General features: G+C 38.2%; 56 protein-coding genes (2 of these 56 running past the window's edge). 16 read left to right on the top strand and 40 right to left on the bottom strand.

Going from position 1 to position 57,671, the window contains the following annotated elements:
* The 3 genes from ABD000_RS08895 to ABD000_RS08885 form a co-directional block, all read right to left on the bottom strand.
* Positions 1 to 539, bottom strand: partial view of a GEVED domain-containing protein gene (locus tag ABD000_RS08895; protein ID WP_343766181.1) — the start only. The gene continues 2,362 nt to the left of window position 1, outside the view; the window shows 539 of its 2,901 coding nt (coding positions 1-539); it begins with the start codon at positions 537 to 539; its stop codon lies off the left edge, out of view.
* 123 nt (positions 540 to 662) lie between these two features.
* Positions 663 to 1,037 (bottom strand): hypothetical protein, encoded by a 375-nt coding sequence (locus ABD000_RS08890; RefSeq protein ID WP_343766178.1) that lies wholly within the window; start codon positions 1,035 to 1,037, stop codon positions 663 to 665.
* Positions 1,038 to 1,113: 76 nt separating this feature from the next.
* Positions 1,114 to 4,521: a hypothetical protein gene (locus ABD000_RS08885; protein ID WP_343766176.1), complete on the bottom strand. Its 3,408-nt coding sequence runs from the start codon at positions 4,519 to 4,521 to the stop codon at positions 1,114 to 1,116.
* 272 nt (positions 4,522 to 4,793) lie between these two features.
* Here ABD000_RS08885 and ABD000_RS08880 point away from each other — a divergent pair, with 272 nt between their 5' ends.
* Entirely contained in the window at positions 4,794 to 5,558 is a 765-nt protein-coding gene (locus tag ABD000_RS08880; RefSeq protein WP_343766174.1) for an exodeoxyribonuclease III, read from the top strand.
* Positions 5,559 to 5,565: 7 nt separating this feature from the next.
* Positions 5,566 to 6,594 (top strand): OmpA family protein, encoded by a 1,029-nt coding sequence (locus ABD000_RS08875; protein WP_343766171.1) that lies wholly within the window; start codon positions 5,566 to 5,568, stop codon positions 6,592 to 6,594.
* Positions 6,595 to 6,657: 63 nt separating this feature from the next.
* Here the strand turns inward: ABD000_RS08875 and ABD000_RS08870 are convergent, their stop codons facing one another.
* Complete coding sequence (locus tag ABD000_RS08870) at positions 6,658 to 8,886, bottom strand: TonB-dependent receptor (RefSeq protein WP_343767301.1); 2,229 nt, start codon at positions 8,884 to 8,886, stop codon at positions 6,658 to 6,660.
* A 233-nt stretch (positions 8,887 to 9,119) separates the two neighbouring features.
* Between ABD000_RS08870 and ABD000_RS08865 the strand changes: the two genes are divergently transcribed.
* On the top strand, positions 9,120 to 9,269 hold the full coding sequence (locus ABD000_RS08865) for a hypothetical protein (RefSeq protein WP_343766168.1): 150 nt from the start codon (positions 9,120 to 9,122) through the stop codon (positions 9,267 to 9,269).
* A gap of 5 nt (positions 9,270 to 9,274) precedes the next feature.
* On the opposite strand, the gene arfB is transcribed toward ABD000_RS08865, so the two are convergent.
* The 9 genes from arfB to ABD000_RS08820 are packed head-to-tail and all read right to left on the bottom strand — an operon-like array spanning position 9,275 to position 14,608.
* Positions 9,275 to 9,679, bottom strand: coding sequence for an alternative ribosome rescue aminoacyl-tRNA hydrolase ArfB (gene arfB, locus ABD000_RS08860; protein WP_343766165.1), 405 nt, complete (start codon positions 9,677 to 9,679; stop codon positions 9,275 to 9,277).
* On the bottom strand, positions 9,669 to 11,225 hold the full coding sequence (locus ABD000_RS08855; RefSeq protein WP_343766162.1) for a DUF4301 family protein: 1,557 nt from the start codon (positions 11,223 to 11,225) through the stop codon (positions 9,669 to 9,671). Before ABD000_RS08855 ends, arfB begins: the two co-directional genes overlap by 11 nt.
* Positions 11,222 to 11,797, bottom strand: coding sequence for an AAA family ATPase (locus ABD000_RS08850; protein WP_343766159.1), 576 nt, complete (start codon positions 11,795 to 11,797; stop codon positions 11,222 to 11,224). The genes ABD000_RS08855 and ABD000_RS08850 overlap by 4 nt, the downstream gene beginning before the upstream one ends.
* Positions 11,758 to 12,381, bottom strand: a complete 624-nt coding sequence (pnuC, locus tag ABD000_RS08845) for a nicotinamide riboside transporter PnuC (protein ID WP_343766156.1) — start codon at positions 12,379 to 12,381, stop codon at positions 11,758 to 11,760. Before pnuC ends, ABD000_RS08850 begins: the two co-directional genes overlap by 40 nt.
* Positions 12,374 to 12,634: a hypothetical protein gene (locus tag ABD000_RS08840; protein ID WP_343766153.1), complete on the bottom strand. Its 261-nt coding sequence runs from the start codon at positions 12,632 to 12,634 to the stop codon at positions 12,374 to 12,376. Before ABD000_RS08840 ends, pnuC begins: the two co-directional genes overlap by 8 nt.
* Before the next feature lie 23 nt (positions 12,635 to 12,657).
* Positions 12,658 to 12,858: a DUF4177 domain-containing protein gene (locus ABD000_RS08835; RefSeq protein ID WP_343766150.1), complete on the bottom strand. Its 201-nt coding sequence runs from the start codon at positions 12,856 to 12,858 to the stop codon at positions 12,658 to 12,660.
* Positions 12,845 to 13,600, bottom strand: coding sequence for a phosphoglycerol geranylgeranyltransferase (locus tag ABD000_RS08830; protein WP_343766147.1), 756 nt, complete (start codon positions 13,598 to 13,600; stop codon positions 12,845 to 12,847). The genes ABD000_RS08835 and ABD000_RS08830 overlap by 14 nt, the downstream gene beginning before the upstream one ends.
* The gene (locus ABD000_RS08825; RefSeq protein ID WP_343766144.1) at positions 13,600 to 13,965 is read right to left on the bottom strand and encodes a cupin domain-containing protein; all 366 of its coding nucleotides are present in this window, start codon (positions 13,963 to 13,965) and stop codon (positions 13,600 to 13,602) included. Before ABD000_RS08825 ends, ABD000_RS08830 begins: the two co-directional genes overlap by 1 nt.
* The gene (locus tag ABD000_RS08820; RefSeq protein WP_343766141.1) at positions 13,955 to 14,608 is read right to left on the bottom strand and encodes a 4'-phosphopantetheinyl transferase family protein; all 654 of its coding nucleotides are present in this window, start codon (positions 14,606 to 14,608) and stop codon (positions 13,955 to 13,957) included. Before ABD000_RS08820 ends, ABD000_RS08825 begins: the two co-directional genes overlap by 11 nt.
* A 62-nt stretch (positions 14,609 to 14,670) precedes the next feature.
* Between ABD000_RS08820 and ahcY the strand changes: the two genes are divergently transcribed.
* Positions 14,671 to 15,987, top strand: a complete 1,317-nt coding sequence (gene ahcY, locus ABD000_RS08815) for an adenosylhomocysteinase (RefSeq protein WP_343766139.1) — start codon at positions 14,671 to 14,673, stop codon at positions 15,985 to 15,987.
* A 156-nt stretch (positions 15,988 to 16,143) separates the two neighbouring features.
* Here the strand turns inward: ahcY and ABD000_RS08810 are convergent, their stop codons facing one another.
* The 4 genes from ABD000_RS08810 to ABD000_RS08795 form a co-directional block, all read right to left on the bottom strand.
* Positions 16,144 to 16,725, bottom strand: a complete 582-nt coding sequence (locus tag ABD000_RS08810) for a DUF3332 domain-containing protein (RefSeq protein WP_343766136.1) — start codon at positions 16,723 to 16,725, stop codon at positions 16,144 to 16,146.
* Between the two features lie 203 nt (positions 16,726 to 16,928).
* Positions 16,929 to 17,189: a 50S ribosomal protein L27 gene (rpmA, locus tag ABD000_RS08805; RefSeq protein ID WP_343766134.1), complete on the bottom strand. Its 261-nt coding sequence runs from the start codon at positions 17,187 to 17,189 to the stop codon at positions 16,929 to 16,931.
* Between the two features lie 128 nt (positions 17,190 to 17,317).
* On the bottom strand, positions 17,318 to 18,037 hold the full coding sequence (gene rplU / locus ABD000_RS08800; RefSeq protein WP_343766131.1) for a 50S ribosomal protein L21: 720 nt from the start codon (positions 18,035 to 18,037) through the stop codon (positions 17,318 to 17,320).
* Between the two features lie 84 nt (positions 18,038 to 18,121).
* Complete coding sequence (locus ABD000_RS08795; protein WP_343766129.1) at positions 18,122 to 18,586, bottom strand: DUF4199 domain-containing protein; 465 nt, start codon at positions 18,584 to 18,586, stop codon at positions 18,122 to 18,124.
* A 152-nt stretch (positions 18,587 to 18,738) separates the two neighbouring features.
* Here ABD000_RS08795 and ABD000_RS08790 point away from each other — a divergent pair, with 152 nt between their 5' ends.
* The gene (locus ABD000_RS08790) at positions 18,739 to 20,064 is read left to right on the top strand and encodes a M16 family metallopeptidase (protein ID WP_343766127.1); all 1,326 of its coding nucleotides are present in this window, start codon (positions 18,739 to 18,741) and stop codon (positions 20,062 to 20,064) included.
* Between the two features lie 79 nt (positions 20,065 to 20,143).
* The gene (locus ABD000_RS08785) at positions 20,144 to 22,204 is read left to right on the top strand and encodes a M16 family metallopeptidase (protein WP_343766125.1); all 2,061 of its coding nucleotides are present in this window, start codon (positions 20,144 to 20,146) and stop codon (positions 22,202 to 22,204) included.
* A gap of 120 nt (positions 22,205 to 22,324) precedes the next feature.
* On the opposite strand, the gene ABD000_RS08780 is transcribed toward ABD000_RS08785, so the two are convergent.
* Genes ABD000_RS08780 through mutY form a run of 8 tightly spaced genes read right to left on the bottom strand, consistent with a single transcriptional unit; the run spans position 22,325 to position 28,701 of the window.
* Positions 22,325 to 23,224 carry a DMT family transporter gene (locus ABD000_RS08780; protein WP_343766123.1) on the bottom strand — a complete coding sequence of 300 codons (900 nt, stop codon included), beginning with the start codon at positions 23,222 to 23,224 and terminating at the stop codon, positions 22,325 to 22,327.
* A 47-nt stretch (positions 23,225 to 23,271) separates the two neighbouring features.
* Positions 23,272 to 23,850 carry a gliding motility lipoprotein GldD gene (gene gldD, locus ABD000_RS08775; RefSeq protein WP_343766121.1) on the bottom strand — a complete coding sequence of 193 codons (579 nt, stop codon included), beginning with the start codon at positions 23,848 to 23,850 and terminating at the stop codon, positions 23,272 to 23,274.
* Positions 23,847 to 25,157, bottom strand: coding sequence for a gliding motility-associated protein GldE (locus ABD000_RS08770; protein ID WP_425545357.1), 1,311 nt, complete (start codon positions 25,155 to 25,157; stop codon positions 23,847 to 23,849). Before ABD000_RS08770 ends, gldD begins: the two co-directional genes overlap by 4 nt.
* A 25-nt stretch (positions 25,158 to 25,182) precedes the next feature.
* Positions 25,183 to 25,641 carry a single-stranded DNA-binding protein gene (locus ABD000_RS08765; RefSeq protein WP_343766117.1) on the bottom strand — a complete coding sequence of 153 codons (459 nt, stop codon included), beginning with the start codon at positions 25,639 to 25,641 and terminating at the stop codon, positions 25,183 to 25,185.
* 45 nt (positions 25,642 to 25,686) lie between these two features.
* Positions 25,687 to 26,475: a class I SAM-dependent methyltransferase gene (locus ABD000_RS08760; RefSeq protein WP_343766115.1), complete on the bottom strand. Its 789-nt coding sequence runs from the start codon at positions 26,473 to 26,475 to the stop codon at positions 25,687 to 25,689.
* Positions 26,475 to 27,215 (bottom strand): 23S rRNA pseudouridine(2604) synthase RluF, encoded by a 741-nt coding sequence (gene rluF / locus ABD000_RS08755; RefSeq protein ID WP_343766112.1) that lies wholly within the window; start codon positions 27,213 to 27,215, stop codon positions 26,475 to 26,477. Before rluF ends, ABD000_RS08760 begins: the two co-directional genes overlap by 1 nt.
* Positions 27,215 to 27,598, bottom strand: a complete 384-nt coding sequence (locus ABD000_RS08750) for a hypothetical protein (RefSeq protein ID WP_343766110.1) — start codon at positions 27,596 to 27,598, stop codon at positions 27,215 to 27,217. The genes rluF and ABD000_RS08750 overlap by 1 nt, the downstream gene beginning before the upstream one ends.
* Before the next feature lie 41 nt (positions 27,599 to 27,639).
* Positions 27,640 to 28,701, bottom strand: a complete 1,062-nt coding sequence (gene mutY / locus ABD000_RS08745) for an A/G-specific adenine glycosylase (protein ID WP_343766108.1) — start codon at positions 28,699 to 28,701, stop codon at positions 27,640 to 27,642.
* A gap of 124 nt (positions 28,702 to 28,825) precedes the next feature.
* Here mutY and ABD000_RS08740 point away from each other — a divergent pair, with 124 nt between their 5' ends.
* The 3 genes from ABD000_RS08740 to ABD000_RS08730 all read left to right on the top strand — a co-directional run bounded on the left by ABD000_RS08740 (position 28,826) and on the right by ABD000_RS08730 (position 31,498).
* A complete protein-coding gene (locus ABD000_RS08740; protein WP_343766106.1) occupies positions 28,826 to 29,116 on the top strand; it encodes an HU family DNA-binding protein in 291 nt (96 codons plus the stop codon).
* A gap of 283 nt (positions 29,117 to 29,399) precedes the next feature.
* A complete protein-coding gene (locus ABD000_RS08735) occupies positions 29,400 to 30,938 on the top strand; it encodes an Rne/Rng family ribonuclease (RefSeq protein ID WP_343766104.1) in 1,539 nt (512 codons plus the stop codon).
* An 80-nt stretch (positions 30,939 to 31,018) separates the two neighbouring features.
* Entirely contained in the window at positions 31,019 to 31,498 is a 480-nt protein-coding gene (locus ABD000_RS08730) for a regulatory protein RecX (RefSeq protein WP_343767299.1), read from the top strand.
* Positions 31,499 to 31,654: 156 nt separating this feature from the next.
* On the opposite strand, the gene bioB is transcribed toward ABD000_RS08730, so the two are convergent.
* Positions 31,655 to 32,737 carry a biotin synthase BioB gene (gene bioB, locus ABD000_RS08725; protein WP_343766101.1) on the bottom strand — a complete coding sequence of 361 codons (1,083 nt, stop codon included), beginning with the start codon at positions 32,735 to 32,737 and terminating at the stop codon, positions 31,655 to 31,657.
* Positions 32,738 to 32,894: 157 nt separating this feature from the next.
* Entirely contained in the window at positions 32,895 to 34,049 is a 1,155-nt protein-coding gene (locus ABD000_RS08720; RefSeq protein WP_343766099.1) for a beta-ketoacyl synthase N-terminal-like domain-containing protein, read from the bottom strand.
* Between the two features lie 222 nt (positions 34,050 to 34,271).
* On the opposite strand from ABD000_RS08720, the gene ABD000_RS08715 reads away from it, so the two are divergent.
* Complete coding sequence (locus tag ABD000_RS08715; RefSeq protein ID WP_343766097.1) at positions 34,272 to 34,697, top strand: cytochrome c oxidase assembly factor Coa1 family protein; 426 nt, start codon at positions 34,272 to 34,274, stop codon at positions 34,695 to 34,697.
* Here the strand turns inward: ABD000_RS08715 and bioA are convergent.
* Genes bioA through ABD000_RS08700 form a run of 3 tightly spaced genes read right to left on the bottom strand, consistent with a single transcriptional unit; the run spans position 34,657 to position 37,858 of the window.
* Positions 34,657 to 35,958: an adenosylmethionine--8-amino-7-oxononanoate transaminase gene (gene bioA, locus ABD000_RS08710; RefSeq protein WP_343766095.1), complete on the bottom strand. Its 1,302-nt coding sequence runs from the start codon at positions 35,956 to 35,958 to the stop codon at positions 34,657 to 34,659. The two genes, ABD000_RS08715 and bioA, sit on opposite strands and share 41 nt — an antisense overlap.
* Positions 35,955 to 36,587 carry a dethiobiotin synthase gene (gene bioD / locus ABD000_RS08705; protein ID WP_343766093.1) on the bottom strand — a complete coding sequence of 211 codons (633 nt, stop codon included), beginning with the start codon at positions 36,585 to 36,587 and terminating at the stop codon, positions 35,955 to 35,957. Before bioD ends, bioA begins: the two co-directional genes overlap by 4 nt.
* Positions 36,584 to 37,858 (bottom strand): aminotransferase class I/II-fold pyridoxal phosphate-dependent enzyme, encoded by a 1,275-nt coding sequence (locus tag ABD000_RS08700; RefSeq protein WP_343766091.1) that lies wholly within the window; start codon positions 37,856 to 37,858, stop codon positions 36,584 to 36,586. Before ABD000_RS08700 ends, bioD begins: the two co-directional genes overlap by 4 nt.
* 114 nt (positions 37,859 to 37,972) lie before the next feature.
* Between ABD000_RS08700 and nhaA the strand changes: the two genes are divergently transcribed.
* The gene (gene nhaA / locus ABD000_RS08695) at positions 37,973 to 39,325 is read left to right on the top strand and encodes a Na+/H+ antiporter NhaA (RefSeq protein ID WP_343766089.1); all 1,353 of its coding nucleotides are present in this window, start codon (positions 37,973 to 37,975) and stop codon (positions 39,323 to 39,325) included.
* Positions 39,326 to 39,498: 173 nt separating this feature from the next.
* Here nhaA and ABD000_RS08690 read toward each other — a convergent pair whose 3' ends face one another.
* From ABD000_RS08690 to ABD000_RS08660, 7 genes are all read right to left on the bottom strand, one after another.
* A complete protein-coding gene (locus tag ABD000_RS08690) occupies positions 39,499 to 39,774 on the bottom strand; it encodes a F0F1 ATP synthase subunit delta/epsilon (RefSeq protein WP_343766087.1) in 276 nt (91 codons plus the stop codon).
* A 75-nt stretch (positions 39,775 to 39,849) separates the two neighbouring features.
* Positions 39,850 to 41,361 carry a F0F1 ATP synthase subunit beta gene (gene atpD, locus ABD000_RS08685; RefSeq protein WP_343766083.1) on the bottom strand — a complete coding sequence of 504 codons (1,512 nt, stop codon included), beginning with the start codon at positions 41,359 to 41,361 and terminating at the stop codon, positions 39,850 to 39,852.
* Positions 41,362 to 41,593: 232 nt separating this feature from the next.
* A complete protein-coding gene (locus ABD000_RS08680; protein ID WP_343766079.1) occupies positions 41,594 to 43,120 on the bottom strand; it encodes a G-D-S-L family lipolytic protein in 1,527 nt (508 codons plus the stop codon).
* Position 43,121: 1 nt separating this feature from the next.
* Positions 43,122 to 45,869: a TonB-dependent receptor gene (locus ABD000_RS08675; protein WP_343766076.1), complete on the bottom strand. Its 2,748-nt coding sequence runs from the start codon at positions 45,867 to 45,869 to the stop codon at positions 43,122 to 43,124.
* A gap of 71 nt (positions 45,870 to 45,940) precedes the next feature.
* Positions 45,941 to 47,788 (bottom strand): glutamine--fructose-6-phosphate transaminase (isomerizing), encoded by a 1,848-nt coding sequence (gene glmS / locus ABD000_RS08670; RefSeq protein ID WP_343766073.1) that lies wholly within the window; start codon positions 47,786 to 47,788, stop codon positions 45,941 to 45,943.
* Between the two features lie 6 nt (positions 47,789 to 47,794).
* Positions 47,795 to 49,492: a BamH family beta-barrel-assembly machinery protein gene (gene bamH, locus ABD000_RS08665; RefSeq protein WP_343766071.1), complete on the bottom strand. Its 1,698-nt coding sequence runs from the start codon at positions 49,490 to 49,492 to the stop codon at positions 47,795 to 47,797.
* A gap of 4 nt (positions 49,493 to 49,496) precedes the next feature.
* A complete protein-coding gene (locus tag ABD000_RS08660) occupies positions 49,497 to 50,318 on the bottom strand; it encodes a glycogen/starch synthase (RefSeq protein ID WP_343766067.1) in 822 nt (273 codons plus the stop codon).
* A gap of 104 nt (positions 50,319 to 50,422) precedes the next feature.
* On the opposite strand from ABD000_RS08660, the gene panC reads away from it, so the two are divergent.
* Genes panC through radA form a run of 5 tightly spaced genes read left to right on the top strand, consistent with a single transcriptional unit; the run spans position 50,423 to position 55,172 of the window.
* The gene (gene panC / locus ABD000_RS08655; RefSeq protein ID WP_343766064.1) at positions 50,423 to 51,274 is read left to right on the top strand and encodes a pantoate--beta-alanine ligase; all 852 of its coding nucleotides are present in this window, start codon (positions 50,423 to 50,425) and stop codon (positions 51,272 to 51,274) included.
* Positions 51,275 to 51,283: 9 nt separating this feature from the next.
* Positions 51,284 to 51,634, top strand: coding sequence for an aspartate 1-decarboxylase (gene panD, locus ABD000_RS08650; protein WP_343766061.1), 351 nt, complete (start codon positions 51,284 to 51,286; stop codon positions 51,632 to 51,634).
* 1 nt (position 51,635) lies between these two features.
* Complete coding sequence (locus tag ABD000_RS08645; protein WP_343766059.1) at positions 51,636 to 52,607, top strand: lysylphosphatidylglycerol synthase transmembrane domain-containing protein; 972 nt, start codon at positions 51,636 to 51,638, stop codon at positions 52,605 to 52,607.
* 29 nt (positions 52,608 to 52,636) lie between these two features.
* Positions 52,637 to 53,779, top strand: coding sequence for an alpha/beta hydrolase (locus tag ABD000_RS08640; protein WP_343766057.1), 1,143 nt, complete (start codon positions 52,637 to 52,639; stop codon positions 53,777 to 53,779).
* A gap of 31 nt (positions 53,780 to 53,810) precedes the next feature.
* Entirely contained in the window at positions 53,811 to 55,172 is a 1,362-nt protein-coding gene (gene radA, locus ABD000_RS08635; protein ID WP_343766055.1) for a DNA repair protein RadA, read from the top strand.
* Here the strand turns inward: radA and ABD000_RS08630 are convergent.
* The 3 genes from ABD000_RS08630 to ABD000_RS08620 all read right to left on the bottom strand — a co-directional run.
* Positions 55,169 to 56,203: an aldo/keto reductase gene (locus tag ABD000_RS08630; RefSeq protein ID WP_343766052.1), complete on the bottom strand. Its 1,035-nt coding sequence runs from the start codon at positions 56,201 to 56,203 to the stop codon at positions 55,169 to 55,171. The genes radA and ABD000_RS08630 overlap by 4 nt on opposite strands.
* Positions 56,204 to 56,344: 141 nt before the next feature.
* Positions 56,345 to 57,313 carry an early set domain-containing protein gene (locus ABD000_RS08625; RefSeq protein ID WP_343766050.1) on the bottom strand — a complete coding sequence of 323 codons (969 nt, stop codon included), beginning with the start codon at positions 57,311 to 57,313 and terminating at the stop codon, positions 56,345 to 56,347.
* Positions 57,306 to 57,671: the final stretch of an aspartyl protease family protein gene (locus ABD000_RS08620; protein ID WP_343766048.1), read on the bottom strand. 618 nt of this gene lie beyond the right edge of the window; only the last 366 of its 984 coding nucleotides appear in the window; its start codon lies off the right edge, out of view; the stop codon is at positions 57,306 to 57,308. The genes ABD000_RS08625 and ABD000_RS08620 overlap by 8 nt, the downstream gene beginning before the upstream one ends.

Below are 57,671 nucleotides of genomic sequence, written 5' to 3'. Positions count from 1 at the left end.
ATTTGAGCACCACCTCCTAAGAAAGAAAGTACCCAGCGATCAGCAGCATTATCATACGATACCGTTAAATCACAACATCCTCCATTAGGAAAGATAGAAGGATTAGGTGCAAAAGGCCCCGCCAGATTATTTCCTTCTTTGTCATAAATCACGTAGCCCGTATTAAATACCACAAACACGTGGTTTGGTCCAACTGCTAAAGATGGATCGGTTGGTTGTGAGTTAGAAAATGCAGCGTCCCATACTAAATCTGGTGCTTTTGTTGGTATCTTACCGGCTAATCGATGAGGATTGGCAGCTAATACATCGCCTACAGAACCTTTACCGGGAACAACATTGGGGAAGCGGGTTGATCTGCCATCCTCCATCTGAACAGGTTTTGTTCGTGCCGGTGTATGTTCTGCCATTCGAGAGGCAATCGATGGAACGTAGGTAGGTTTATCTAACTTACCTATGTACTCCACCTTTTTAGCTCCATCCTGTGCATACGTCATAAGGCCTACAAGGAGAAAGCATAATAGTAGAAATCGTGTTTTCATAATTCTAATAGTTTTACATTTTGGTTAAAAAATTCTAAAAAAGTTTTTAAAAATACACCGTATATTTCTAATTACCATATTTTTAACATTTATTCTTTAGGTATTGTTAATCCAGCGTATTCATTAACGTTTCTCAATATCGATGATATTTATTGGTCTCGCCATATTACAGCGATTTGCCATACGTAGGTTTTGATGCTTAATCCAGATGTTCATGGAGTCTTTAGGGAGAAACCTGCGGTAATCTGCTACCAGGTTGATAGGATCTAAAAGTTGTCCGTCCAGTGCTATAATGTAAGCACAACCCTCGGCTTCTTGTTTATCTGTATTGACCCTCAATACAGCTTCTTGATAGCCCTGTTCTATCATTAATTTATTTTTTTCATTCATCATAGTGGATTCATTGCCAGCATTAGACGGTGTAGGTTCTTTAGTGCTTTTACAACTGCCTAACATCACAATTAACGCCATGCCTGATAGTAAAGAGGTATATTTCATGAGAATTTAATTGATTTATGAAATGAATATACTATAAATTCATACAACTCGTGGAGATACGAGAGATTGATTTACCTTAAAAATAGGCTCTTAGCTGTACATTCCCGGTATGAACGGTATCAAAACCTTCACTTTTTCTGCCAAAATAAGATAGATTAAGATCTAAGTAGGTGGTTAATTTTTTTTGAACAATAAGATTCCACGTATAATTTGTATCAGGTTGCAAACCATCCAACATTTGATATCCTACCGGCGAAAAAGGACTTCCCTCAAATTCATTGAGAATATAATTAAATTCACCGGTTAAGGCATATTTCTCTTTATTAGCAAAATTAAACGTTGCTCCTAATTGCTGTTGGGTTAAGGCTTCAAATTCTGCACGTTGATTATCTTCTTCTTTATACCTATATGTGAAGTTAAGACGTGTATTGGGTGAGAAAAAATAGGAGAGCGTAGGACTTAAGTCGAACCCGTCGAGTTCGAAATTTCGATTGACGAAGTTTTCAGCAAAACTAGTTTTTTCGGTTAGATTGCCTCTTAGATCAATTAACCAACTTGTGGCAAATTTATGGTTAAAGGTAAATTGATGACTCTGCAAGGTGCTTTCTTGCAATCCTGTACTTAACAAATTGGTAGCTTCATTGGAGATATAACTGTATGAAGTCGTATAATTTTGTTTTCCACGATTAAAAAACAGCGTATTGCGCACATTCTGATTGACCGATAACCGATCTTCTTCTAATTCTTTGAACGGATTAAGATTGAAATTATTTGCCGTGCGTATTCCACGTTGGTCAATTAAATACGAGAATTGATTGTAAAAATGTGACAATAGCTTTTTTAGTTTATTTTCTTCTTCAATCCAGTTTTGAAAATTAAGGGTCACTAACGCACTAAATTTATTTTGGTGACTTTTTAAAAATACCTGATTTGGCAGGAGTACTCGCACATAGGTAGCTTCATCTTGAAAATTTGCTAATTCAAATTCTTCTAATTGCTGTATCCCATCATTATTATAATCATTCCAGGTGTATTGACCCTGTGTTGGATCAACTTCAATATACGTAAAGTCCTGCCGGGGAACCTGCCCGCTGCTGGTCTCGTAAACTGTTGTGAGATTAATTATTTTATTCGCTAAAAGCTGATTATACAGCATTCGCGCATTAAGAGAAAGGTCATCATCAAGTGTATCACTGGCATACTTCAAATCCCTAAAATTTAGCTGAGCAGAAAGGGATGATTTTTTATTTTTGATTAGTTGTGTGTTCAAAAAGTAGTTATTGGAGATATTAACCCGTTCTAATCTTCCATCCCGTAAACTGTCATTAGTTCTATAGCGATACCCAAGTTCTATAAAACGATTTGTACTGTCACCGATTCCTGCCAGTAATTGGTATTCATCAAAGCGCTGGCTTATTCCCGTGAGGCTATCAATGGATCGATCTGTAAGCTGATTATTTTCTAATTCATATCCTGCCTGGAACCAGGCGTTTTTTAACGAGTATTGCGCTTGTGTGTTCGTTCTCAAGAAATCTGTTGAGAGAGAATCTGAGGTTGAAACGAGATAACTCGAATTTGTCGTTACTCTTAAACTATCCAGCTTTAAATTTCCCAGTAATAAGTGTCGGTTTCCTGTAAAATTTTGGCTAAACTCCAGGCGTTGATAATCGTAAATAACATTTCCCTTCTCAGGATGGGCAGCGCTTAAACCCGAAGTAACATAATGCTGATTTCCCAGTGGATTGCTCAAATTCCAGTCTCTTGTAAATTCAACATTGAACAATCGCTCAATGCTTCTAAATCGATCTTCAATAAAGACATAATCAGCTTTTGCATTTACAGACCATAAATCAAGACTGTCAATTATGTTTTGGCGTATGCCGAATTTTAGCGCCGCACCCTGATTGTCATTATCGTCTATAGCTGAAAATAAGTTGAGATCGTTTCTACTCCCTGCTAATTCAAAATTGATTCCGGTTTTTTCTGTTGGGGTGTAACTCCCATTTATTACAGCTAACTGTAAACGGGTGGGAGCGGCCAACTGAATAATAGGTTCATAGTTTCCCTGTCGTACTCCGCCAACAGGAGCTACATATTGAAAGCTTCGGTTCACTGCATTTTCATCAATCAGGATGTAATTCCCCAATCCCTGACCAACTAAGCTAAAACGAACGTTGAATAATTCATCTTCGGGATCATTGGACAGGATAAAAATTTCTTCTCCATTGATGATCGTCTTCCGATACAAAACATTGTCTTCACTAAACTCTGTGGGTACAGCACTTTGTGCAACCATTTGTTGCATATCATCTCCCGCAGTTTGTAAGACATCCACTTGTTCTTCAGTAAGATCTTGTTGTAAAGGTTGATTTTTAGCATCATTTTCAGAATATACAAATCCTCCAATATTCCATTTTTTATTGGTTAATCGTCCTCCACCTGTTGCAATGACGCGCGTATAATTACGATCTGTGAATTGATACTCAACCACAATACGCATTTCACTGGTGATTTGATAAGTACTGTTGAATATAATTTCACCGGCGTTGTAGTCAATGATGTAGTCATTGCGTTCCCCGCGTTCTAATAAGATCCCATTTATAAAAACCCGTTCACTACCAGATACGATTAAGGTAAATAACTCTCCATTTGGTCCTGTGAGTTTGTAGGGGCCCTGGTTTCCCTCCAAGCCGGTAAATTCACTTCGTGTAAAGACTCCCCTTACTAATGCTCCCGCACCGTACATGTTCACACTACTATTTTTAACTGGGATATTTGCAGCCATGGAAAGCCCCTGAATTTTCTTTGTAAAGGACCCAAAATAGGACTGATCCTGGATCAAATCCACATCCCCAGCTCTTATGTTCCAGTTCTCACTAAATAACTCGATAAAGATTTGATCAAATTCATCCAAACTTTGAGAGTAGCCACTCTCCTGCACCGGGATATTCGCATCCTGAATGGATGCTCTCAAACTCACTTTTTCATTGAGTTTACCTGATATTTGTAAATCCAACTCTGAGTTGAGTACGGCGTTTTGATTGGTCCCAATGGTGATCCCACGTGAAATGCTTCCGGTAGTATTAAGACCGTCAAAAGGAACAAAGTTGTTTTTTTCGCTGGGGCGATTGAGCTTGAGTCGTTTTTCAGCATTTTGATCATCAGTAACAATAATGGATGGATCAAGCAGCTGATACGTTTCAGTTAAAAAAGAAGGATAAGGAAAATATGATATGGTAATACTATCTGCTGGTGGTCGTTGAAAAAAAATAAGTTGCGCTTTACTGTAGTCCACTTTATACGACGAGGTATCCAGAACGATGGAATCGCGATATACTTTTAGAAATGAGGGATTAATACTAACACTGTCAATTTGAATAGTATCGCGTACCGCTTTTTTAGTGCGTTGATACGTGGCAATTTCTTGTTGCGCCAACCCAACAGAACAATAGCTTAATCCCAATAAAAAAAGGTATAATCGCATACAGAACGTAGTTAGACTTTTTCTTTTACCTGCAAACATTCCATTTTAAATCCATAAATCCCCCTTGTTACTCACCTTAACCCTGCTATACTGCTAAAAAAAAAGCTTCATTTGGGTTCTAAGGCTACTATATTTGGGTGTAAACAAAAAGTTTAAAAAGTCCTACTTGTAAAACTACTGCTTTTGTAAATTATTTTGTTAACAACCCGCTAAATTTTAGTGTGTCAAGGTTCGAATAATGCGAGGTGATCCATTATTTTTGAAACTATCCTATGAAGATTATTTCTTATAATGTAAATGGTGTTCGCGCTGCACTAAAAAAAGGTCTGGTAGATTGGATCAAATCAGCAGATCCAGATGTACTTTGTTTGCAAGAAATCAAAGCGAATCCAGATCAATTTAATGAAGCAGTTTTTGAAGAGGCAGGACTTATGCATCGCTATTGTTATCCTGCGCTAAAAAAAGGGTATAGCGGCACTGCTATTTTATGTAAACAAAAGCCAGGTCATATTGAATTTGGAACCGGGGTTGATTATATGGATGCAGAAGGACGAAATCTTAGGGTAGATTTTGACGAAGTCTCTGTAATGAGTATGTACTTACCTTCAGGAACTAGTGACGCGCGTTTACAGTTCAAATTTGAGTATATGGACGATTTTAAGGCATATGCCAATGAACTTAAACAAGACATTCCTAATCTCGTAATCTGTGGGGACTATAATATTTGTCATCAGGCAAAAGATATTCATGATCCGGTACGGTTAAAGAATGTTTCGGGTTTTCTTCCGCGTGAGCGAGAATGGTTAAGTAACTTTATTCATAGTGGCTTTATTGATTCGTTTCGATATTTTGATGATCGTGATGAACAATATTCATGGTGGAGTTATAGAGGAAATTCCAGAGCTAGAAATAAGGGCTGGCGTTTAGATTATGCTATGGTGACTAATGCGCTGGAAGATCGGTTAAAACGTGCAGTCATTTTACAAGAAGCCAAACACAGCGACCATTGTCCCGTATTAGTAGAATTAACACAATAGTATATTTATGAAGTCAGTTGTAAGAATTTTAGCGTTAACTATAGTGTATGCAACACTTGGTTCATGCGTATCCATGAAGAAATATCAGGAGCTTGAAGGTAAATACGAAGAATTAGAGCAAGAAAATAGTGGACTGCTTGCTGATCTCAAGCAATACAATGATGAGAATTTACTGCTCCAATCAGAATTGGAAGGACTGCGAAAAAAACAGGACGAAACGCAAAAGGAGTATGAGAAAACAATGGCAGAGGTTGTCGCCACTCAAAAGAAATATGATGCCATCAAAGAAGACTATCTCATGTTGGAGAATTCCTCTTCTAAGTCTATGGCATCCAATACTAAACGTAATCGAGAATTATTACAGCGATTAGAAGAGCGTGAGCGAGCACTAGCGGCAAATTCAAAGCAAAATCAGCAATTGGCAAAACAATTAGAAGATCAGGAAACCGCGCTTAACCAGGAACGCAGTCGATTGGAAGGTCTGCTTACTGAACTTAATCAACGTTCGCAACGCATTAATGAATTAGAAGGTTTAATTGCGGCTCAGGATGCAAAGATGAAAGCACTAAAAACTTCTATTTCAAAGGCGCTTACTAATTTTGAGGGAAAAGGATTGACGGTAGAGGAGCGCAATGGAAAAGTCTACGTCTCTATGGAAAATAAGCTCTTATTTCCTAGCGGAAGCTGGGCTGTGAATACACAAGGAAAACAAGCCGTGGAGCAGTTAGGAAATGTACTGGCACAAAACAAAGATATTGCGGTTTTAATTGAAGGTCACACCGATGATGATCCCTATGGCGGAGATGATAAGTTAAACGGAAACTGGGATCTGTCTGCCAAAAGAGCTACAGCTATAGTAAAAATATTACTAGAAAACAGTGAAGTAGAGGCTCAAAACCTTACTGCCGCAGGAAGAAGTAAGTTTTCCCCTGTAGCCGAAAACAACTCACCTGAAAATAAAGCAAAAAACCGCCGTATTGAAGTAATCCTAACTCCTAAGCTGGATGAGATTGCAAAGATGCTGGGCGATATTTAAATCCCCGCGAGTGCGGGGATCAGTATAATCTTAACGAAAATGTGCTTTCGTTTTTGCCTATATTTAAAATCGTAACGTAGCTCCTAAGAGAAAATTTCTTCCTGCTACCGGATAGTAACCTGCACCTTCTATAGTAGTGATTTCACCGGGATTTGAAAAATCGTCATCAAAGGTGAAAAAGTAGCCATTAGGTTCATATTCTACATCAAATAGATTATTTAGTAATCCAGAGAACGTAATAACATCAAAAAACCAGGGATTTTTCCATTCGTAAGACACATTAAGATCGTTCGTAAAAAATGAATTTAAAATAGATGCTTCACTATCGATATTTCCCATGTATTGTTCTCCAACGTATTTAGCTAACCAGCGAATGTAAAAATCTTCAACCGGAATAACTTCTATAATTCCGCCTCCAACAATTTCAGGGGAAAAAGCAATATTCGTATCTCCTAAATTAGTTAATGCGCCATCACGTTGAAATAGAAAATCTCGATTTTTATTAGTGCTCAGCGCAAGATTAGGTTGTAGGTTAATCATATCTGTAAGAGGTATCCTGGCATCAAGTTCAATTCCTAATCGATAACTACTCCCCACATTTTCTCTTATGCGCGCCCCTACATCGTCAATTGCTCCGGTTAACACGAGTTGATCTTGATAGTTCATAAAGTATCCATTCACATTAAGTTGAAGTTTTCCATCACTAAACCGCCATCCTAGTTCGTAATCATCCAGTGTTTCTGGTCTTACTGTTGCATTTTCCTCAAAATCTGAACGCCTTGGTTCTCTGTTTGCTCTACCATATGAGGTATAGAGTTGATTACGTTCATTGAGTTGATAACTTAACCCTGCTTTTGGATTAAAAAAATTAAACGTCTTATCTACATCAATAGGTTCTCTATCTGAGGTTAGTCCGGTGGCTTCATAGTCGATAAATCTTCCCTGTAGATCTGCGTACCCGCTTAAGCGATCTGTGATATTAAACGTTGCTTTGGCAAAGGTGGTTACTTCTTGTTTTAGGCCTCTACCATCATAATAGCGTCCTTTATATCCTAATCCGTCAAGTGGAAATTCTGACCAAAGTATCTCACCAAAATGATCCCCATCATAATAGCTGTAGAACACTCCGGCATCTACATCAATTCGATCTGTTTTAAAATTTGCATTCGTACTGATCACATAAAAATCATTGTCTAACCAGCGTCTTCTGATTAAATCAGTTTCTGTAATTTCTTCACCGTTTACTGTAATAGGATCAATTCCTAAAAAGGCATAGGTTGCTGAAGGATCAAAAAGATTGCTTCCGTAGTTAAATGCGTCCACGTACTGTTCAAAATATCCTCTTCCATAGGTATAGTTAAGTGATACATTGGCTGACCAATTTGCATTAAATCTATGATTGGCATGAAGTTGATAGTGATCCTGCGCATAATTATCCACTTCATTATCGTAAAATCCTTCAAAATTACCTTCATTATCAAATTGTTGTCCTACCGGATTAAATGTTCGATCAGTCTCCAACGTTTCTGCATCTATTCCAAAATACGCCTGATAGGTTTCTTCTCTTCCACCAAAAAGCACGGCTTTTACCAGTGTTTGCCCATCATCATATGTTCCCTGTAAAAAATACGATTTCAAATCAGACGTGGCGCGATCCACATATCCATCAGAATAGATATTAGATAATCTGGCTGAAAGCTCAAACTTATCCTGAAGCAGTCCCGTACTGGCTTTCACAGTATGTCTTCGTGTATTAAATGACCCGAATGAATTAGAAATCTCTGCGTAAGCCTCTTCAGAACGATTATCGGTTAATAAATTAAGACTGGCCCCAAAAGCCCCGGAGCCATTGACAGATGTTCCAACTCCCCGTTGCAATTGTAAGCTTTGGGTAGAAGAGGCAAAATCAGGTAGGTTTACCCAAAAGCTTCCCTGGCTTTCGGCGTCATTGAATGGAATTCCATTAAGGGTTACATTAATTCGTGTAGCATCGCTTCCGCGTACGCGTAGATAGGTATAACCTACGCCGTTTCCTGCATCAGATGCTGTGACCACACCGGGTAATTGATTTAATAAAATAGGTAGATCCTGACCTAAATTTATCTTCTTTATTTCTTCTTTAGACAGGTTAGAATGGGTAATCGGTGAATCTGCATCTACGCGAAACGACTTAATCAAAACTGCCCCAAGAACTTCTTCTTTTTTCTTGACCGTATCGATTTTCGTGTTTTCTTGCCCAAATGCGCAAAGTGCAAGGCAGCAAATAATAATAGTACTGGTAAATCTTTTCATCATAAAAATGGTTATCCTCAATAGGGAGTTTGACAATTTGTTACGATCAAAAAGAGGATAGCATTGATAAGCACTCAACGTGATATTGAGTAACGCTCCCTAAACAGCATTACCTGTTCTAGGTTCAATGGGTATAATCTCAGCCGTTTCCTATTTTCAGAAAAAGCACCCCTTTTGAAGTGATGCAAAGATACGGTTATATTTTAGGTAGGCAATGAAAAGAATTCAGTGGATTGAGAAATACTAAGCTTTCTTTATATTTAGAGCAGGGAGAAAACAGTTTTAAATCGGGTGGTTTTAGAATCATTTATTTGTCTGGAGTTCCTACAGAACTTCATATCATCGTAATATTGCAATATTACGATGATAATGTGAAAAAGTAAAAGTGTTACATTTTAGGAGGCTTTCGGTTTGCTTTCTTTTCTGACTGGATTCGCTTGTTATTCAGGCGTTTTTTGATGGATTTAATCGAAGGCTTGGTGCGCTTTCTTTTTTTTCTCTGCTGAAGATTTTCTGCCAGTAACTTAAATAAACGTTGGGTTACTTCTGCCTTGTTTTTGTGTTGACTTCGGGATTCCTGCGAAGAGAGTTGTAATACTCCATCCTTAGTCAAACGATGTGCTAAACGTTTAAGCAGAAGATGTCGCTGATCATCGGTCAGTGCCGAAGATTCTTCTACATTCCAAAAGACCATTACTTTTGATGAAGTTTTGTTTACGTGCTGTCCACCGGCACCACTACTGCGAACAGCCTTATACGAAAGCTCTGACGCTATTTTTTCCTTATCGACCACCTTTAGCTTGATGTGTTGGCTTAAGTAAATCGTTTACTGTCTTAACCGGATTGAATGTATTGAGCGGGACTTCAACAAATACCGTATTCCATTTAGCCATGGCGCCATTCCATAACCCCGGCAATTCTAGTGCTTTGATAGGATTTCCTTCGACCGTTTTTTCTGTAATAAAACCTGCCTCAGGATCTACAAAATCCAGCAGATTTAATTTATCTCCTTTAAAACCTTTTACACCGCAAACAATATCAACCGGATTAAAGTGAGTAGAGGTAGTCAGAATTTCTTTTTGAGAATCATCTGTAAGATCTACCTGTGCACTCTCCACAATTTGTAAGGATACGCTACCATTTTGGTGTTCTACCCAAAATGGTCCGCCGCCGGGTTCTCCCTCATTTTTCACCATCCCGCATATGCGAATAGGTCTATTTAAGTAGTTTTGTAACTGATCAATTTGATCTGTTTTAGACAGTCTTAAAAAACCTTCAGGCAGAACAACTTTTAACTGATGGGTTAGAAAGGTGTGTGTTTCATTGATCACCTCAGTCTTTACCTCTTTGTTATTAAGTTCATTCATAAAGCCATAAGCAGCGGTTTGTAATTCAAGTAATTTTCCGCCTAATACTTTTTTGTAATGAACAACTTCTTCCTCGTGTTCTGTGGTAACTACATTATCAATATTCTTAATAAAAATGAGGTCTGCCTCTATATCATTTAAATTTTCAATCAAGGCGCCGTGTCCTCCGGGGCGCAGTAATAATTTGCCGTTTGACTGTCGGTAGGGTTCATTCTGCATGTTTACGGCGATCGTGTCGGTAGCGTTTTTTTGAGCCGAATAATCCACCTTAAAATTTGTTTGAGTCGCTTTACTCACGTAATCCTCGGTCTTAGTAAAAATCGATTCAAATAATTCCTTATGCTGTGGTGAGATGGTGAAATGCAGATGAGATTTTCCATAGGTCGATGCGTACGAAGCTCCTTCAAAAAGGTGTTCTTCAAAAGGAGTTACTGTACGGTTATCATACTTGTGAAATGCCAATACACCTTTTGGATGATGACCATAATTCAATCCAGATGATGTGAGTAACGTCTTTACAAAGATTACCTTGTGTTCGTTTTGACCTAGATCTACTTCACCTTTTCCGGACATTATAGCGACCACTTCCTCATAAAATGGAAACTTTTTAAGGCCATCAAAGAACGTTTTGATGTCTTTATTATTAGTTCGTTCTACGAATTCATTTACCGATTCTTTAGAGGGATCATATTGATCTAGAAATGAAAACAGGCTTTTAAACATTCGGGATGCGGCCCCAGATGCAGGAACAAATTTTACTATAGTATATTGAGAGGATTTTTTCTCATACAGCCTCACCAAATCTTTTTGCTCATCTTCACCCAGCTTTAAAATACCATGACCAATCGTTGCGGCTTCTTTTATTTTTATAGGAGCAATCCCACGTTCAAATGTAGCCAGTTGTTTTTCAGCGGTTAAGAGTGACAAACCGTGTTCTTTAATCGCAGTAATATCTTTTTGTTCTAATTTCATAGGGCAAGTCTTTCTAACGTTTTAATAGCATTCATGGCTTGTTTTAATCGTTGTGTTTTATTTCCGTGTACAGTTACAAAAGGGAGATTGCGTTGGAGTAGCTCTTGCTCAAAGGTTGCGTAAAGTTCAGCGCGATCCTTAGGATTAGGTCGGTCTCTCAAATCATCTTTCTCCCACGGCACATCAATACCGGTTAACAAATACAAATCATAATGTTGATGTTCCAGCATGCTATACGCCGGCTCTGGTAAATCTTTTTTAAAATAATACCTGCAATATACCTGGTATTGCAAGGGATTAGTATCGCAGATAACAAGGGTTGTTTTTTTTTGAATTGCTATATTTTCAGACGTTATTTGACCCCTAATGATAGGGATGAGGTCAGTGTAGGTGCAAATTTCTTGTTCCTCATTCCATTTTTTTTGCAAATAATTTCTGGCAAATTCTGATACATATTGTGCATCTAACGTTGACAAAAGGCTCCTGGCCAGCGTTGTCTTTCCTGTAGACTCTGGTCCAAAAAGGACAATTTTTATGCCTTGATAACTGAGTTGTTCTGGTATCTTATCCATGCACGATAGCCAAAATAGGCGATGATTGTAAAAATAAGATATTGAATAGCAGTAAGCGTTAAACCCTTGTAAAAATATAGCGGAACTGAAATTAGGTCTCCCACAATCCAATAGAGCCAGTTCTCCACTTTTCGTTTCGCCATTAACCACATCCCCACAAAGAAAATAGCTGTGGTAATCGTATCCACATAGGCGGTCCAACTTGTCCATTTGTCAAAAACATGATACACAATGGTCACAAAGACAATCGAAGCTAAAAAGATCAAAACAGAAATCTTATGCTCCTTTTTAGTGGTATAGGTAATAGGTGTAACATGAATGGGATCTACTTTGAGGGTCCAAATGTACCACCCATAAATGCTGATGATAAAATAGTACGCGTTGATCATCATATCGCCTAACAAACCAAATTTGAACAACAGGCAGACAAAAATAGCCGTACTTATCATTCCTGTAGGATAAACTAGTACGTTGTTCTTTTTAGAAAAAATAACCGAAAGTAATCCAAAGGCAACACCTAAAACCTCCAGCAAAATATCTGTCCAGCTATAAGACTCATAGGGGCTAAAAAGATACTCAATCATGGGGTTGATAACTGCTGCGATCAGATTTGACCATTTTTAGATGGATAAGCACATGATCTAACAAGGAAAATGTATCTTTAATTTCTCGCTGAAGAAACCCCATAACCTCATCATAAGGCCCGTAAATTTGCGTACTCAACGGATTTTCAAGTATGGTAAAATCAGATTTTCTAAGCTTGTTTATAAATGCGATTATAGGAGCTTCAAAATCATCCTGAAGCGGTGTTAGGGTCAATTCAATAGAAATATTCATGGATGGAGATTTTTCAAAATATATTAGGCATTCTTCTCAAAATAGAGATAGATATAAAGTGCCATTCCAAAATTAGAGCTGTTGGTAGAAACCAATTTATATCCATTTTTAGCATATTCGTTCAGCTTTTCTTGAATTCCGGCTTGTGAATCTTTTGCGATATGATTTTTGTCGAGGGTAAATTTTGAGTAGAAAATTAGCGTTTCGACTTTATATTCTTTCATAGTTTTTATTTTTTGATGAAGCGTGCTCTGTTATAGTGTTGTTCCAATTACCTGTTTCAAAGGCAGTTCCTACCACAACCATATCAGCACCGGCATGATATAATTTCGCTAGCTGATTTGCAGATGTAACTCCACCTCCTACGATTAATGGAATGCTGATTTCTTTTTTTACGGCCGTAATAATTTCTTCAGAAACGGTTTTTAGTGCTCCGCTACCGGCTTCCAAATAAATAAGCTGTTTCCCTTGAAACTGAGCCGCCAACGCCGTATCTACAATTAATTGAACATCGCTCTGAGCCATGGATGATGTTTCGCTTACACGTTCTATCGCACTTTGGTGACCTCCATCAATTAACAGATATCCCGTAGAAATAATCTCAATATTCATGGTTCTCAATGCTGAAACACTTTTAATGTGTTGATCGATTAGATAGACAGGATTTCTTCCGGAAACCAAGGATAAAAAAAGAATGGCATCTGCCTCTTTAGACAGTTGATGATGTGCTCCCGGAAAAAGAACAACGGGCAAGGTGGTTTTTTTCTTTATAGCTGAAACTGTGCGCTGAGTTTCAGCTGCAGTGCAACTGCTTCCGCCAATAAAAAAGTGTGTGGTTTCCTTAGGAAGCTGACTCAAAAAGTCGGAAGCTGCGCTATTCTCAAACTTTTCAGGATCGATTAAAATTGCTAAAAGGTGAGTTCCAGAAGTTCCGGCTTGTTGTATTTTTTTTAGGATAGCTCCCATTAGATTCTTTGATACTTGTCCACCGTCTTTTCATCTCTCACCTCACCGGTATGTTTAATAGAACTGGGTTCAAAGAGCATTAACCAGGTTTCTTCTTTAGCAACAGGTTTGTGTTCAACACCACGCGGCACGACGCACATTTCTCCCTGATTGAGCGTGATGTACTTATCTCTAAATTGAAGCCTAAGTGATCCTTTAACCACATAAAAAAGTTCGTCTTCATTCGCATGATCGTGCCATACAAATTCTCCTTCGACCTTGGCTAACTTAACATCCTGCCCGTTGAGCTGACCAATGATCTTAGGACTCCATTGGTCACTAAAAAGAGAAAACTTCTCTTCCAGATTTATTTTTTCAATGTTCATTAATCCCGTTTTTAGCAATAGGTAAAGCGTACACACAGGTAAAACCTTCAAATTCAAGAAATCCAATATCATAGCTGGATTCCGCTCCTTCATAGAATACATCAGCTGTAGTCTCTGCATCCTCAAAATTAAACTCTTTTACATCAATATGCTGTAAAAAGCTCAATCCTTTTTGACCGTATAATTTATAAATAGATTCTTTGGCTCCCCAAACAATGGTGAGCTTTCGTACGATAGCTTCAGTATTTGCCAGGGTGTAATACGACTCAAGGTTGGTAAACTTATTGGCAATACGCAAAATTTTATCCCGTTGCATTTCAATATCTATCCCAACATCTTGGTCGCTCACGATAATGCCCGTAAAATGATAGGAATGTGTTATTGAAATAAAATTATTATCGGTTAAATGAGGTTTGCCAAAATCATCGTAGTATAAGTCATGGTCCACGTAACCCGCGGCGGCCAATAAATGCCGAATGCTCATAAAACCTCGTTGGTGCAATTCACTTTTCATCGATGCCAAGCGATCCTGACAATGAGGAGTTAGTAGGATGTTTTCTGAAAGTTTTTCTAAGGATTCTTCTACCTTCCAAAGGTACATTGTGGTGCGCTGCGACAATGTTATTGTTTTGTAAAGAGGCATTTAAAGTGTAAGATTATGCGTAATTTTGCAGCCAATTGCTTAAAAATCAAAGATACTAAAATATGGATACCAAAACTGTGGCCTACGTGCCGTATAAAGTTAAAGATATTACACTCGCTGATTGGGGTAGAAAGGAAATTTCACTAGCTGAAGCTGAGATGCCCGGCTTAATGGCATTACGTGAAGAATATGGAGCAGAGCAGCCTTTAAAAGGAGCGCGTATCGCTGGGTGTCTGCACATGACCATTCAAACGGCTGTCCTTATTGAAACGCTGGTTGCACTGGGTGCTGATGTTACCTGGAGTTCATGTAATATTTTCTCCACGCAAGATCACGCTGCAGCAGCAATAGCAGCAGCAGGAATTCCCGTTTATGCCTGGAAAGGAATGAATGAACAGGAATTTGAGTGGTGTATTGAGCAAACATTATTCTTCGGCGAAGACCGCAAGCCATTAAACATGATTCTTGATGATGGTGGCGACTTAACCAATATGGTATTGGACAACTATCCAGAATTGGTAGATGGCATTAAAGGACTTAGTGAAGAAACGACTACCGGTGTACACAGACTTTATGAGCGTATGAAAAACGGCACTTTACCTATGCCGGCGATAAATGTAAATGACTCTGTAACCAAATCAAAGTTTGATAATAAGTATGGATGTCGTGAGAGTGCAGTAGATGCAATAAGACGTGCGACTGATTTGATGTTAGCCGGTAAACGCGTGGTGGTTTGTGGCTATGGTGATGTTGGTAAAGGTACTGCAGCTTCATTCAAAGGTGCCGGAGCTATCGTTACGGTGACAGAAATTGACCCTATTTGTGCGTTACAAGCAGCAATGGACGGTTTTGAAGTTAAACGTTTGGATACTGTGTTAAGCAACGCGGATATTGTGATCACTGCAACGGGGAATAAGGATATCCTAACCGGAAAGCATTTCAAGCAACTTAAAGACAAGACCATCGTATGCAATATTGGTCATTTTGATAATGAGATTGATATGGCCTGGTTAAACAGCACCTATGGAAATACCAAGGAGGAAATTAAACCACAGGTAGATAAATACACCATTGGAGACAATGAGGTGATTGTCCTTGCAGAAGGTCGTTTAGTGAATCTTGGCGTGGCGACAGGTCACCCCAGTTTCGTGATGAGTAATTCATTCACGAATCAAACCCTTGCGCAAATAGAATTGTGGAAAAACAGTGACAACTATGAAAATGAAGTCTACATGTTACCGAAACATCTTGACGAGAAAGTAGCTGCCTTACACTTAGAAAAGTTAGGTGTTGAATTAGAAGAGCTTTCAAAAGAGCAAGCCGATTATATTGGCGTTACGGTTGAAGGTCCTTTTAAACCCGAATATTACAGGTATTAAAATTTGAGAATCAGCCATTCCCCTCTTGACCGCGTGCCGCCTGAAGCTTTAGCGAAGGCGCAGATGGTAAGGGGTGTGTTTTCATGAATTTTTGAATTTAAAAATAAAGCTCCGATTTCAAGTTGAAATCGGAGCTTTTGCTTTGTTATGCTATTTTTACTCAGCCGAAGCTAATAAACACTCTTCATATTGAGCGACTCTGCCTTGTAAAATGGCCAAGTTATCTTCACGAGAAGCCATAGGATCTAGTTGAACCTCTTCACCATTAGGTAAATTCATTACGTAGAATCCATCTTGCATTTTTCCTAATTGAATCATTTCGCCGTCTGCTTTTATGGCGCTCCATGATTTTTCAGATGGGTTGTACACTAGGTCTACTTTATCACCGGCACGTTCGCCATCGATCACTTTGATCGCTAAACGATTTTTAGTTGCAGTCATTTCTAGTGTATTTCCTTCATGGACGATGTATTGCGTTTCTTTGTCTCCTTCGTTCATTGCGATAGGGTTAGTCCCGGTCCAAAACTCAATAAGATTGAATACAATCACATCTCCCATAAAAAACAATCCGTATACGGGAACAATATTCAATGCCCAAAATACCAGGTTATCTAGAAATTTGTTATCTGTTAAGCCATCATTCCAGTCTCTCAAGCTATTAAATGCACTAAATGATCCTAAACAGCTATTAAATAATAGTGTACTCGCCAATATGGCACTCATGGTTACTTTTTTCATTGTGTTGGATTTTAAAGTTTATACTAAGCTAGTGAAGCACTCTACAAAACAAATTGAAATTATGAGATCATTAAAGAAATTTTAAGAGCAATGGTTAAAATTTAGATTAGTAATCTGCTAAAAGAAACCATTTAGGCTAAAACAAGAAAAGCCTTTACCACAATCGTGATAAAAGGCTTTTTAAAATATCAAATCTTTACTACCTACGCCTCAAAAGGCTCAATAGACACGTATGATTTATCATTTTGTTTCTTAGTGAACTTTACCAGTCCATCTACTTGGGCGTGTAACGTATGGTCTTTCCCCATATATACATTCTCTCCCGGATTATGTCTAGTTCCTCGTTGGCGAACGATGATGTTACCTGCAGTTGCTGCCTGACCACCAAAAATCTTCACACCTAAGCGTTTCGATTCTGATTCTCTACCGTTTTTAGAACTACCTACACCTTTTTTATGAGCCATAGTTTTTAATTTATATCCCAGACTTGATCCGGGATCTGTTAAACTTTTATTCTTTATCAAACAAAACAGAAAAACTTATTCTTTGTAAGAAATTGTTTCAGGATCTGTTCAACATATTTTTAAAGCGATTATTTTTTACCGCCGTCTAATTTATCTTGTAACTCTTTAAGTTCATCCCACTTACCATCTGCTGCTAATTGAGCTTGCTCTGGCCAGGTATCTGTACTAATATGAGCCATTCTTGAACTCGCTGCTGTTAAAATTGCTTTTAACGCTTCGGGTTTCATGTTAGCAACTTTTTGAAAAGTATTTAATCCTGCATTTACCATCGCTTCAGCTGCTTTTGGTCCTGCACCTTCTAATTTTTTAAGATCGTCTACTTTTCCAGTTGATTTTTTTGTGGAAGCTTTAGGTGCTGTTTTCGTATTTTCCTCCTTAGGAGCTTCTGCCTTTGGCTTAGCTTCTGTTTTCTTTACTTCAGCTTTAGCACCGGTTGATTTTTCGGCTTTAGCCTTAGGCGCAGCTTTTTTGGCTCCACTGGCTTTAATGCTTTCAATCACGATTTCAGTAAGGTATTGACGATGGCCATTTTTCTTCTTATAGCCTTTTCTACGTTTTTTCTTAAAAACGATTACCTTATCTCCTTTTAAGTGTCTCACCACTTTTGCTGCCACTTGGGCACCATCTATAGCCGGGGCGCCAACAGTAACATCATCACCATTACCGATAAGAAGTACGTTGTCAAATTTGACGCTGTTTCCTTCTTCCTCGCCTAAACGATGAACGTATACTTTTTGGTCTTTTGCAACTTTAAATTGCTGCCCTGCTATCTCTACAATTGCGTACATAGCGTATAAATTTAATATAAAATAAACCCGCTTCTTTTTAAAGCGGGTGCAAATATACTTCTAAATCCTTAATCTACAAACGTTTTATGACACCTTATTTTTAGCTCTTTTTGTATTCCAACTATCTTTAAATAATTGCATAAAGGACAGGGTAAGCACTAATGAAGTGGCAAAACCCATTATAGCTACCACAAAAAGAACAATTCCAAGTCCTGTACTATAGCTGAGTTTAAATGAAGTTAACAGCTCCTCTACAAAATCTGGTTCTACACTAGAGGAGTACAGCCCAAAAAAGATCGTGAATAAAATCGTTGCCACAAAGCCGGTAATCACACCTACTCTAAATCCATCTGAATACTCAAACTTATCTCCTAAGTGCAGCTTGTAATATTTTATGGCCTCGTAAATTCCAAATCCAGAAATGACTCCGTTAAAAAGACTAAAAAAAGGATTGGTATGTAAACCAAAAAGGGCAAGAATTAAGAAATATCCTATAAGCGAACCAGTAATCGCTAAGGCAAAACGTATTGGAAGTGTAATATTTTTCATTAAATCGAAATTCGTAAAAATGTATCAAATCCTACCTTAATGCTATGTTAATTTAAGATTTTACTGCGACAACTATTAAAATAATGTTTAAGTACTGTAACAAACACCCGCAAATCCATACTTTTAGGGAAATTATAAAATATATAAAACACATGAAAAAAGTTGGCTTAACAGCTTTAGCGATTGGGTTTCTTACAGCGGTGAGTGCCCAACAGGTTAAATTTACAGAATTTGATCTGGATAATGGGATGCATGTCATCATGCATCAAGATAATACAGCGCCTGTAGTTACAGTAGGTGTGATGTATCACGTAGGTGCTAAAGATGAAGAAAAAGGAAGAACCGGTTTTGCTCACTTCTTTGAACACCTGTTGTTTGAAGGTACAGAGAACATTGAACGCGGAGAATGGTTTAATATTGTAGCTGATAATGGTGGGAGTAACAATGCAAATACTACACAAGACAGAACCTATTACTACGAAACATTTCCTTCTAATAGTTTAGAATTAGGACTATGGATGGAATCTGAGCGTCTGTTACATCCTGTTATTAATCAAATAGGGGTTGACACTCAAAATGAAGTGGTTAAAGAAGAAAAACGCTCACGTATCGATAATGCCCCTTACGGCAAAATTATATATGCAACGGGAATCAATAAGTACGTTTTTGACAAACATCCTTATAAAAATTCCGTGATTGGAACTATGGAAGATTTAGATGCTGCACAGTTAGATGAGTTTAAAGCGTTCTTTAAGAAATATTACTCTCCTAATAATGCAGTTTTAGTAGTTGCCGGTGATTTTGAGCCAGAGAGCACCAAGGAAATGATTAAAGATTATTTTGGTCCCATCCCTAAAGGTCCTGAAGTATTTAGGGTAGATATCAAGGAAGATCCAATCAAAGAAACCATTGTAGCTACTGAGTATGACAGCAATATTCAAATCCCTATCAAGGCATTTGTCTATCGAACACCTTCTATGAAGGATCGTGACGCGTATGTATTGGATATGGTTTCGGCTATTTTGACTGATGGTAAGAGTTCGCGTATGTATAAACGTATGGTAGATGAAGAAAAAATTGCGTTACAAGTTCTTGCATTTCCTCGTAGTCAGGAAGATTATGGAACATATATTATGGGAGCGCTTCCGCTAGGTGATACTCCGTTGGAAAAAATCGCTACGGTAATGGATGATGAGATCAACAAGTTGCAGACTCAGCTTATTTCTGAAAAAGAATACCAAAAACTTCAAAATAAATTTGAGAATAGATACGTAAACTCAAACAGCAGCGTACAAGGGATCGCCTCATCATTAGCCACGTATTATATGTTATATGGCGATGTAAACTTGATCAATAAAGAGATTGATATTTACAGAGGCATTACACGAGAGGATATTAAGCGTGTGGCCAACGAATATTTACAAAAGAATAAGCGTCTTGAATTGGATTATTTGCCTAAACAAGATGACCAACAATAAACTTCTATCAACACCTTTTGAACCTTTTGTAGGTGAGCAAGGAGTTTTTAGTCAAATTAAAACATTAAAAAAAGTATAGATGAAATTAAAGATATTAGTAGGTATTCTTATTGCCTTTGTTGCGGTAGGAAGCTATGCACAAATTGATCGATCACAACAGCCTAAGGCAGGCCCCGCACCAGAGATTAACCTGGGTTCTCCAGAGATGTATGAGCTCAAGAATGGTCTTAAGGTAATGGTGGTTGAAAATCATAAACTACCCCGAGTGCGTGTAAGTTTAGTGATTGATAATCCAGAACATAACGAAGGTCAAAAACAGGGAACAAAATCACTCCTTTCTGCCATGTTGGGAAAAGGAACTACGTCAATATCAAAAGAAGAATTTGATGAAGAGGTTGATTTCTTAGGAGCAAATATAGGTTTTGGAAGCGAAAGTGGTTTTGCGAGTTCTTTATCCAAGTATTTCCCGAGAGTGTTAGAGTTAATGGCAGATGCAGCCATCAATCCTTTATTTACTGAAGAAGAGTTTCAAAAAGAAAAGGACAAACTCATTGAAGGAATAAAATCAAACCAAAAAAACGTGGGTGCTACAGCGAGTCAGGTTGCAGGCAAATTAGTATACGGTAAAGAAGATCCCCGTGGGGAAATCACTACGATTGAGAGTGCAGAACGAGTTACGCTCAAAGATATTAAAACGATGTATGGTAATTACTTTGTGCCTAAAAATGCCTATTTAGTAGTTGTAGGTGATGTAAATCCTAAAGAAGTAAAGAAATTAACTAAAAAATACTTCAAGGATTGGGAGTTTGCTACTCCTCCTTCTGCTATGATACCGCAGGCAGATGACGTACAATACACTCAGGTGAATTTTATTGATATGCCCAATGCTGTTCAAAGCGAATTGCGTTTAGTCAATACAGTAGATCTAAAAATGAGTGATGCAGATTATTTCCCGGTGTTGGTGGCAAATCAAATTTTAGGCGGAAGCTTTGGCAGTTACCTCAACATGAATCTTCGTGAAGAACATGGTTACACTTATGGAGCGCGCTCTAGTGTGAGTACTAATCCACGCAGAAAATCACGTTTTACGGCTAGTGCCAGTGTGCGTAATGAAGTGACTGATAGTGCTGTGGTTGAAGCCCTAAATGAAATTCAACGTATTAGAACCGAAATGGTTAAGCCAGAAGATCTTAAAAGGGCAAAAAGCAAATTCGCAGGAGATTTTGTATTGCGTTTGGAACGTCCCGAAACTGTTGCAAACTATGCACTAAATGTTGAAACCAACAAGTTACCTTCAGATTTCTATACCAATTATCTTAAAAACATCAACGCTGTAACAGCCGAAGATGTTCAGCGGGTGGCTCAAAAATATTTTAAAACCAAGAACATGCGTATTGTTGTCGCAGGGAAAGGTAGCGAAGTTGCCGGTGGTCTAGAAAATATGATGTTTAATGACAAAAAGGTTCCTGTATTCTACTTTGATAAGGAAGGAAACAAAGTGGACAAACCAGAATTCTCTAAACCAATCCCAGCAGGAGTAACTGTACAAACGGTCTTTGAAAATTATATTAACGCCGTCGGCGGAAAAGAAGCTATTGATAAAGTTGAATCTGTGTATATGATTGGCGAAGGAGAAATCCAGGGAATGAAATTACAGCTGGAGTCTAAAGGGACAATGACAAAATCAATGACAGCTGTTAAGATGAACGGAAATGTAGCCTCTAAGCAAGTTTTTGATGGAGAAAAAGGATATATGGTTCAAATGGGGCAGACGATACCGTATAATGATGAACAAAATATGGACGCGAAGATGAGTGCAAATCCGTTCCCTGAGCTAAACGTGGGAGATGCTAAACTGGAAAAAGTAGTTGATCTGGACGGTGAGACGGTGTATGTTGTTTCTAGAGGAACAGAATCCAGTTTCTATAACGCAGACACCGGACTCAAAGTAGCCACCGAAAAAACACAAGAAGCGCAAGGCCAGGTAATCAAAGTCATGACTAAATACAGTGATTATAAAGCCGTTGACGGAGTAAAATTCCCGTTTACAATTTCACAGTCATTTGGTCCACAAAGTATTGATTTTGTGATTTCTGAAATTAAATTAAATAAAGAAGTAAGCGACGCTGATTTTAAATAGGCATTAGTCTCTTACATGATTTTAAAAGCTGTTTCTTAATTGGAACAGCTTTTTAGTTCAAAGGATTTTGATCTCGCTAGCGTGATATTTCTAATCACTTCAATCTGTCTAAACGAAGTTTTACTCCTGTTTTTCTTGTTGCTTATCTTTATTGTTATTCACCAAAAACACTCCAACTAGAATAACCAGAGCCGCTAAAAACTGCCAGGCGGTAAACTTTTCATTATCCAGTAATCCCCAACCTACAGAAACGATCGGCATGAGGTAGGTGACCGACGAAGAAAACACAGGATCGCTAATCTGCACCAGCTTATTAAACATCACCTTAGCCGCCGCCGTCCCAAATACAGCCAGTAACGCCAGATAACCCAATGAAATCTGTGTTTGTTCGCTGGATAAAAATGATCCATTAAAAAAATCAGTGTACCATAATATGGTTATTGCCGGAATGATTAGTGCAATAAAATTTCCCAGTGCAATGGACATGGCCGGGATATTCTGCATTTTGGCCTTAATGATATTCACGTTCGTAGCGTAAAACAGGGATGCTAGAATAGGCAACAATGCATACCAATAGTTTTGATCTGGATTTACATTTGCTCCTATAAGGATTAGTGCAATGGATCCACTAAGCCCAATCAAAACGCCAATAACTTGCTTTTTAATTAAGCTTCGGCTAAAGACAAAAAAACCAATAATTAGCGCTAAAAGCGGAACGCTACTGTTGAGTATTGAGGCGATTGCACTATCGATTTCAGTTTCCGCGTAAGCGAATAAAAAAGCCGGAAAAAACGTTCCTAAAAATCCTGAAAGTACGACCCATTTCCATTCATGCTTTTTAATTTTTTTGAGGCTATTGAATCCTACTACAAAAAGAACAGCAGCCGTCATTAAAATCCTTGAAGCTCCTAATTGCAATGGATTCAACCCTACAAGTGATTTTTTAATAAGGATGAAGGAGCTACCCCAGATGATGGAAAGTAAAATGAGATAGACCCATTTGAGTTGACTGTTTGGCATTTGGAACGATTAGAACCCAAAAGTCGTGTTTTGAAAATAGACGGGTACTAATTTTCTGTTATATTTCTTTTCCATTGCAGGCTCTCTACCAGATGCTTCATATCCCGTTTAAGATAATCTGCCGCCGGTAAAATACTATCGTAGTTGGGCGCAGTTTTAAAGTAGATCGCACCGGTTAAAAAATGATTGACACTATCAGTAACGTAAAACTGTGCTTGAGAAGCGGCATCACCTTTTATTTCATACACCGTACCGTACACCTTTTGAACTTCATTGATATAACTACTGCCTTCAATTTGGTCGGCTTTGGTGGTATGCTCCAACGGCATTCGCTGTGCATCGATTAATAGTCTGCGTAAATTATCTTTTACGGGACGGTAGGTTAAAAAAAGCGTTCCCTTTAAGTCAGGATATTCCAGATTAATCCAACAGGGTTGATTGCTTTTAGAAGGTTGTACTATGGATATTTTATTTTTTTCAAAGCGGTATGCGCAATCCACATCAACAGGTTCATAGATGGGATTAGGGTACGTCAGCGATAAATAACCCTTGGGCTTAGGTTGGTAATCATCATTACAGGAGACCAATACGAAAACACTAAGAATGAACCCGCTTAATTTATTCATCGATCAATTTTTACTTTAACCTGTTTAATCCTCTTTTTATCTAGAGCTTCAATAGTAAACGTATAGGGCTCTAATCGCAGTATTTCATTTTTTTTAGGGAAGCCTTTCGCCATTTCCAATAAGAAGCCGGCAATTGTTTCTGCATCACCCTTAGCCTCTTCAAAAATCTGTGGATTGTCTATCTTAAGTACCTTATAAAAATCTTTTAATTGAGTTTTTCCATCAAAGACATAGGTGTATTCATCAATCATAGAGAAAATTACATCCTCATCATCGTATTCATCGCTTATATCCCCAACAATCTCTTCTATGATATCTTCCATCGAGATGAGTCCGCTGGTGCCACCATATTCATCTACTACAATAGCTAAATGATTTTTTTTATTTTTAAAATCATTGAGGAGGTCATCCAGTTTTTTATTTTCGGGAACGAAGTAAGGGTCTCTTAGTAAAGATTTCCAATCGAACTTCTGTTTATTTAAATGGGGTAATAAGTCTTTTGCGTATAAAATCCCTTTGATTTGATCTACACTTTCTTCATATACTGGAATCCTAGAATATCCCCGTTCTGTGATTTGGTCGATCACCTCTTTATAGCTAAAATCTACATTGAGCGCAAAAATATCCATTCTGGGTTGCATGACTTGGCGTGTATCGGTATTTCCAAAAGAGACAATGCCTTTAAGGATTTTCTGCTCCTCACTTGTGGTATCTTCTTCATCAGTTAATTCTAGCGCATGGGATAAATGATCGATACTAAAATTAGATCGTTGTGTTCCCAGGCGCTCTTCAATACTTCCTGAAATAAGTCGCAAAGGTTTTGTGAAGACGTAAAAAAGTTTATCCAGTACAGTGAGTGGTAACGCCATCGTATGTGAAAAACTTAATTTATTTCTACTCGCATACACTTTAGGAAGAATTTCACCAAAAAGCAAAATAAGAAAGGTTACTACACCCACTTCCAAAAAAAAGCGGAGATCAATACCAAATAATGTAGTATTTAATTGAGCAAAAAAAGATTCACTCACTATGCTAAAAAGCAAAACGATAGCGATATTAATAAAATTATTAGCAACAAGAATCGTTGCGAGTAAGCGATTGGGATTTTCAAGAAGTTTAATAACCTGCTTGCGTTTTGTCCCCGGATCTTCTTCTAATAAATCAGATGAAGTCAAGGAGAAAAAAGCAACCTCTGCGCCCGAAATTAAGGCAGAACAAACTAATAATACTACTAATGTTAGAATGCTAAGCAAGTGATATGTGCTTGAGCTTGCAATGAGTAATAGATGTTCAGGATCAGGATCCAATGAGGGAAATATTAGTTAAACTGGATTAGAACGGCAGATCGTCATCCTCATCCTCATTTACCGATGGGACAGGTTGATTTTCTTGAACTTTTGCCTGGGGTTGTGCGACCGGCATTTGTTGATTTTGCGGAGATACGTTTTGATCCTCTTTTGGGGTTAAGAACGTAAAATCCCTGCAGTGAATCTCTGTAGAATAACGATCATTCCCGCTTTCATCTTGCCATTTTCTGGTTTTGATTCTTCCCTCTACATAAATCTTATCTCCTTTTTTAAGATATTTTTCGCAAATTTCTGCCGCTTTATTTCTTACTACTACATTATGCCATTCTGTATTGGACACGCGTTCTCCAGTGGACTTATTGACATATTCCTCATTGGTTGCCAAGGGGAATCTTCCTAAAGAACCACCACCTTCAAAGTAATGCATTTTTACGTCATCTCCCGTATGTCCAATAAGAATCACTTTATTAATTGTACCCGCCATAATCTTATTCTTAAATAGTCTACAAAGGTAGTAAAAAAGGATGAGTTACTTGCGCAAAGCGGTAAGCGCATAAACCAATGGTATTTTATCTCCAAACTTTGCAATACGCCACTTTCCCGGTTCAAATTCAACCATTCCTTTTAAGCAATTGTAGGGTGAATGATCATACTCTGCTAATTGATCTATCGTCATATTGTTTGCTTTAAGTGACGAAAAAACTTCAGCTAAGCTATGATTCCACGTCACGCTTTGTCCTTTTACTGTTTCGCTTTGATCAGTATAAGAACCTTCTTCAATCTCTATAATTTCTTTTCGATTAAAATAAGAATAGCTGATATGTTCAAAGCTATCATCAAACATCCAGATGAGTGGATGAAATTCTGCAAAAACAAGTTTGCCATTGGGCTTTAAGAAATGGCTGATTACCTTAGCCCAACGATCAAGATCTGGTAGCCATCCTATAACGCCATAACTTGTATAAATAATATCGAAAGATTCTGTCAAGTTTTCGGGTAATCTGTATATATCACTCTCTATAAATGTAGTATTTGTTTGAGCTTTTTCTGCTAGTTCTCTTGCTTTTTTGATGGCTTCATTAGAAAAATCAACGCCGGTAACATTGGCTCCCATTCGGCTTAATGAAATTGAATCCTGACCAAAATGGCATTGTAGATGAAGGATCGATTTTCCATTGATATCTCCTAATAGCTCTAGCTCAATAGGATTGAGCGAAGATTTACCTGCCAAAAAAGCGGGTACATCATAAAAACCTGAGATTACATGCGCAGCTGTACGCTGATTCCACAATGCTTTATTGATCTTTAGATAATCCATTACTCATCAATGGTTTTTGACGAGTCTGCTGTGAGCTTATTTAGCCCCTTCAATTCTGCACCAGTCAGATCCCGGTACTTCCCTACGGGCACATCCAGTTGGATATTCATGATTCGTATGCGTTTAAGCGACATTACCTCATACCCTAAATACTCACACATGCGTCTAATCTGCCTGTTGAGTCCCTGTGTCAATACTATTCTAAAAGTGTTCTTGTCGATTTGCTCTACCTCACACTTACGGGTCACGGTATCCAAAACAGGCACGCCATTAGCCATTTTCTCAATAAAATCTGGGGTTATATATTTGCTTACACTTACAATGTATTCTTTTTCATGATTATTGCGCGCGCGCAGAATTTTATTCACGATATCGCCATCATCAGTCAGTAGAATCAGACCTTCACTAGGTTTATCTAAACGACCAATAGGAAATATTCGTTTGGGGTAGTTGATATAGTCAATGATATTATCTTTTTCTACCCGTGTATCTGTAGTACAAACGATCCCGCGGGGTTTGTTAAATGCAATGTAAACAGGACGTTCTTTTTTTTCGATAATAAGTTCACCATCTACACGAACGACATCATCTTGAGTTACTTTTGTACCCATTTCGGGGACTTTTCCATTAATGGTAATACGACCCTGATCGATGAGTTTATCGGCGGCACGTCGCGAACAATAGCCTACCTCACTTAAATATTTATTGATCCTTACTTCTCGTTTATTAGCAGAGCTCATTACGATTTTCTATACACCACACTATTATTTTTGTGAAAAGAAGTGGGACGATCAGTTCCAATACCCGTTGCTAAAATCATGGTATTATCGTTTTCAATTTTAATCAAACAAGGTATTGTTCTTGTAACATTACTGCCACTGGTTTTAAAAATAAAATCTACTTTAAAAATCGGGCCCTCATTTAAAACAGCATAGGTTGTTGTATTGATTTTTTCAAGTGATTTATTGGATGAATTAAAGATGAGATTCCCATTACTTTGAAAAGAAATGGTTGGCATGTCTTCACTTTCATTAGATTGCCAGGTTCCAATTAACTCTTTATCATTTTGAGCAAATGAAATTATATTTACCATCAAACAAAGTACAGTCAATAAGGTTTTCATAGATAAGATTTTAGTCTGATTTTACCAGAGATATGATCACATTAGTCGTAATCACTCTGCAAAAATACATTAATAAATTTTTCAAGAAGAACGGGCACAGGATATTCTGTCAAACTGTTTATATGTATGCTTGATTTGATGAGCCTTTTTGTGCTCAATATCCAAAACTTTGCGTAAATATGTTGGTGTGATAATATATGTTTAATGGGTTTATTGTTATACAGTCTAATTTCAGGATCAAGATGATGGGTATGTTTTTGAAAATCTTCTGTCAGGATCAAATCTTCGGTAAAAACTTCTTGTTCTGTTTCAATTAAAGGAAACTCGTACAATCCCTGCCATATTCCCTTAGAAGTGCGTTGCTGTAGTAAGGTTCTATTCTCTTCGGAAAGAAACACTAAGTAATTAAAATGTCTTATCGTTATTTTTTGTTTTTTTAGTTTCACCGGGAGCTCTCCTACTTTATTTTCCGCGTAAGCGAAACAACTCGTTCTTAATGTACACTCATGACACAGCGGAAGCTTAGGGCTACAATGCATCGCACCAAACTCCATAATGGCCTGATTATAGGTTCCCGGCTGTTTAGGATCAATCAATTCCATCGCCAGCGATTTAAATGCTTTAATTCCTTCGCCACTGTTAATAGGTAGAACTATCCCAAAATATCGTGCCAATACACGGTAAACATTACCATCAACCACTGCTACAGGCTCATCATAACAGATCGATGCGATGGCGCTTGCGGTGTAATCTCCTATCCCTTTTAGTTTAAGCAATCCCTGGTAGTCGTTTGGAAAGACACCATTCATTTCAAACGCTACTTTTTTTGCGGTGCTATGAAGGTTTCTGGCTCTGGAATAATATCCCAATCCCTGCCACAATTTAAGTACGTCATCTTGTGGAGCATTAGCAAGATCAAAAATGGTAGGATATTCCCTGGTAAAGGTTAAATAATAAGGAAGCCCCTGTGCAATTCTTGTTTGCTGTAACATAATTTCACTAAGCCAAATACGATACGGGTCGTTAGTATTACGCCAGGGTAAATCTCTCTTGTTGGCTAAATACCATTTAATCAATGTTTTAGTAAAATTTTTATTCTTCATAGGCTTTAGGCAATATTAAAACTTTATCGCGTTAATATTTAAAGAGTTGGGCTTAGTTATTGGGGAATAAATTCTTATATTTGCCCGCTCAAAATTTATAAAATACGTAATAAAAAGATAGAAAATGACGAAAGCAGATTTAGTAGCTAAGATTTCAGAAAAGCTTGGATTAGAGAAGAATGATGTACAAGCGACGGTTGAATCTTTCATGGATGAAGTTAAAAATTCATTAGAAGGCGGTGATAACGTTTACCTAAGAGGTTTTGGAAGCTTTATCATCAAGAAGCGTGCTGAAAAAACAGGCCGTAACATCTCTAAGAATACGACAATAAAAATACCTGCCCACAATATTCCCGCCTTTAAACCTGCTAAAGTGTTTATCGAAGGAGTAAAGACTAAAGTAGATATAAAATAGTACTGCTTTGATAAGCACAAACAAATTATTAATTTAAACCTTATTATATGCCTAGCGGTAAAAAAAGAAAAAGACATAAGGTAGCTACCCATAAGCGTAAGAAACGCCGGAGAGCTAACCGTCACAAAAAGAAAAAGTAGTGTAATACTACTTTTTTAGTTTAAAAACGTTCATTGAAAAGATAAGAATTCTTTCAAAAATGAAGGAATTTTTTGACAGGCAAACCCTGTGAAATTTTGTTTAATCCATCCTGATGATATCATCAGGAGTAAATCCATGAAGTGTGAACAAGGAATTAATTATTCGATCTAGTTCGACTGCTGTTGATTTTGCTTTATTAAAAGATGGAAAACTCATAGAATTACATAAGGAAGAAAACGACAATAAATTTGTAGTAGGCGATATTTACTTAGCTAAAATTCGCAAAGTACTACCGGGACTTAATGCATCCTTTGTTAATGTAGGTTATGAAAAAGATGGCTTCTTACATTACCATGATTTAGGACCCCAGATTTCTACCTTATTAAAATTCGTAAAACGTGTAAGCACAGGTAAATTAAGAGACTATTCATTAAAGGATTTTCCATTTGAAAAAGATATAGATAAAAATGGAAGTATCGCTAACGTCCTTAAATCCAATCAATCTACATTGGTTCAAATTGTAAAAGAACCTATTTCAACAAAAGGTCCTCGCTTAAGCAGTGAGCTTTCATTTGCGGGACGCTATGTAGTGTTGGTTCCATTTTCTGATCGTATATCAGTTTCTCAAAAAATTGATAGTAAAGAAGAAAAGGAGCGATTAAAACGACTAGTAAAAAGTATTAGACCTAAAGGCTTTGGTGTAATCATTAGAACCGTAGCCGATGGTAAAAGTGTAGCTGATCTGGATCAGGATATTCAAAACCTCATTCAACGGTGGGAAACGATGTGTAAAAAGCTGTATAAAGCCCCACATCCTACCCGAGTATTGAGCGAATTGAATAAAGCGTCCTCTATGTTACGGGACATTTTTAATGATAGCTTTTCATCTGTAATTGTAGATGATGAGACGCTTCATTCGCAGATTAAAGACTATGTGAGTGAAATTGCTCCAGCTAAGGAGTCTATTGTAAAATTGCATGATGCTAAGATGCCCATTTTTGAAAAATATGGCATTGAGCGCCAGATTAAAAGTACATTTGGCCGTACGGTATCGATGAGCAAGGGAGCTTATCTAGTTATTGAGCATACCGAAGCTATGCATGTCATTGATGTGAATAGCGGTAACCGTAGTAACAAAGCTAAAACGCAAGAAGATACTGCACTGGAGGTCAATATGATCAGTGCAACAGAAATTGCGCGCCAGCTTAGATTGCGGGATATGGGTGGAATTATTGTAGTCGATTTTATCGACATGGGAAGGTCTGAAAACAGACGCGCCCTGTTTGATCATTTACGCAAAGAAATGAGCGATGATCCTGCAAAGCATAAGATTCTACCGCCCAGTAAGTTTGGTTTGATTCAAATTACGCGCCAGCGCGTACGACCTGAGCGATCCATCAAGACGAGAGAAGAAGATCCTAATCAAAATGGAGAAGTAGAAGCTCCAATTATTATTATTGATAAGATCAAATCTGATCTTCAAAAACTAATTAAAAAAGGAGATAATAAGATTATGCTAAGTGCACATCCTTTTATCGCCGCATTTTTGACTAAAGGCATGCCATCGCCCCGGTCAAAATGGTTTTTAGAACACAAAAAGTGGGTTAAAGTCCAACCCAGAGATGCTTACACGTATCTTGAGTACCATTTTCATGATAAAGACGGCAACGTCATTGTCTAAATCAACCAAACCCTCATTTGTTAAAAATGGGGGTTTTTTTGTGGTTGAACATTTGGAGATTAAGCGGTATTTTAGCCTTAATGTCAACTAATTTTAATCGTTCCCTCACTGTTGCAGAGGCCACTCAAAGGCTCATGCAATATTGTGCCTATCAGGATCGCTGTCATAAAGAGGTGAAACAAAAAATGCGCGATTATGGATTGATTCCACAAGCGCAAGATCAAATTCTAGGTAAGCTCATCGAGGGAAACTATTTGAACGAAGAACGCTTTGCACGATCATTTGCCCGTGGAAAATTCAATATTAAACACTGGGGTAAAAACAGGATCGTATGCGAATTGAAGTTTAGAGAAATCTCTTCCTACAACATTAAAGCTGCCCTTACAGAAATAAGCGAACCAGTCTACCATGAAAAGCTTCACTGGTTAGCCGAAAAAAAACTCTCTACTATCAAAGAAAAAAATCTGTATAAAAAGAAAAAGAAACTTGCCGACTATTTGCTGTATCGTGGGTGGGAATCTCATCTGGTGTATGAAAAGATTAATGAATTGGTTGAATAGAGACGGGAATCAAGACCGGTGCGCTTCTAGAATTAAGAATCAAGACCGTTCCCAACGAGTTGGGAACTGTTAGAATCAAGACTGCTTTACGGTAGGATGTAAAAACTCCCCTCATTTGGAAGCCTGCACTGAGCTATGTCGAAGTGGTGGAGGCTTTTACTTCTTCACTCTCGCCAGTTCATTCCGCTCAATGGTATGATCTGGTCTGGTCCAACGGGGTTTTTCTCCTTTTGACTCATGCACAGAATCTGATGCCTCTACTGTTTTTGGCTGAGCTTTTTTGACGAATGGTTTTTGTGGATTGAGTCCTAAAAGTTTGAACATTTCCATATCCTCATTAACATCAGGGTTTGGGGTGGTCAACAGCTTATCCCCGGCAAAAATAGAGTTCGCACCTGCAAAAAAGCACATCGCTTGACCCTCTCTGGTCATTTGAGTACGCCCTGCACTTAATCTTACCTGAGTTTGAGGCATTACAATTCGGGTAGTAGCAACCATGCGTATCATTTCCCAAATAGAAATGGGTTCAATTTCCTCCATGGGCGTTCCCTCAACAGCCACTAAGGCATTGATCGGTACAGATTCAGGTTGTGGGTCTAAAGTAGATAATGCGACCAGCATCCCTGCGCGATCTTCTACTTTTTCACCCATACCAATGATTCCGCCACTACACACGGTTACATTCGTTTTACGCACGTTATCAATCGTATCCAGTCGATCCTGAAACGCCCTCGTAGAAATCACATCTTTATAGTAATCTTCACTCGTATCTAAATTATGGTTGTAGGCGTAAAGTCCGGCTTCTGCCAAACGTTGCGCCTGATTCTCTGTAATCATTCCCAGCGTACAACAGACCTCCATGTCTAATTTATTAATCGTACGCACCATTTCAAGCACCTGATCAAACTCTTCACCATCTTTCACATTCCTCCAGGCAGCACCCATACATACCCGTGAACTTCCGCTTGCTTTTGCACGTAAAGCCTGCGCTTTGACTTGATTGACGCTCATGAGATCATTTCCTTCAATATCAGTATGATAACGCGCTGCCTGTGGGCAGTATCCGCAATCTTCGGGACAACCCCCTGTTTTGATGGAGAGCAACGTAGAGACTTGAACGGTATTAGGATCGTGCGCCTCCCGATGCACTGTTGCAGCGCGATAGAGTAAATCCATCATTGGGGTGTGGTATATCTCTAAAATTTCTTCTTTGGTCCAGTTATGTCGAGTATGTTGCATGCTGCATTATTGTGGGCTTTCCCCAACTTGATTGGGGTCAGGCTTTACGCTATATCCCCCAATCAAGTTGGGGGGATGCCGTGTAAACTTGCCCCGCAAAATGCGGGGTCCTTAAGCCAGATTCATCTACGATCAAAAATAAGTAAAATAACAAGAGCTAAGCAGATCGCTCCAACAAAATACTAACAGCGTTTCCACCAAAGCCTACAGCATTTACCATAATACGGTAAAGGGTTACGGGATAAGGTGATTCTCCTTGAAAAGGCACCGGAATAAACTCTTGATGTTCCATCATAAACAATGCCAGCTCTATGCTCAATACTCCAGATGCGCCAAATGTATGTCCTGTTTTCCACTTGGTAGAAGTACATAAGGGAATCTGATCTCCAAATACCTGTTGTATAGCTTTTGTTTCTGAAAGGTCTCCTTTCATCGTGCCTGGCGCATGCATCACAATTGCATCGACACTGTTCTTATCCAAGCCTTCCATCGCCATTTTCATCGAAGCCTGAAAACAGTCTGCCTCTGCCGAAATGGACACAGCGTGTTCCAAGGAGTCGACCGCATAACCTATTCCAATAATTTTGGCAAGTTGAGCTTGATTTGTTTCTCGTTCTAAACAAATACTGCCTCCACCTTCACCCAACACCATGGTATTTTGCTTTTTAGTGAAGTCTAGGCTTCGACAGGGATAGCTGTGATGATGGTGATTAGCATATAACTTCATTGCCTTCATTTGTGCCAGAGTGAACGGCGTTAGAGGGGCTTCACTCCCGCCAACTAAAAACTTATTTGTCATTCCTGATGTTATCCAGGCGATACCATTGAGAATTGCATGCAGGGCGGTAGAGCAGGTGATACTGTGAGAAATAACCGGTCCTCTAGCCTTTAAGTCCTGTGCTACCCAGGTAGCAATGTTTCCCAGTGTTGTCTGTGGGGAGCTTTGGGTTGGTGTCGCTCCTGTTAATATGAACGTCTTATGATAGGCTTCAAAAAGTGCTGTTGCTCCCCGTGAGGACCCTAGGTTAATTCCAAAATTATCTCTGGTATTCCATCCGGCTTGTTGTGTGGCTCTTCTTCCGGATAAAACTGCCATCAAAACAGTTTTATCTAATTTTTCGTAGTGTTTATTTTCATAGCGTAAAGCTTGTACCTGTTGATGAGCTTCCGCGTTAAGCGAACCTACAAAATCGCCTTCTAAAGAAGAAAAAAAGATTTTTTCCTGCTGATAGTTTTCCCATATTTCTTGAGGTTGAGACCCCAGATTGGAAAGTGATGAAAATCCTGTAATAGCAATAGGTTCCTTAAGCACACGTATGATTTTGAACAAAAATAAATGTTCTCATATCAAATAGATGACAAAAACCATCTAAATTGCGTAGCAACTTTACCTTTTTAAAATGTTCTAATTTTTTTCATAACCATAGCTACGGAGAAAATTTGTTTCAAAGTAAAAAAGGAAAATGTACAATCAAGTAAGTTTGTTTTTGGATTTTATTTAATATAAACTTGTTTATCAATTAAACGGCCACGTATGAATAATGATTTAATTACTCCGCCAAAAAGTTGGTGGTCAAGAAACTGGCCCTGGGTGGTGCCTGTAGGGGGATGCCTTACGGTTATCATTGCGGGCATAGTCCTTTTTGGGTCACTGATTTTTGGAGCAATGAATATGATGAGTGACAGTGAAGTTGTACAACAAGCCTTAGAAAAAGTCAATCAGGATGAAATAGCCTTAGAGCTATTTGGCGCACCAATTGAAATCAATGGAGTGGGAGGTAATTTTAGCTATATAAGCAAGAATGGTGTCAATACTGCAAAGATTACGTGTCCTATTTCGGGTCCTAAAGCAGAAGGTCAGATGCAGATAGATGCCATTAAAAAAGGAGAAGTGTGGGAATATACTACGCTAAAGATCTCTACAGAAGAGAGTGAGGTTGATCTCGCTGATTCAATATAGGATGATTTAAACACTCCTTAATCGCCTGATAAATAATGGTAAGTTGATCATTAGAAATTATATAAGGAGGCAATATATAAATCGTATTTCCTAACGGACGCAGAAAAATTCCCCGGTCCATAAAAAATTGAAATAACTGATTTCTTAAGTCCCCATATCGGGACATGTTAATATTGAGATCGATGGCATAAATAACTCCGCAGTGGCGGGTTTGTTTTACCATAGGGTGCTGCCTGATTTCCTGATCAAATTCTTGGTGAGAAGCTATGATATGTTTAATTCCTGTTTTGATAGGATCTGAAGTTAATAATTTTATCCCGGCCAGTGCTGCACGACAAGCTAATGGATTCGCCGTATAGGTATGACCATGAAAAAAACCTTTCCTTAGTTCATCATCGTAAAAGGCATCATAAATCTTTTGAGCACAGCTGGTGATCGCCATGGGCAGTAAACCAGCAGTAAGCGCTTTGCTCAAGCACATAATATCTGGTTTGTTCAACATGTGGTCTGAAGCAAAATGAGTACCGGTTTTACCAAATCCGGTCATCACTTCATCTGCTATAGTGATAACATCGTGTTCTTGACAGAGGCGAATCAGTTGACATAGTCCATCAGCATCGTGCATTTTCATGGCCGCCGCTCCTTGCACTAAAGGTTCATAAATAAAACCTGCAATGGCTTCGCTTTTTATGAGGTTTTCTAATTGTTGAAGTACTGCCTGATTATTCTCTCCTGTGGGAACCGAAATTCGTTTTACTTCAAGAAAAAATTCTTCAAAAGGTCCGTTATATATCGAAAGATCTGAAACCGACATCGCGCCAAACGTATCTCCATGAAATCCTTCTTCAAAGGCTACCAAAACAGTTCGTTTTTTACCTTGATTAAAGTGGTATTGTAACGCCATTTTAATAGCAATCTCTACAGATGTTGATCCATTATCTGAAAAAAACAATTTCTCTTGATTATAAGGTAAAATTCCGATTAGAGCTTCAGACAATTCAACTGCAGGTGCATGTGTAAAGCCGCTAAATACTACTTGATCTAAGCTTTGCATTTGTTCAGCAACGCTGCGAGTGATGTCCTCATTGCAATGACCATACACCGTGGTGTACCATGAGGATATAGCATCAATATATTTATTTCCCTTCTCATCCCACAGGTAAGCACCTTTTCCCTTTACCATAGCGAGCATCTCTCCAGAAGTTTTGTGTTGAGTAAGTGGATGCCACAAGTGCTTTTGATCTCTTTTTGAAAGACTCATGAACTAAGTTTCTGTAAATTTTTTCTCCAGCGCTCAGCATATTCAAGAACCACATGTGAATCAACATAAGGCTCATCATCTACTCGACCAATAATGGGTAGACCGGTCATTTTTTTGATAATATGCTCAGTGGTAGGATGTTCGTTACCGCTAAATATGATCCCGCGTACGGTTAACTTTCGTTGCTTGAGCGCCTCCACCGTTAATAGGGTGTGGTTAATACTTCCTAAATAATGCCTGGAGACAATAATGACATTATCTGTAGGCTTAATTAAATCTGTAATGGTTTCGGTTTCATTAAGAGGGACTAAAAGTCCGCCGGCACCTTCCACCACCAAATGGTTATTTGTTTTTGGACGATTAATGTCGTTTACGCTCAATGCGATACCATCAATTGTGGCAGCCGCATGAGGGCTCATGGGTGTTTGTAATTCAAATGCATTAGAATGTATTGTTGTTTTAGCATTTGAAATTAGTTTTTCAACGTGTTCTTTATCTCCATGTTCGATATCCCCAGCTTGTACAGGCTTAAAGTAATCGGCTTGGAGTGCTTCTGTAATGATCGCAGAAACTAACGTTTTGCCAACATCGGTTGAGATTCCTGTAATAAAAAAGGTGTGTTTGGTCATGTTCTCACAAAAGTAGCTAGTAACGATAGAACTGTGGCAATTTCTTCTTGCGTATTATAGGAGTGTAAGCAAAATCGCAGTCGTTCTTTTCCCTTGGGAACCGTTGGAGATAAAATTGGACTAACTTCAAAGTTATTACGTTGAAGGTAGCTGGCAGCCTCTTTTACTTCTTTATTCCCAGAAATGACAATAGTTTGAATGGCAGAGTTGCTCTGTATATAGACTCCCTGCAGCTTATTTTTTTTTATTTGATCCTGAAAGATTGCTATATTTTGATGTAGCTTTTGCGACGCTGCAGATGTTTCTAGTTTATGATATGCAGCTTTAATTGTTGCCAGCGTATGTGGCGGAAGAGCAGTAGTATAGATAAAACTTCGGGAAAAATTAATAAGGTAGGTAATTAAGTCGGCTGACCCCAAAACGGCTGCACCATGAGAACCAAGGGCTTTTCCAAACGTGATGATGCGAGCAAAAATATCCTGATGTAGATTGTAGTGTTGCACCAAACCATTATCAAAAACTCCCACAGCATGAGCTTCATCAACGACTAAATGCGCGTAATATTCATTACACAGCTTTGAAAACGCGACAAGATCTGGAGAGTCCCCATCCATAGAGAAAACAGATTCTGTAACGACGTATACTTCGACTCCGCTCAGTACGGGTACTTCGACTATGCTTATTGCAGGCTCTTCGATTTGGCTCAGTGTAAGCTCTTCAAAATTATCTTTTTCAAGGTTTTCAGTGTTATGATGAATTGATTTTTCTTGGATTTCTGTAGCAGTTGTAAGGTTAGTTTTAAGCCTAAATTTCTTTAGTTTACGCGCTAAATCTTCCGCATTATTATGCGAGAACTTATAGGATTTTGCGTTACTCATTTGGATACCATCGCGAATACTGGCGTGAATAAGTTCGTCATATAGAATGATATCTCCACGCTGCGGAACTGCTCCAAAAAATCCCAGGTTAGCATCATAACCCGAATTAAAAATTAATGTAGCATCAGCTTGATGTACTTTACTAAGATATTTTTCTACCTCATTATATAAGATGTGGTTTCCGCTAAGCAGCCTGGATCCTGTAGCACCATTTTGTACAATATCTTTTTTACGCAAAAGATGATGTGCCTTTTGTGCAATTTCCTTGTCACCAGAAAATCCCAAATAGTCATTTGAGCAAAAATCAACATGAACTGAGCGTTTTCCCAAAGAACGTAGGGCATCTTGCATGGTACGTTGGTCAATTTTACGTTGAAGTTTTTTAGGAAACATGGTAGGCAAATATACTAAAGACAGAAGCTATTTGATGACATCTTGTTTGAACGTAATGTGTTAAACTACTTGTAATTCGTTTGAAGCGGAAGAAAGAAAAATTAACTTTCCTCCATGCTCAAACAAATTGCGTCCCCCTTTGAAAAACTAATTAATTCTTCGGCACTAGGGAGTTTTTTACTGCTATTTGCCACGGTCGCAGCGTTAGTCTGGGCAAATTCTCCTTTTTCTGAAAGTTATAAGCATCTATGGGAAATGAAACTTTCTCTGGGATTTGAAGATACTCCCTACAACCTTTCAAAAACCTTACACCATTGGATTAATGATGGTTTGATGGCGATCTTTTTTTTATATGTGGGTCTTGAAATAAAACGGGAGGTATTAGCAGGTGAGTTAAAAACCTTTACAAAAGCGGCGCTTCCAATTTTTGCGGCGGTTGGTGGTGTAGTCATCCCACTAAGCATATTTTTTATTCTCAATGGAGGTGGAGAGGGGAGCGATGGCTGGGGAGTCCCATTAGCTACAGATATCGCTTTTACGCTAGGAATTTTACAATTATTAGGAGATCGTGTTCCTTTAGGATTAAAAGTATTTTTAACTGCTTTTGCCATTGTAGATGATATCATTGCCGTATTAATCATTGCGATATTTTATAGTGGTAATATTTCATGGATGTATTTAGGGATTGCCGGTGGTCTTTTACTGATTCTGGGAATACTGGGCAGAAAAAAATACTATTCTACGTTAATCTGGTTCGTAATAGGAATCGTTATTTGGTTTATGTTTTTAAAATCTGGGGTACACGCAACTATTGCCGGAGTATTAATTGCCATGACAATTCCTTCCAAAAGAAACAGCAAACTTGCTAATTTCTTTGACAACATTGAAAGTAGTATTAATACCTTAACCAATAAAGAAAATAAGCTTCAACAAAAAAATGTTTTAATGTCTGAGGAGGTTCACGCCTCTGAACGTTTGAGAAAACTTGGTAGTAAAGTAATCCCCCCCATGCAGCGGGTAGAACATCGCCTTGAAGATTATGTGTCCTATTTGATCATGCCGCTTTTTGCTCTTGCTAATGCGGGAATTATTATCAAGGCTAGTAGTATTGGTGAAAATATTCCTATTATTTATCAAATTGGTGTGGCGCTTATTGTAGGTAAAGCCATAGGAATTTCCTTGTTTTCATGGATAGCTGTAAAAACAAATATTGCCAAACTACCTCAAAATGTAAATTTCACTCAAATTATTGGAATTGCAGTATTAGGTGGTTTAGGATTTACGATGTCAATATTTATCGCGAACCTCGCGTTTGATGATGAGGCGTTATTGACAGCCGCTAAGTTTTCAATTTTAATTACTTCGTTTATTGCCGGGTTGACCGGTTTTCTAATTGTTAGATTTTCTTCAAAAAAAGGACAAGCAAAAAATGATCCTGAAGAAGATATTATGGGAGAAGAGGAGTAGAAATCAAACTTTTGTAAAGTCCATCTAACCGTATTTGCCTTGCAGAACTTGCAAGTAGAAGTTTAGTGTTAAGTTCTTTTGCAGTTGAATGTCAAACCTTAAGAATACCTCATTAAATAAAAAATCCCAATTCGGTGAAGAATCAGGATTTTACGGTACGCTTTATTTGTCTATTAATCTGCAAGGATAATAATTTTGTTGTCTTTTAATTCAATAACTCCGCCCTTAATGTCGTGCATTAACTGATCTCCTTTTTTTGTAAAAAGAGCTTCGTTCTCTTCGGTTAGGGTTATATTTCCTGAAACTTTTACGGTACCTTCATTCAACAATGAAATAATTGGCGCGTGGTTATTCAATAGTTGAAACTCACCATCCACACCCGGTACAGTAACCGAAGTTATTTCGGCACTTAATAAAACTCGTTCTGGACTTACAATTTCTAAATACATGCTTTTCAAGTTATGAGTCACAAGTTATGAGTTATGAGTAATTCTTAACTCATAGCTCTAACTCTAAACTAATTATTAGGCTTCAGCAAGCATTTTCTCACCTGCTTCAATCGCTTCTTCAATAGTTCCTTTAAGGTTAAAAGCAGCTTCTGGAAGATGATCTAACTCACCATCCATAATCATATTAAACCCTTTGATAGTATCTTTAATATCTACTAACACACCCTTAAGTCCTGTAAATTGTTCAGCTACGTGGAACGGCTGAGACAAGAAACGTTGTACACGTCTTGCGCGTGAAACAGCAAGCTTATCCTCTTCAGACAATTCTTCCATTCCAAGAATGGCAATGATATCTTGTAGTTCTTTATAACGCTGTAAGAGTTCTTTAACACGTTGAGCACAATCATAATGTTCATCTCCCAAGATATCAGCTGATAGAATTCTGGACGTTGAGTCCAATGGATCTACGGCGGGATAAATACCTAGTTCTGCAATTTTACGAGAAAGTACTGTAGTTGCATCAAGGTGAGCAAAGGTTGTTGCCGGCGCGGGATCTGTTAAATCATCTGCAGGAACATATACTGCCTGTACAGAGGTAATAGAACCGCGTTTTGTTGAGGTGATTCGCTCCTGCATCGCACCCATCTCTGTTGCTAATGTAGGCTGATAACCTACCGCAGAAGGCATACGTCCTAATAATGCAGAAACTTCAGATCCTGCCTGCGTAAATCTAAAAATATTATCAACAAAGAAAAGTACGTCTTTCCCTTGACCTTCACCTGCTCCATCTCTAAAATATTCTGCAATCGTTAATCCAGAGAGTGCTACACGTGCACGTGCTCCAGGGGGTTCGTTCATTTGACCAAACACAAAGGTTGCCTTAGATTCTTTCATGGCCTCTTTATCTACCTTAGAAAGATCCCATCCGCCTTCTTCCATGGAATGCATAAAGTCATCGCCGTATTTTATAATACCAGACTCCAGCATTTCACGCAATAAGTCATTTCCTTCACGTGTACGCTCTCCAACTCCTGCAAACACTGAAAGTCCGCCGTGACCTTTAGCGATATTATTAATCAATTCTTGAATCAATACGGTTTTACCTACTCCGGCACCACCAAAAAGACCAATTTTCCCCCCTTTTGAATAAGGTTCAATCAGATCGATGACTTTGATCCCGGTGAATAAAACTTCAGTAGATGTAGATAAGTCTTCAAATTTAGGTGCAGCTCTGTGAATAGACATCCCATCATCTCCTGTTTTAGGCAGGTTTGCCATACCATCAATTGCATCACCGGTTACGTTAAAAAGACGACCGTAAATATCATCTCCAATGGGCATTTTGATTGGTGCACCTGTTGCAACTGCATCTACTCCACGACTTAATCCATCAGTAGAATCCATTGAGATGGTTCTCACCGTATTTTCACCGATATGAGATTGTACTTCAAGCACCAAAATAGAGCCATCTTCACGTGTAATCTCTAATGAATCATAGATGTTAGGTAGAATAGCATTTTCTGCGTTGAATACAACATCAACCACAGGGCCAATAACTTGAGAAACTTTACCTGTAACTTTAGACATTATCTAATTCTTTAAGTATTCGTTTATTATCAATGTGTTGCGCGTGCAAATATGCGCTGATTTTTCGGCTGCAAAGATATGTTTTTAAATCGTATTTCTTATATCGGAAATTGATATTTTTTACTCAAGAATTTTTAACCTCTCAATGGTATAAAACACCGTTGAAATTTTGCATTAAAAAAAGCGCTTCTTTAAAGAAACGCTTTTCGTATTTGGTTGGTTAATGAAAAATTTATTGAAGTGTAGGAGAGTAGTTGGTAGGATAATTCCCAATATTCACAAATGATCCTGATGCTTCAAAATTTGTTCCGTAAGCTTTATCAATCGCTCTTAAGAATTCGTTTGCTAATAACGCGTACCCTCTGGATGTTGGGTGAACCCCATCTAATGAAAATGCTCCGCCGGTTACTAAATCTGAAGTCAACGTAAAACTACTACTTGCGCTTGTATCAAAATCATCGTCGTCATCATCCATGTCGAATCCTGTATAGGTTTGATTAAAGATTCCTTCCAAAATGCCATTAGCATCTACAAAGGCAAGTCCCGCCTGACTGGCGGCTGATTCTATCACGTTATTAAATGCTATGGTGGCATTCGCAATTTCGGTTTGCTCCTCTGGTGTAAGTACCCATCTATCCTCAAGTGGTACGGCAGTACCCCCTCCGGTTGCTAGGATTGAAGATACCGGAAGCACTAAAAGATCTTCAGCTGTTGCTTGTCTCAATTGAAGCAGTCCAGAAAATGCGGGATTTATAGCTCCTAAGTCTGTTAAATTTTCATCAATAATCACTACTGCATTCTGCCCTTCAGAGAAATTAATCAACCTTTTTTGAACCTCCTCTGCTGTAAATAATCCTGTTCCCTCTAATGCAACAAGGGCTTGTTGCAGTCCTCCGTTGTACGCTGCGTATCCTGTATTTAATGCATTTGCTGTTGCTGCATCTAAAGGCACTGCATTCCATGGCACCGTTGTAAAATGCGGAATAGTTGTTACATCCGGGATATTAGCTACGACACCTTTTGCGCCATTGGCTGTTAGAGAAGTTATCAGCTCCTCATATTCTAAACTAAACTCTGATTGATCAGTTATCTCATCTTCGTTTTCGTCCCCTCCAGCCAATGCATAACCCAAAACATCATTATTTCCAATCCAAAGAGAAAAGAATGTAGGCTGTTGTGCTAACGCATCTTCCAATACTGTTGAATTAGGACTAGATGCCATTCTAATAAAATAAGGATTGCCATCACCAATCCCTAATGCTCCGAGATTACCAAAATTTTCATTTGTCAAGTCCATAATCTTAGCACCTGGAACTCCCATGTTGTTAAAAGGACCAGTTGGAGGTTGTAGTAAATCTGTAGTTATTGTGATAGGGCCTATTACATCCTCAAGATTTTGCGGGGCACCACCAGTTGTAACTAGTCTTGGCCCTACAATTCGCGTTCCACCAACTGCCAAACCACCAAAATTATCATTAGTCAGCGGTTGGTTAAATCCCTGTCCATTTAACAAGCTAAATTGCGCTGATAATATATTAGGTAAGGAATTTTCTTGGGAAGCTATAAATAATGCGCCGTCACTAAATCCTGCTGTAAGCGAATTACCTAAGGAAACATAGGTAGAAAAATCAGCTTCTCCCGCAACAAGAGAAGGTCTTGGTTCTTGAACTTCTATAATGGGATCATCGTCTTCACAAGAATTAAAAACGGTAATTAAACTTATCCCGAGTATTATATATTTTAAATTAATTTTTATCATCTTAAAAGTTATTTATCGTCCATGAAACATAATACTGTGATCCAATAAAACCAGTTCCAAATGCGGTGAAGTATTCATCACCCAGTAAATTGGATCCTCCTAATTTAAAGGTAGACTTGATTTTAGGTACGGTATAATTAATTTGTGCGTCTACCACATTGAAAGAAGGGATTTGCCCGTCTCCAAAAGGAGATTGCCACAAGTACGTATCGCTCCATCTCCAGGCAACATTAAACCCAAAATTTGTAAATAAATCTGTATGGCCAAAAGAAGCTTTAACCTTATGCTCTGGCGTATTGAATTGCGGTCTGAATCCGGGATCACTCTCCTGATCAAAATCTAATTTTGCGTAGGTATAATTAGCTCCTAAATCAAAACCACCCAGTACTTTAGTATTTACTCCAATGGCTCCGCCATAGGAATTCACATCGGCTACCGAGTTAGTGTAGACTTGATATACTTGAAAATCTCCCAGGCCGATGGCTGTAAGCGCATCTGTTCCCGGATCGATTTCTCCATCACCGTCAGCGTCTACTGTGCCGTAGTAAGGTGCTAATACATTTAGTGCCGATAAGAAATCATCATATTGATTATAATATGCCGAAGCATCTACGGTAATTTTTCCTAATTTTCCTCTATAACCTAACTCAAAAGAAGTCACTTGCTCTGGTGTTGCCAGATTAGGATTACCTACTGTTAGCTGACCATCAGTTGACAAAAATGAGTTCCTGTATGCATTTGTTCCTGTAAGTTCAACAGAAGATTGCCCGCTTATGGCTTGACCTTGGGCACTAATGTCATCAAATATTCTTGACTCACGTTCAAGATTTTCTTCGGCACCACCAACTAGAATTGCTCTACCTACATCTAAACCAATAAATAAATCCTGTGTAGTTGGGTTTCTAAATCCTGTTTGGAAAGAAGCTCTGATGTTATGATTTTCAGCAATGGTAATTCCGGCAGAAACTCTGGGAGAGAAAAAACCATCAAATAATTCTGATTTGTCATAACGAACAGAACCGGTTAGCTTTAACTCTGCGGTGTCCCCTAAGTCCACATTTTTTTGAATTTGAGTATACACCCCGACTTCATTATAGTTAATAGGACCATCGGCATCAGTATAAATAGTTCCAAACGAATTGAGCTCATACTCTCTAAACGATCCGCCCACTTGAATTTCAGCAAAATCAATTAAATGACTAAAGTTGTAGTTTACATCTGCATGATACAACTTAGAATTATCCTGAAATCTAGATCCTGAACTCAAATCTGGATTGGCAATTACTTCATTAAAGGTTTGCTCAAACTCTGGTGTTCCAGGGATTAATCTACCTGTATCTGCTGCTTCACGCGCTAAGGCATGAGCCTGATCTTCGGTTGCACCGCCTAATGTTGCGCCAGCAAAAGTTTGGATATATTCACCGAACCATTGCTGATCGCTCTTCCATGCGCGGTTGATATTGATTCCTGTAAAGACCATATCATACGAATCTCCCGCTCTATCTTCGGTCACATACCCACGTACAAAGAAGTTGTCATTTCTAAACTCAAGTTTGTGCTGGGATAAAAAGAAATCACGTAGACTGTAGCGGTTGGCTCCCTGATAGATCGTTGATCCAGATCCAACTTTACCCTGATAGACGATCTCAAAGTCATTTTCCCAAGGTCTAAAATAAAAGCCCCAATCGACCTTTATACTTTCAGCATTATAATTTGTTAAATTTTCCTCATTATATCCTGTTCGACTTACCTCAACATCTGGGATAATTCCCAATCCTCCAGAGGCAGCTCTAATATTTGTCGCCACTTCATCACCATATACATTTATCCCATCGTAATTAATATCATTTTGACGTGTGCTTCCTGGATTTATTTTACCATTCTCGCTATTGGCCCACCAATCGGTTGCCGTTAGATAGCTAAAGTTGATTTTAGCAGCAAACTTTTCACTAAACTTATGTGCTGCACGAATACCCACATCAGTAAAGGGATTAGTCCCGGCAGCTTCCTGATCTGTAAATCCTTGTTTGAGATACACGCTCAATCCATCATCATCAAATGGATTTTTACTACGCATAAATAAAATCCCGTTAAAAGCGTTCGCTCCATATAATGCAGACGCTGCACCCGGTAGCAATTCAATGCTTTGTACATCAAGATCTGTCATCCCTAATAGGTTTCCTAGTGGGAAGTTAAGTGCCGGAGCAGAATTATCCATCCCATCGACTAATTGCATAAATCGTGTGTTGGCAAATGTTGCAAAACCACGGGTGTTGATGGATCTAAAAGTTAAACTATTAGTATTAATATCAACGCCTTTTAAATTTTCTAACCCACCATAAAAATCTGGAGAAGCAGTATTCTTTATTTCTTTTAACCCGAAACGTTCTACAGTCACCGGGGATTCAAAGATACGCTCTGGTGTCCTTGAGGCTGAAATTACTACCTCATCCAGTTCTGAACCTTCTTTTAAAATAATCGTAAGATCTTGATTGGCAGAGGTAACCTGAATGGTTTGTGATTCAAACCCTACACTAGACACCTCCAGCTCAACCGGAAGATTTTGTTCGATACTAAGGGTGAAAAGTCCATCAAAGTCGGTGGCTGTTCCTGTAGATGTACCTTTGATAATAACATTAGCACCTAGTATAGGTACCGAATTCTCATCTACTACTTTACCTTTAATAACTGTTTGAGCTACAGAGGCAAACGAAATAAGTAGTAGAGACAAAAAGTAAATTGCTCTCATATTTATGAATTAAATGAGCAACAATTTACGAATTATAAACTTATATCCTTAAAAAAATATTAATCTGTCATTTACTCAACCGTAACTGATTTTGCAAGATTTCTTGGCTGATCTACATTTTTACCCAGCATCACTGCGATGTGATAGGAAAGCAATTGCAGCGGTATTGTGGTGAGCAATGGGGTTAGTGCTTCAAGGGTTTCAGGCACTTCAATCACGTAATCGGCTAAACCGCGTACTTCTGTATCTCCCTGAGTTACAATACCAATGATTTTTCCCTTGCGAGATTTTATTTCCTGAATGTTACTGACTACTTTTTCGTAGTGCCCTTTTCGGGTAGCAATTACGGCGACAGGCATTTGCTCATCGATGAGGGCGATTGGACCGTGCTTCATTTCAGCCGCAGGATAACCTTCGGCATGGATGTAAGAAATTTCTTTCAATTTTAAAGCTCCTTCAAGAGCCACCGGGAAATTATACCCTCTTCCTAAATACAAGAAATTTGAAGCGTTTTTATATTCTTCGGCTACAGCCTTAATATGTTCATTGCTTTTGAGGGCTTCTTCAACCTTAGCCGGAATCAACTCCATCTCCTGAAGATAGCGATGCAGGGCAGTTTTTGACAAAATACCTTTCGCCTTGGATATTTTAAGCGCCATTAAGGTGAGTACCGTAATTTGCGTAGTAAATGCCTTTGTAGAAGCTACACCAATTTCTGGCCCTGCATGGGTGTAGGCACCCGCATGAGTTTCTCTTGAGATGGATGATCCCACTACATTACACACTCCAAACACAAACGCTCCCTGGCCTTTTGCCAATTTTATTGCAGCCATAGTATCTGCAGTTTCGCCACTTTGAGATATAGCGATTACCACATCTCCTTTGTGTATGATTGGGTTGCGGTATCTAAACTCTGAAGCGTACTCCACCTCAACGGGAATACGTGTGAATTCTTCAAAAATATATTCGGCTACCAATCCTGCATGCCAAGAGGTTCCGCAGGCAACAATTATAATTCGAGGTGCCTGGAGAAATTTTTCAAAATGGTCATCTACTCCTGCCATTCTTATGATGCCTTGTTCGACTAACATTCGACCTCTAAAGGTATCTTTAATCGCATCTGGCTGTTCATAGATTTCTTTAAGCATAAAGTGGTCGTAACCACCTTTTTCGATTTGTTCTAAATTCATTTGAAGTTCCTGTATATAAGGATCTACTAATGAATCATCTTGTATTTTTCTGATTTTTATCCCCTTTGAGATACGAACTACTGCCATTTCTCCATCTTCAAGATAGATTGCATTAGTAGTGTACTCAATGAATGGAGATGCATCTGAGGCGATAAAAAACTCTTTTTCACCTACTCCAATGGCCAATGGGCTACCTAGACGAGCAACGACGATCTCATCTGGTTTATTTTTATCAAAAACTGCAATGGCATAAGCTCCTACCACTTGATTTAAGGCGATTTGGACTGCTTTTCCCAGTTTCACATCATCTTGTTTCTTGACGTCTTCAATGAGGTTTACTAGAACTTCGGTATCTGTATCTGAGGTAAAGGTGTATCCACGTTTAATTAATTCTTGTTTTATGGCATCATAATTTTCAATAATCCCATTGTGAATAATCACCAGATCACCAGAATTTGAATAATGCGGATGAGAATTAACATCATTGGGCTCTCCATGAGTGGCCCATCTGGTATGACCTATACCTATTGTTCCCTGGGTTGAAATTTCACTTTCAAGCTTTTCTTCCAGCTCAACAACTTTACCTTTAGTCTTGGATAGTTTTAAATCTTTACCATCATACAGAGCGATGCCAGCGCTATCATAGCCTCTGTATTCAAGCCTTTTGAGTCCTTTTAAGACAATAGGATAAGCTTCGCGATGACCAATGTAGCCTACAATTCCGCACATATAAATTTAATTGGGGTCTGTGTAAAATATTCTGAGTTTCAACCTCTTTTCTTCATCAGGAAAATTATTTCCGTAAAGTACTACACCTTGATGGGAGATAACCGATGTTGTGGGTATAGTCGGCACGAGTTCTTCAACATCTTCCTCTACTTTGACTTGTGATCGTGTGCTGAGGTTTACATTTTGAGCAACTGTAATTCCCAAGATTAGATTGTCAACGTCTTCATCATCTTCTAAAGCCTCTACTAAAGCTTTAATATACTCGGTGATTTTAATCCTGTAGAAACTATCATCAGCGTTATCGTCATTTAGCGGACCTAAGTGTTGCGTTCGAGATAGCTCAGGAAATGCCGTATTTTCTTGTTCTAAAAAGAAATCTGTCAATACGGTTTCATTTACCAAATCATAAATGAAAATACGTTGAGGTGCATTTGAAGAACTTCCTCTTACATAAAACTCCAGATTAGCTTCATTGATTAACCAATTATTTGTGCTTATTTCATCTACAATCGATGCATCTAATTCAACTACAGCCATATTACCCTGTCCACCTTTTAGATATAAATATTCAGCGCCATTTACCTCGTCTTGATCGCTGGCAGAAAGAGTGATTTCTTCACTGTTATTCATGACATTGACACTATTGGCTACATTGCCTTGATCCCTAAAGTTGAGCTTAAATGTATTTTGAACCTCGGTTTCAATAGAATCTCCGGTTTCATCATCAACAGTGGTGGTTGTAGAACGATAAAAGAGTTCTATCCCGGCATCTGGGTTCGCAAAATTAAAAGCGACTAAAGTTCCATTTTCACCTGTGGCCTCAGCTTCAAAATAAATTCCTCTAAAAAAGTTTCTAAAATTATTATTACTAGAAAGTTCTACTTCACCCTCTTTATCTATAATTATGTTCTCAAACATTTGAAGAATTGCCAAATCGGCAGTCTGTAAATCATCATTATCCGGTCGCTCTTTGAATACTAATCTCAAACGTGGTGAACTATACGTGCTAACGATCTCTTGTTCTGGCTCACCATCATCACCGATAATAGGATTCCCATCCTCATCAAGTTCATCTTCAAGAGTATCTAAACGGATTTGATCTGCACTAGGCGTAAATCCTTGAAGTTCTCGTAGTAACTCTCCTTTAGCATTCCCATTGAAATCACTAATATCATTAATATCGGAAAAGAAATTCAACTCATCTTCAAAATTACTTTCCACGTCAAGATCTGCCAAGTAATACTCAGATTTATAAACAGATAGATTGATAGGAGAGCCTCCAAATACTGAGTCAAGGTCATAGGTTCTATTCTCTTCATCAACTCCTGTTTCACTTGTTAACGTTGAAAAATAAGGTAAGGTAAGAACTACACTATCTAATACTGGATCTGTTCCAAAAGTGGGATTAACATTTTGTAAGGTGACTTGCGACATCACGCTGTAGGTGGTTTCAATCTCTTGACTTCCATCTTCTCCATATTTAACCGGGTCTTTATAAAACCCTATTAGATTTATAGGAAGGTCATCTGTTTCTACTGCATCTAATTTTACATTATAGGACGTAACGTCGAATGAATCCTGGGTTAAGGTAAGCGGATCAAAAAGGTTTGTTCCTAACGTCGTTTGCTCTTCTTCACAAGATCCTATAAGAAAAGTACATAGGACTACAGCCATCATTCTGGCAGCATATATAATTCGCTTCATTAAACTAGTCGTTATTTTCTTCTAAAACATTAGTTAGATAGAATTGCTGATAGGCTTCAGCAAAATTGTCTTTGTGATAGTAATCCAATACTGGTTTTTTACTATTATCAATGAACTTTTCCAGTTCATCTGGTAAATTTTCACTCCCTTTAATTACGGCATCAGAATTTTGTACGGCAATTTTAAGTAGATTCGTATACGTGGGCTCATCAAGAGGTGCAACAGCATCTTCTTCCATCCCGTCAAATAAAACTTTCATTTTCATATCACCATCTAACGCTCCATCAAAGCTTTGATTGTATACAGAGGTAACAATTTTAGACTCTTCAAACAATGGTTCGTTGCCATAATAATTACGGAGATACAGTGGCAATAAAGACGCCAACCATCCATGGACATGAATGATGTCTGGAGACCAGTTCAATTTTTTTACCGTTTCAATAACGCCTTTTGCAAAGAAAATTGCACGCTCATCATTATCTTCAAAAAGCTGTCCATCCTCATCTGTTAATGTGGCCTTGCGTTTAAAGTAATCTTCATTATCGATAAAGTAAACCTGCATTCGCTCTTTAGGAATAGAGGCTACTTTAATGATTAATGGCATGTCTAAGTCATTGATAACTAAATTCATTCCAGATAAGCGAATCACTTCGTGCAGCTGGTGTCTTCTCTCATTGATATTCCCAAATCTGGGCATAAATATTCTGATTTGTCCACCCATCCCATTCACCATTCTAGGTGCCTCAAACGACATTGCAGAAATTTCTGTTTCGGGTAAATAAGGTATAACCTCAGATGATACGTATAATATCCTCTTATCCTTCATAAAACTTGAATTATTAGTATTCTTGTCAAAAAACATGCAAAAGTACTAAATTTTATGCAGATTGAACTGAAAATATTAGCTTTGTCGGCTCTTAAATACACTAAATGAAGGTCTTTACAACCCGAGAATCACTTAAAAAATTTATACAACCTTATAGAGAGAAAAATTTAAGCCTTGGGTTTGTTCCCACAATGGGAGCATTGCATGAGGGACATTTATCTCTAATTGCCGCCTCATTAAAAGAAAATGCTTACACCATAGTGAGTATTTTTGTAAACCCAACCCAGTTTGATAATCCTGCCGATCTTGAAAAATACCCAAGAACCTTAGAGAAAGATGTCCAGCTATTACAAAAACTGTCTTCTGATATTGTCATTTTTGCTCCAGCCGCTTCAGATTTTTATCAAGGCAAGATTGTGGCAAAAACATTTGACTTTGGCACTATTGCTAATCAAATGGAAGGACGTTTTAGAAAAGGACATTTTGATGGAGTGGGTACAGTAGTCTCGTTATTGTTTGAAACAGTTCAGCCTACAACAGCTTATTTTGGAGAGAAAGACTTTCAGCAATTACAAATCATAAGAAAATTAGTGAAAATTTTGAAGTTGCCCGTCAAAATTATTGGCTGCCCTATTGCAAGAGAACCTCATGGATTAGCGCGCAGTTCAAGGAATGAGTTATTGAGCTATAGTGACCGAAAAGAAGCTGCCTTTATCTACAAAACACTTCAAAAAGCAAAAAAATTGTTTGGCATAAAAAGTGCAAACGAAGTAAGAGATTGGGTGAAAGATGAATTTAAGAAAAACGTCAAGCTCTCATTAGAGTACTTTGAAATCGCTCAAGAAGATTCTCTTCTTCCAGTCATTAGAAAAAATAAAAATAAGTCCTACAGAGCATTTATTGCGGTTCAATGTGGCGCTGTAAGATTAATTGATAATATTGCTCTAAAGCACTAACTTTGCATTATGCTTATACATGTTGTAAAATCTAAAATCCACCGCGTTAAAGTCACAGGAGCTGACTTAAATTATATTGGAAGTATAACTATAGATGAAGATCTTATGGACGCAGCCAATATAGTGGAAGGTGAAAAAGTACAAATTGTGAACAATAATAATGGTGAGCGTCTTGAAACCTATGCTATCCCAGGACCGCGTAATAGTGGAGAGATTACCCTCAATGGAGCTGCAGCACGCAAAGTAGCTGCCGGTGATATTTTGATTCTCATCACTTACGCCATGATGACCATGGACGAGGCTAAAGAATTTAAACCTTCCCTAGTGTTTCCAAACGAAGAAAATAACCTTTTGGATTAAGGTGAGTCCAACACTAAAAAAAATACTAAAAACTTTACTCCCACTTTTGTTGGGAGTTTTTTTAATCTGGTACTCGGTGAGTAGTGCTACGCCTCAAGAAAGGGCAACTTTATGGAACAACATAACGTCTGCTAATCCAGGCTGGATTTTTATCTCACTAGTGTGTTCATTATTGTCGCACTTATCACGGGCGTATCGCTGGAATTACCTTTTGCAGCCTTTAGGACATTCTATTTCACTAAAAAATAGTTTTATGGCATTGATGATGGGGTATGTTTCCAATCTTGGTATTCCGCGATCTGGCGAGGTGTTACGGGCAGGCACAGCACGAACTTATGCTTCAATACCTTTTGAAAAAGGATTTGGAACTATCATCACAGAACGAATCATTGACCTTATTATGTTGCTTCTCATCGTCCTAGTGGCATTGTTCTTACAGACTCAGGTATTGCTTTTATATTTTGAATCAAATAAGATCAATCCGCTGTTACCCTTGCTTGCTGCTTTAATTTTGGTTTTTCTGGCATTTATGATATTAAAGATCATGAGGCGATCTTCAAATAGCGTTATAAAAAAAATAACAAGCTTAATAAAAGGAATGGTTGAGGGTATCATAAGTATCACTAAAATGCAAAAAAAAGTTCCGTTTATCCTGCATACCTTATTTATCTGGGCGATGTATTTTATCATGTTTTACATCATGAAAAACACAGTGGTTGAAACAACAAATGTAGGAGTACAAGGAATGTTGCTCGCCTTTATCGCCGGTGCATTTGCGGTATCTACAACTAACGGGGGAATAGGCGTTTATCCTATTGCAGTAGGTTTAGTCCTTTCGCTTTACGGGATTTCAAAAGAGAACGGCGAAGCACTAGGCTGGATTATATGGGGATCTCAAACGCTATTTAATTTAGTGATTGGGGGGTTATCCTTTCTATTTATATCATTGTTAAACTCAAAAAAAAATACATAACTTGTCCAACATACCTTACATCATAACCTATGAGAAATAGCTTACTTCTTTTTCTTTTCATCAGCCTTGGGGCTTTAGCTCAAACCCAGTACGTTAATGTAGAGTCTCAAATTCTTCAAAGTAAACGAAAAATTAAAATACAATTACCCCGAAATTATGCCGAAAATGAGGACAAAACCTACCCGGTTATTCTGACCCTAGATGGAGATTATCTCTTTGAAATTTTAGCGGGTAATGTTGATTATTCGAGTTACTGGGAGGACATGCCCGAAGCTATCGTGGTAGGCGTAATGCATGAAAATCGACGTCAAAAAGATCTTCAATATGAAGATGTAAATTACTATCCAGATGAGGAAGGAGCACTTTTCTTTGAGTTTATCGGGATGGAAGTTTTTCCATATCTGGATGAAAACTATCGCACTGCTAAATTTACCATTGCATTAGGCCATGATCAATCTGCCAATTTCATTAATTATTATCTCATGAAGGACAACCCCCTCTTTAGAGGGTTTATTAATCTTAGTCCGGATTTTGCTCCGCCCATGCCAGATCGTATCGCTGATGTATTGAGTAATTCTAAGCAAAAAATTTGGTATTACACTGCCACTGGAACTGAAGACGTAAACTCTCTTCGTGAAGATGCTTTAGCTCTGGATCAACGCCTAAAAGAGATTCAAAGTGAACAGCTTCTTTACACCTTTGATAATTTTAAGGGAGCCAACCATTATTCTTTGGTAGAGCGCGCGATACCTAAAGCCCTGGAAAGCATATTTTCAGTATATCGCCCAATTGATAATAAAGAATTCAATGAAAAGGTTATTACATCAGATTTAACGCCCTATCAGTATTTGATGAATAAATATCAAACAGTAGAGGATCTTTTTGGGCTCAATCAAAAAGTAAGGGTCAATGATTTTGTCGCTATTGCGGACGCTATTGAAAAGAAGGAAGCTTGGGATGACTATGAGGACCTAGGTAAATTAGCAAATCAATATTATCCTAAGGCCATGATGGGATCATATTATAAAGCCCGATTTTACGAAGAAACCGGAAGCCCAAAAAAAGCCATGCGCATGTATCAATCTGCCTTCCTTCTGGATGAAATCGCTAATTTAGATAAAGATACCATGCTGGATAGGTCTGAGCAGATTAAAGAAGATTTTGGATACTAACTAATCGTTTTCGCTTTCGCGGAAGAATACTATGGCCAAAGTAAAATCTACGTTTTTTTGTCAAAACTGCGGAGCCCAATATGCAAAATGGCAAGGTCAATGTACCGCATGTAAAGCGTGGAATACGATTGCCGAAGAGTTGGTACAGGCCGTAGATAAAAAGAAATGGAATACCACATCTTCCTCATCACAAAAAGCTGCTAAACCGCTTAAGTTATCACAAATTTCTTCAGCTGAAGAGCTGCGTCTCCCTTCAAAAAATGCCGAATTAGATCGTGTTCTAGGAGGCGGTATCGTTCCCGGATCACTTACATTGTTAGGTGGTGAACCGGGTATTGGGAAAAGTACCTTGATGCTACAAATTGCTCTAAGTCTTCCATTTAAAACTTTATACGTTTCGGGTGAGGAAAGTGCACAGCAAATTAAGATGCGTGCAGAACGTATCAATCCATCTTCTAATAACTGCTACATACTTACCGAAACTAAAACGCAACTGATTTTTAAACAAATTGAAGCTGTAGAACCAGATGTTGTCATCATAGACTCTATTCAAACCTTGCACACCGACTATATTGAATCTGGTCCGGGGAGTATTTCTCAAATTAGAGAAACCACAACAGAGCTGATTAAATTTGCCAAGGAAACAGCCACTCCAGTTATTCTAATAGGTCACATTACAAAAGATGGTCAAATTGCAGGGCCAAAGTTGCTGGAACATATGGTAGATACCGTTTTACAATTTGAAGGGGATCGCAATCATGTATATCGTATTTTGAGAGCCCATAAAAACCGCTTTGGTTCTACCAATGAGCTGGGAATTTTTGAGATGCTTAGTCAGGGTTTGCGTGAGGTTTCTAATCCAAGCGAAATCTTAATTTCAAAAACAGACGAGGAGTTGAGTGGAGCAACTATAGCCGCCACATTAGAAGGTATGCGCCCGTTGATGATCGAGATCCAGGCGTTAGTAAGCACGGCAGTATATGGAACGCCGCAGCGCAGTACTACAGGCTATAATGCTAAACGACTCAATATGATTTTAGCGGTGTTAGAAAAAAGAGCTGGTTTTAGACTAGGTGCTAAAGATGTCTTTTTAAATGTAACCGGCGGGATCAGTGTAGATGATCCGGCGATAGATTTAGCGGTTATCGCTGCTATTTTATCCAGTAATGAAGATATTGCTATTCCAAAGGATATTTGCTTTACGGGTGAAGTTGGTTTAGCCGGTGAGGTTAGACCGGTCACACGCATTGAGCAGCGTATACTAGAAGCTGAAAAATTAGGCTTCGCCAGTATTATGATTTCAAAACAATGTAAAACACAAAAAATTTCCAGCACCATTAGCGTGATCAGAGTAGCACGAGTTGATGATGTGGTACATCATCTTTTTGGTTAAGGTGCAGGATTTGGAATTTCTTCATGCACTGCGTCAATTTTTTTCAAAATCTCATCTGATAAGTGAACCTCCACACTGTCAATATTTTCTTTTAATTGATCAAGTGATGTTGCTCCAATGATTGTTGAAGTTACAAAAGGACGCTGATTGACAAATGCTAGCGATAGTTTTGTGAGTGATAAGTTATATTCATCTGCGATAGCTTTGTATTTTCGGGTTGCCCTAAAGCCATTCTCTTTGTGGTATCTGTTGTAGTTAGGGAATAAGCTCACTCTGGAATTTTTAGGATAGCCGTCTAAATATTTTCCGGTGAGTTGACCAAATCCAAGCGGTGAATACGGTAAGTATCCTATATTTTCTCGCAAAAGTATTTCAGATAGACCAATTTCGTCTTTTCGGTTCAATAAATTATAGGCATTTTGGACTGAAACTACCTTACTATTTCTATTACGTGTTTCTTCAATATATCTAAATAAGCCAAAAGGTGTTTCGTTAGAGATTCCAATATGCCGAATCTTACCTTGTGTAACAAACTCTTCTAATGAATCCAAAATTTGAGCAATATTATCCTGCCACCGCTCATCAGGATTATGTTTGTAATCGCGCTGTCCAAAAAAATTAGCGTTGCGCTCTGGCCAGTGCAATTGATATAAATCCAGGTAATCAGTTTGCAGGCGTTTTAAACTCTTATGCAACGCTTCTTGAATAGCTTCTTTGCTAAACCCTAAATTTTCTCTTATGTGTTTAAAGGTGGGACTAGGTCCTGTAATTTTAGAAGCTAGTATAACTTTATCCCGATGGCCCGTTTTAGTAAACCAATTTCCTATGATACGTTCTGTGCTTCCCTGAGTTTCAGCACGACCGGGAACAGAGTACATCTCTGCAGTATCAAAAAAATTAACACCTTTATCCAGAGCAAAGTCCATTTGTGCATGCCCTTCTTCTTCTGTGTTTTGCTGACCCCAGGTCATGGTTCCTAAACAAATCTTACTCACATCAAGATCAGTTTGCGGGAGCTTTTCGTAAATCATATTTAATGAATTAAGCTTCAAAAATAATCTCTCCTACCCCGAGTTTATTATAATGTTATCTTAATTCGTAAGAATATAGTTGAATTTATGTTAGTGCCTCAATAATGACTTAATTTTAGAAAACTATATCATGCTACCATATTACTTCACCATCCTTACAGAGTTAATATTTCCATCTTCATCATATTCTTGTATGGGATTTTTAGGATCGGTAATCCATTTGCCATCAACGATAAATTTATAGTGATGTTTGCCCGCAGACAGGCGGGTGGTATAGCTCCATCCATCCTTAGTTTTCTTCATTTGGTATTGATTTTCTGACCAGTTATTAAATGAGCCGACCAAAAAGACATAATCTGCGCGATAAAACTTCTTCAATAAAAAGGTTACTTCTTTTTTTATATCAAGATAGGAGTTATATCCACCAAATTCATTTTCAATCAAGTTTGGATTGGCCGGATCGGTCATCCAAACTTTATCTACTATGAACTTATATTCATATTCTCCTGGTTTAAGTTTTAACGTAATATTCCAACCTTCTTTGTCTCGTTTCATTTTAAAGTCGCGCTCATTCCACTTATTGAAACTACCACTCAAAACAACATTTTTAGCATCATAATAACCATTTAATCTAAACGTCTTGTTCCCGTGTTCGTCAGGATAAGCCAAATACATTTTTAAATTATAGGCATTAAGGGGTAATCCATTTTTGATAGCCCTTGTCCTATTAATCATCTCATCGCTGGGCTCTGCCCAATACGAGTTATTAACTACATACTTGAACTCCCATAAAAACTCGTCATTAAAATCTTCTAATTTTTTTCTTAACTCATAACGGTTTTCATCAATTTTGATTAATCGCCAATCATCTCTTGGTTTAGTAGACCAGTTATTAAATGCTCCTGAAAGAGTTACTTTTTTTATTTCAAGATCTTCAAAATCAATGACCCCGTAATCTCCTGATGCTTTTTCATAATCTCTTTTATCAAATGTAAAAACAATTTCATCGCCATCAATACGGTATCCTTTTACCTCGTTTTCTTGAGAAAATCCAATCGAAAAGGTAAAAAAGAAAAGAAAGTAAATCGTATTTAGGAAAAATTTAGTCATTGAAAACGATTGGATAATCAATAAAGAAAAGCATTTCTTTTTGATAATTAATAATCGTTCTCTTTTGGCGAAGAAACTCATAGCCAATAACTCCATCCAAGGATGTGCCAAAAGCTTCATTCATGCTATTAAGATTGGTTATGATGGTTTGCATTGGGCCTGTGTAAATGCTATTACTAAATTTTAGGCGGTGTAATTTACCAGTAATTACTTCAATTGTTCTTTTGCTTGCTCCCATGAGCTTTATTCTTCTTTCTGGAGAGAAGTTTCTGTAAATTCTTCGACTAACTTTTTTATTAAGTTGATTAAATTCTGCTCCAGAATCTAACGCAAGTTTAATTCCTTCACCGTTGATCTC

This window comes from Gangjinia marincola, from assembly GCF_039523415.1.
In the GTDB taxonomy this organism is placed as follows: domain Bacteria; phylum Bacteroidota; class Bacteroidia; order Flavobacteriales; family Flavobacteriaceae; genus Gangjinia; species Gangjinia marincola.
The sequence above is the reverse complement of the archived record's forward strand: the minus strand, read 5'-3'. Positions and strand labels throughout refer to the sequence as shown.

What these genes read in the sequence shown, in the direction of transcription:
- ABD000_RS08890 (WP_343766178.1), bottom strand. Translation starts at nt 1,037, where the DNA reads ATGAAATATACCTCTTTACTATCAGGCATGGCGTTAATTGTGATGTTA.
- ABD000_RS08885 (WP_343766176.1), bottom strand. Translation starts at nt 4,521, where the DNA reads ATGCGATTATACCTTTTTTTATTGGGATTAAGCTATTGTTCTGTTGGG.
- ABD000_RS08880 (WP_343766174.1), top strand. Translation starts at nt 4,794, where the DNA reads ATGAAGATTATTTCTTATAATGTAAATGGTGTTCGCGCTGCACTAAAA.
- ABD000_RS08875 (WP_343766171.1), top strand. Translation starts at nt 5,566, where the DNA reads ATGAAGTCAGTTGTAAGAATTTTAGCGTTAACTATAGTGTATGCAACA.
- ABD000_RS08870 (WP_343767301.1), bottom strand. Translation starts at nt 8,886, where the DNA reads ATGAAAAGATTTACCAGTACTATTATTATTTGCTGCCTTGCACTTTGC.
- ABD000_RS08855 (WP_343766162.1), bottom strand. Translation starts at nt 11,225, where the DNA reads ATGAAATTAGAACAAAAAGATATTACTGCGATTAAAGAACACGGTTTG.
- ABD000_RS08850 (WP_343766159.1), bottom strand. Translation starts at nt 11,797, where the DNA reads ATGGATAAGATACCAGAACAACTCAGTTATCAAGGCATAAAAATTGTC.
- pnuC (WP_343766156.1), bottom strand. Translation starts at nt 12,381, where the DNA reads ATGATTGAGTATCTTTTTAGCCCCTATGAGTCTTATAGCTGGACAGAT.
- ABD000_RS08840 (WP_343766153.1), bottom strand. Translation starts at nt 12,634, where the DNA reads ATGAATATTTCTATTGAATTGACCCTAACACCGCTTCAGGATGATTTT.
- ABD000_RS08835 (WP_343766150.1), bottom strand. Translation starts at nt 12,858, where the DNA reads ATGAAAGAATATAAAGTCGAAACGCTAATTTTCTACTCAAAATTTACC.
- ABD000_RS08830 (WP_343766147.1), bottom strand. Translation starts at nt 13,600, where the DNA reads ATGGGAGCTATCCTAAAAAAAATACAACAAGCCGGAACTTCTGGAACT.
- ABD000_RS08825 (WP_343766144.1), bottom strand. Translation starts at nt 13,965, where the DNA reads ATGAACATTGAAAAAATAAATCTGGAAGAGAAGTTTTCTCTTTTTAGT.
- ABD000_RS08820 (WP_343766141.1), bottom strand. Translation starts at nt 14,608, where the DNA reads ATGCCTCTTTACAAAACAATAACATTGTCGCAGCGCACCACAATGTAC.
- ahcY (WP_343766139.1), top strand. Translation starts at nt 14,671, where the DNA reads ATGGATACCAAAACTGTGGCCTACGTGCCGTATAAAGTTAAAGATATT.
- ABD000_RS08810 (WP_343766136.1), bottom strand. Translation starts at nt 16,725, where the DNA reads ATGAAAAAAGTAACCATGAGTGCCATATTGGCGAGTACACTATTATTT.
- rpmA (WP_343766134.1), bottom strand. Translation starts at nt 17,189, where the DNA reads ATGGCTCATAAAAAAGGTGTAGGTAGTTCTAAAAACGGTAGAGAATCA.
- rplU (WP_343766131.1), bottom strand. Translation starts at nt 18,037, where the DNA reads ATGTACGCAATTGTAGAGATAGCAGGGCAGCAATTTAAAGTTGCAAAA.
- ABD000_RS08795 (WP_343766129.1), bottom strand. Translation starts at nt 18,586, where the DNA reads ATGAAAAATATTACACTTCCAATACGTTTTGCCTTAGCGATTACTGGT.
- ABD000_RS08790 (WP_343766127.1), top strand. Translation starts at nt 18,739, where the DNA reads ATGAAAAAAGTTGGCTTAACAGCTTTAGCGATTGGGTTTCTTACAGCG.
- ABD000_RS08785 (WP_343766125.1), top strand. Translation starts at nt 20,144, where the DNA reads ATGAAATTAAAGATATTAGTAGGTATTCTTATTGCCTTTGTTGCGGTA.
- ABD000_RS08780 (WP_343766123.1), bottom strand. Translation starts at nt 23,224, where the DNA reads ATGCCAAACAGTCAACTCAAATGGGTCTATCTCATTTTACTTTCCATC.
- gldD (WP_343766121.1), bottom strand. Translation starts at nt 23,850, where the DNA reads ATGAATAAATTAAGCGGGTTCATTCTTAGTGTTTTCGTATTGGTCTCC.
- ABD000_RS08765 (WP_343766117.1), bottom strand. Translation starts at nt 25,641, where the DNA reads ATGGCGGGTACAATTAATAAAGTGATTCTTATTGGACATACGGGAGAT.
- ABD000_RS08760 (WP_343766115.1), bottom strand. Translation starts at nt 26,475, where the DNA reads ATGGATTATCTAAAGATCAATAAAGCATTGTGGAATCAGCGTACAGCT.
- rluF (WP_343766112.1), bottom strand. Translation starts at nt 27,215, where the DNA reads ATGAGCTCTGCTAATAAACGAGAAGTAAGGATCAATAAATATTTAAGT.
- ABD000_RS08750 (WP_343766110.1), bottom strand. Translation starts at nt 27,598, where the DNA reads ATGAAAACCTTATTGACTGTACTTTGTTTGATGGTAAATATAATTTCA.
- mutY (WP_343766108.1), bottom strand. Translation starts at nt 28,701, where the DNA reads ATGAAGAATAAAAATTTTACTAAAACATTGATTAAATGGTATTTAGCC.
- ABD000_RS08740 (WP_343766106.1), top strand. Translation starts at nt 28,826, where the DNA reads ATGACGAAAGCAGATTTAGTAGCTAAGATTTCAGAAAAGCTTGGATTA.
- ABD000_RS08730 (WP_343767299.1), top strand. Translation starts at nt 31,019, where the DNA reads ATGTCAACTAATTTTAATCGTTCCCTCACTGTTGCAGAGGCCACTCAA.
- bioB (WP_343766101.1), bottom strand. Translation starts at nt 32,737, where the DNA reads ATGCAACATACTCGACATAACTGGACCAAAGAAGAAATTTTAGAGATA.
- ABD000_RS08715 (WP_343766097.1), top strand. Translation starts at nt 34,272, where the DNA reads ATGAATAATGATTTAATTACTCCGCCAAAAAGTTGGTGGTCAAGAAAC.
- bioA (WP_343766095.1), bottom strand. Translation starts at nt 35,958, where the DNA reads ATGAGTCTTTCAAAAAGAGATCAAAAGCACTTGTGGCATCCACTTACT.
- bioD (WP_343766093.1), bottom strand. Translation starts at nt 36,587, where the DNA reads ATGACCAAACACACCTTTTTTATTACAGGAATCTCAACCGATGTTGGC.
- ABD000_RS08700 (WP_343766091.1), bottom strand. Translation starts at nt 37,858, where the DNA reads ATGTTTCCTAAAAAACTTCAACGTAAAATTGACCAACGTACCATGCAA.
- nhaA (WP_343766089.1), top strand. Translation starts at nt 37,973, where the DNA reads ATGCTCAAACAAATTGCGTCCCCCTTTGAAAAACTAATTAATTCTTCG.
- ABD000_RS08690 (WP_343766087.1), bottom strand. Translation starts at nt 39,774, where the DNA reads ATGTATTTAGAAATTGTAAGTCCAGAACGAGTTTTATTAAGTGCCGAA.
- atpD (WP_343766083.1), bottom strand. Translation starts at nt 41,361, where the DNA reads ATGTCTAAAGTTACAGGTAAAGTTTCTCAAGTTATTGGCCCTGTGGTT.
- ABD000_RS08680 (WP_343766079.1), bottom strand. Translation starts at nt 43,120, where the DNA reads ATGATAAAAATTAATTTAAAATATATAATACTCGGGATAAGTTTAATT.
- ABD000_RS08675 (WP_343766076.1), bottom strand. Translation starts at nt 45,869, where the DNA reads ATGAGAGCAATTTACTTTTTGTCTCTACTACTTATTTCGTTTGCCTCT.
- glmS (WP_343766073.1), bottom strand. Translation starts at nt 47,788, where the DNA reads ATGTGCGGAATTGTAGGCTACATTGGTCATCGCGAAGCTTATCCTATT.
- bamH (WP_343766071.1), bottom strand. Translation starts at nt 49,492, where the DNA reads ATGAAGCGAATTATATATGCTGCCAGAATGATGGCTGTAGTCCTATGT.
- ABD000_RS08660 (WP_343766067.1), bottom strand. Translation starts at nt 50,318, where the DNA reads ATGAAGGATAAGAGGATATTATACGTATCATCTGAGGTTATACCTTAT.
- panC (WP_343766064.1), top strand. Translation starts at nt 50,423, where the DNA reads ATGAAGGTCTTTACAACCCGAGAATCACTTAAAAAATTTATACAACCT.
- panD (WP_343766061.1), top strand. Translation starts at nt 51,284, where the DNA reads ATGCTTATACATGTTGTAAAATCTAAAATCCACCGCGTTAAAGTCACA.
- ABD000_RS08640 (WP_343766057.1), top strand. Translation starts at nt 52,637, where the DNA reads ATGAGAAATAGCTTACTTCTTTTTCTTTTCATCAGCCTTGGGGCTTTA.
- radA (WP_343766055.1), top strand. Translation starts at nt 53,811, where the DNA reads ATGGCCAAAGTAAAATCTACGTTTTTTTGTCAAAACTGCGGAGCCCAA.
- ABD000_RS08630 (WP_343766052.1), bottom strand. Translation starts at nt 56,203, where the DNA reads ATGATTTACGAAAAGCTCCCGCAAACTGATCTTGATGTGAGTAAGATT.
- ABD000_RS08625 (WP_343766050.1), bottom strand. Translation starts at nt 57,313, where the DNA reads ATGACTAAATTTTTCCTAAATACGATTTACTTTCTTTTCTTTTTTACC.